Origin of the sequence: Bifidobacterium sp. MSK.13.1, from assembly GCF_019131435.1 — a bacterium.
GTDB classification, from domain to species: domain Bacteria; phylum Actinomycetota; class Actinomycetes; order Actinomycetales; family Bifidobacteriaceae; genus Bifidobacterium; species Bifidobacterium pseudocatenulatum.
In genome coordinates this window covers 173,015-229,305 of sequence record NZ_JAHOMM010000002.1, presented here as the reverse complement: position 1 = coordinate 229,305, position 56,291 = coordinate 173,015, and the positions used below count along the sequence as shown (strand labels likewise).

Annotated in this window: 56 protein-coding genes and 1 tRNA gene (2 of these 57 running past the window's edge); 5 read left to right on the top strand and 52 right to left on the bottom strand. The window is 63.6% G+C overall.

Annotated features, from left to right (window positions below; genetic code table 11):
* The 6 genes from KSY55_RS03745 to KSY55_RS03720 all read right to left on the bottom strand — a co-directional run.
* Positions 1-920: the 5' portion of a hypothetical protein gene (locus tag KSY55_RS03745; protein ID WP_065438643.1), read on the bottom strand. 898 nt of this gene lie to the left of the window's left edge; the window shows 920 of its 1,818 coding nt (coding positions 1-920); its start codon is at positions 918-920; its stop codon lies beyond the left edge, outside the window.
* A 15-nt stretch (positions 921-935) separates the two neighbouring features.
* Positions 936-2,021 (bottom strand): antirestriction protein ArdA, encoded by a 1,086-nt coding sequence (locus KSY55_RS03740; protein ID WP_217749516.1) that lies wholly within the window; start codon positions 2,019-2,021, stop codon positions 936-938.
* 25 nt (positions 2,022-2,046) lie between these two features.
* On the bottom strand, positions 2,047-2,757 hold the full coding sequence (locus KSY55_RS03735) for a hypothetical protein (RefSeq protein ID WP_217749517.1): 711 nt from the start codon (positions 2,755-2,757) through the stop codon (positions 2,047-2,049).
* Between the two features lie 155 nt (positions 2,758-2,912).
* Positions 2,913-3,998, bottom strand: coding sequence for a CHAP domain-containing protein (locus tag KSY55_RS03730; protein ID WP_007052702.1), 1,086 nt, complete (start codon positions 3,996-3,998; stop codon positions 2,913-2,915).
* Positions 3,995-4,954, bottom strand: a complete 960-nt coding sequence (locus KSY55_RS03725; RefSeq protein ID WP_007052703.1) for a hypothetical protein — start codon at positions 4,952-4,954, stop codon at positions 3,995-3,997. The genes KSY55_RS03730 and KSY55_RS03725 overlap by 4 nt, the downstream gene beginning before the upstream one ends.
* On the bottom strand, positions 4,951-5,349 hold the full coding sequence (locus tag KSY55_RS03720) for a hypothetical protein (RefSeq protein WP_007057146.1): 399 nt from the start codon (positions 5,347-5,349) through the stop codon (positions 4,951-4,953). The genes KSY55_RS03725 and KSY55_RS03720 overlap by 4 nt, the downstream gene beginning before the upstream one ends.
* Before the next feature lie 184 nt (positions 5,350-5,533).
* Here KSY55_RS03720 and KSY55_RS03715 point away from each other — a divergent pair, with 184 nt between their 5' ends.
* The 4 genes from KSY55_RS03715 (at position 5,534) to mobC (ending at position 9,314) form a co-directional block, all read left to right on the top strand.
* A complete protein-coding gene (locus KSY55_RS03715; protein WP_007054354.1) occupies positions 5,534-5,827 on the top strand; it encodes a hypothetical protein in 294 nt (97 codons plus the stop codon).
* Positions 5,828-5,933: 106 nt separating this feature from the next.
* Positions 5,934-8,093: a type IA DNA topoisomerase gene (locus tag KSY55_RS03710; protein WP_217749518.1), complete on the top strand. Its 2,160-nt coding sequence runs from the start codon at positions 5,934-5,936 to the stop codon at positions 8,091-8,093.
* 74 nt (positions 8,094-8,167) lie between these two features.
* On the top strand, positions 8,168-8,599 hold the full coding sequence (locus KSY55_RS03705) for a ribbon-helix-helix domain-containing protein (RefSeq protein ID WP_007052707.1): 432 nt from the start codon (positions 8,168-8,170) through the stop codon (positions 8,597-8,599).
* Between the two features lie 325 nt (positions 8,600-8,924).
* Positions 8,925-9,314, top strand: coding sequence for a plasmid mobilization relaxosome protein MobC (gene mobC / locus KSY55_RS03700; RefSeq protein WP_100969398.1), 390 nt, complete (start codon positions 8,925-8,927; stop codon positions 9,312-9,314).
* A 45-nt stretch (positions 9,315-9,359) separates the two neighbouring features.
* On the opposite strand, the gene KSY55_RS03695 is transcribed toward mobC, so the two are convergent.
* The 5 genes from KSY55_RS03695 to KSY55_RS03675 form a co-directional block, all read right to left on the bottom strand.
* Positions 9,360-10,370 (bottom strand): HipA domain-containing protein, encoded by a 1,011-nt coding sequence (locus KSY55_RS03695; protein ID WP_016462892.1) that lies wholly within the window; start codon positions 10,368-10,370, stop codon positions 9,360-9,362.
* Positions 10,354-10,596, bottom strand: coding sequence for a hypothetical protein (locus KSY55_RS03690; protein WP_008783295.1), 243 nt, complete (start codon positions 10,594-10,596; stop codon positions 10,354-10,356). Before KSY55_RS03690 ends, KSY55_RS03695 begins: the two co-directional genes overlap by 17 nt.
* A gap of 96 nt (positions 10,597-10,692) precedes the next feature.
* The gene (locus tag KSY55_RS03685) at positions 10,693-11,961 is read right to left on the bottom strand and encodes a type II restriction endonuclease (protein ID WP_007057143.1); all 1,269 of its coding nucleotides are present in this window, start codon (positions 11,959-11,961) and stop codon (positions 10,693-10,695) included.
* Between the two features lie 45 nt (positions 11,962-12,006).
* A complete protein-coding gene (gene dcm / locus KSY55_RS03680; protein ID WP_007057142.1) occupies positions 12,007-12,978 on the bottom strand; it encodes a DNA (cytosine-5-)-methyltransferase in 972 nt (323 codons plus the stop codon).
* A gap of 128 nt (positions 12,979-13,106) precedes the next feature.
* A complete protein-coding gene (locus tag KSY55_RS03675) occupies positions 13,107-13,889 on the bottom strand; it encodes a Fic family protein (protein WP_217749519.1) in 783 nt (260 codons plus the stop codon).
* Positions 13,890-14,006: 117 nt separating this feature from the next.
* Between KSY55_RS03675 and KSY55_RS03670 the strand changes: the two genes are divergently transcribed.
* Complete coding sequence (locus KSY55_RS03670) at positions 14,007-15,314, top strand: relaxase (RefSeq protein ID WP_217749520.1); 1,308 nt, start codon at positions 14,007-14,009, stop codon at positions 15,312-15,314.
* A gap of 19 nt (positions 15,315-15,333) precedes the next feature.
* Here KSY55_RS03670 and KSY55_RS03665 read toward each other — a convergent pair whose 3' ends face one another.
* From KSY55_RS03665 to leuS, 41 genes are all read right to left on the bottom strand, one after another.
* Positions 15,334-16,617, bottom strand: a complete 1,284-nt coding sequence (locus tag KSY55_RS03665) for a HipA domain-containing protein (protein WP_007056089.1) — start codon at positions 16,615-16,617, stop codon at positions 15,334-15,336.
* Entirely contained in the window at positions 16,614-16,928 is a 315-nt protein-coding gene (locus KSY55_RS03660; protein WP_007056064.1) for a hypothetical protein, read from the bottom strand. The genes KSY55_RS03665 and KSY55_RS03660 overlap by 4 nt, the downstream gene beginning before the upstream one ends.
* A 102-nt stretch (positions 16,929-17,030) precedes the next feature.
* Entirely contained in the window at positions 17,031-18,164 is a 1,134-nt protein-coding gene (locus tag KSY55_RS03655) for a hypothetical protein (RefSeq protein WP_118248918.1), read from the bottom strand.
* A complete protein-coding gene (locus KSY55_RS03650; protein WP_007054344.1) occupies positions 18,151-19,104 on the bottom strand; it encodes a DUF4913 domain-containing protein in 954 nt (317 codons plus the stop codon). The genes KSY55_RS03655 and KSY55_RS03650 overlap by 14 nt, the downstream gene beginning before the upstream one ends.
* On the bottom strand, positions 19,104-20,912 hold the full coding sequence (locus KSY55_RS03645; RefSeq protein WP_217749521.1) for a type IV secretory system conjugative DNA transfer family protein: 1,809 nt from the start codon (positions 20,910-20,912) through the stop codon (positions 19,104-19,106). Before KSY55_RS03645 ends, KSY55_RS03650 begins: the two co-directional genes overlap by 1 nt.
* Positions 20,913-20,992: 80 nt before the next feature.
* The gene (locus tag KSY55_RS03640; RefSeq protein WP_007056117.1) at positions 20,993-21,634 is read right to left on the bottom strand and encodes a hypothetical protein; all 642 of its coding nucleotides are present in this window, start codon (positions 21,632-21,634) and stop codon (positions 20,993-20,995) included.
* Positions 21,635-21,735: 101 nt separating this feature from the next.
* A complete protein-coding gene (locus tag KSY55_RS03635) occupies positions 21,736-22,770 on the bottom strand; it encodes a hypothetical protein (protein ID WP_007056059.1) in 1,035 nt (344 codons plus the stop codon).
* Positions 22,771-22,874: 104 nt separating this feature from the next.
* Positions 22,875-23,354, bottom strand: a complete 480-nt coding sequence (locus tag KSY55_RS03630) for a hypothetical protein (RefSeq protein ID WP_217749522.1) — start codon at positions 23,352-23,354, stop codon at positions 22,875-22,877.
* Entirely contained in the window at positions 23,351-23,716 is a 366-nt protein-coding gene (locus KSY55_RS03625; protein WP_217749523.1) for a dehydrogenase, read from the bottom strand. The genes KSY55_RS03630 and KSY55_RS03625 overlap by 4 nt, the downstream gene beginning before the upstream one ends.
* 14 nt (positions 23,717-23,730) lie before the next feature.
* Complete coding sequence (locus KSY55_RS03620) at positions 23,731-25,290, bottom strand: ATPase (RefSeq protein WP_181973454.1); 1,560 nt, start codon at positions 25,288-25,290, stop codon at positions 23,731-23,733.
* 53 nt (positions 25,291-25,343) lie between these two features.
* Entirely contained in the window at positions 25,344-26,831 is a 1,488-nt protein-coding gene (locus tag KSY55_RS03615) for an SCO6880 family protein (protein WP_217749524.1), read from the bottom strand.
* A gap of 33 nt (positions 26,832-26,864) precedes the next feature.
* A complete protein-coding gene (locus KSY55_RS03610) occupies positions 26,865-28,874 on the bottom strand; it encodes a proline-rich domain-containing protein (protein ID WP_217749525.1) in 2,010 nt (669 codons plus the stop codon).
* 9 nt (positions 28,875-28,883) lie between these two features.
* Positions 28,884-29,186, bottom strand: a complete 303-nt coding sequence (locus tag KSY55_RS03605; protein ID WP_033501941.1) for a hypothetical protein — start codon at positions 29,184-29,186, stop codon at positions 28,884-28,886.
* A 37-nt stretch (positions 29,187-29,223) separates the two neighbouring features.
* Positions 29,224-29,706, bottom strand: coding sequence for a hypothetical protein (locus KSY55_RS03600; RefSeq protein WP_217749526.1), 483 nt, complete (start codon positions 29,704-29,706; stop codon positions 29,224-29,226).
* 13 nt (positions 29,707-29,719) lie between these two features.
* Positions 29,720-30,955 (bottom strand): hypothetical protein, encoded by a 1,236-nt coding sequence (locus KSY55_RS03595; protein WP_217749527.1) that lies wholly within the window; start codon positions 30,953-30,955, stop codon positions 29,720-29,722.
* Positions 30,952-31,590, bottom strand: a complete 639-nt coding sequence (locus KSY55_RS03590) for a hypothetical protein (RefSeq protein ID WP_032685174.1) — start codon at positions 31,588-31,590, stop codon at positions 30,952-30,954. Before KSY55_RS03590 ends, KSY55_RS03595 begins: the two co-directional genes overlap by 4 nt.
* A 415-nt stretch (positions 31,591-32,005) precedes the next feature.
* The gene (locus tag KSY55_RS03585; protein ID WP_368041971.1) at positions 32,006-33,394 is read right to left on the bottom strand and encodes an FctA domain-containing protein; all 1,389 of its coding nucleotides are present in this window, start codon (positions 33,392-33,394) and stop codon (positions 32,006-32,008) included.
* The gene (locus KSY55_RS03580; RefSeq protein ID WP_217749575.1) at positions 33,391-33,843 is read right to left on the bottom strand and encodes a hypothetical protein; all 453 of its coding nucleotides are present in this window, start codon (positions 33,841-33,843) and stop codon (positions 33,391-33,393) included. Before KSY55_RS03580 ends, KSY55_RS03585 begins: the two co-directional genes overlap by 4 nt.
* A 336-nt stretch (positions 33,844-34,179) precedes the next feature.
* On the bottom strand, positions 34,180-38,985 hold the full coding sequence (locus tag KSY55_RS03575) for an LPXTG cell wall anchor domain-containing protein (RefSeq protein ID WP_217749528.1): 4,806 nt from the start codon (positions 38,983-38,985) through the stop codon (positions 34,180-34,182).
* 335 nt (positions 38,986-39,320) lie between these two features.
* The gene (locus tag KSY55_RS03570) at positions 39,321-40,352 is read right to left on the bottom strand and encodes an FIVAR domain-containing protein (RefSeq protein ID WP_007056898.1); all 1,032 of its coding nucleotides are present in this window, start codon (positions 40,350-40,352) and stop codon (positions 39,321-39,323) included.
* Between the two features lie 41 nt (positions 40,353-40,393).
* Positions 40,394-41,278 (bottom strand): hypothetical protein, encoded by an 885-nt coding sequence (locus tag KSY55_RS03565; protein ID WP_032738551.1) that lies wholly within the window; start codon positions 41,276-41,278, stop codon positions 40,394-40,396.
* A gap of 28 nt (positions 41,279-41,306) precedes the next feature.
* Positions 41,307-41,537 (bottom strand): hypothetical protein, encoded by a 231-nt coding sequence (locus KSY55_RS03560; protein ID WP_016462865.1) that lies wholly within the window; start codon positions 41,535-41,537, stop codon positions 41,307-41,309.
* On the bottom strand, positions 41,537-41,791 hold the full coding sequence (locus KSY55_RS03555; RefSeq protein ID WP_007056901.1) for a hypothetical protein: 255 nt from the start codon (positions 41,789-41,791) through the stop codon (positions 41,537-41,539). The genes KSY55_RS03560 and KSY55_RS03555 overlap by 1 nt, the downstream gene beginning before the upstream one ends.
* A gap of 77 nt (positions 41,792-41,868) precedes the next feature.
* On the bottom strand, positions 41,869-42,462 hold the full coding sequence (locus tag KSY55_RS03550; RefSeq protein WP_007058038.1) for a ParA family protein: 594 nt from the start codon (positions 42,460-42,462) through the stop codon (positions 41,869-41,871).
* Positions 42,463-42,597: 135 nt separating this feature from the next.
* Positions 42,598-43,074, bottom strand: coding sequence for a WhiB family transcriptional regulator (locus KSY55_RS03545; protein WP_115784497.1), 477 nt, complete (start codon positions 43,072-43,074; stop codon positions 42,598-42,600).
* Complete coding sequence (locus KSY55_RS03540; protein WP_217749529.1) at positions 43,065-44,435, bottom strand: helix-turn-helix domain-containing protein; 1,371 nt, start codon at positions 44,433-44,435, stop codon at positions 43,065-43,067. Before KSY55_RS03540 ends, KSY55_RS03545 begins: the two co-directional genes overlap by 10 nt.
* Positions 44,432-44,632 (bottom strand): hypothetical protein, encoded by a 201-nt coding sequence (locus tag KSY55_RS03535; RefSeq protein WP_065435204.1) that lies wholly within the window; start codon positions 44,630-44,632, stop codon positions 44,432-44,434. Before KSY55_RS03535 ends, KSY55_RS03540 begins: the two co-directional genes overlap by 4 nt.
* The gene (locus tag KSY55_RS03530; protein WP_165542346.1) at positions 44,619-44,783 is read right to left on the bottom strand and encodes a hypothetical protein; all 165 of its coding nucleotides are present in this window, start codon (positions 44,781-44,783) and stop codon (positions 44,619-44,621) included. Before KSY55_RS03530 ends, KSY55_RS03535 begins: the two co-directional genes overlap by 14 nt.
* The gene (locus KSY55_RS03525; protein WP_165499373.1) at positions 44,780-44,929 is read right to left on the bottom strand and encodes a hypothetical protein; all 150 of its coding nucleotides are present in this window, start codon (positions 44,927-44,929) and stop codon (positions 44,780-44,782) included. Before KSY55_RS03525 ends, KSY55_RS03530 begins: the two co-directional genes overlap by 4 nt.
* On the bottom strand, positions 44,914-45,297 hold the full coding sequence (locus KSY55_RS03520) for a hypothetical protein (RefSeq protein WP_060868089.1): 384 nt from the start codon (positions 45,295-45,297) through the stop codon (positions 44,914-44,916). The genes KSY55_RS03525 and KSY55_RS03520 overlap by 16 nt, the downstream gene beginning before the upstream one ends.
* Positions 45,294-45,560, bottom strand: coding sequence for a hypothetical protein (locus KSY55_RS03515; protein ID WP_230579134.1), 267 nt, complete (start codon positions 45,558-45,560; stop codon positions 45,294-45,296). Before KSY55_RS03515 ends, KSY55_RS03520 begins: the two co-directional genes overlap by 4 nt.
* A gap of 205 nt (positions 45,561-45,765) precedes the next feature.
* Complete coding sequence (locus tag KSY55_RS03510; protein WP_007054321.1) at positions 45,766-46,008, bottom strand: helix-turn-helix transcriptional regulator; 243 nt, start codon at positions 46,006-46,008, stop codon at positions 45,766-45,768.
* A gap of 469 nt (positions 46,009-46,477) precedes the next feature.
* A tRNA-Asn gene (locus tag KSY55_RS03500) sits at positions 46,478-46,550 on the bottom strand.
* A gap of 117 nt (positions 46,551-46,667) precedes the next feature.
* Positions 46,668-47,711, bottom strand: coding sequence for a tRNA (adenosine(37)-N6)-threonylcarbamoyltransferase complex transferase subunit TsaD (gene tsaD, locus KSY55_RS03495; protein ID WP_117656593.1), 1,044 nt, complete (start codon positions 47,709-47,711; stop codon positions 46,668-46,670).
* A gap of 49 nt (positions 47,712-47,760) precedes the next feature.
* On the bottom strand, positions 47,761-48,336 hold the full coding sequence (gene rimI / locus KSY55_RS03490; RefSeq protein ID WP_117656594.1) for a ribosomal protein S18-alanine N-acetyltransferase: 576 nt from the start codon (positions 48,334-48,336) through the stop codon (positions 47,761-47,763).
* Positions 48,337-48,345: 9 nt separating this feature from the next.
* Positions 48,346-49,155, bottom strand: a complete 810-nt coding sequence (gene tsaB, locus KSY55_RS03485; RefSeq protein ID WP_055063393.1) for a tRNA (adenosine(37)-N6)-threonylcarbamoyltransferase complex dimerization subunit type 1 TsaB — start codon at positions 49,153-49,155, stop codon at positions 48,346-48,348.
* 74 nt (positions 49,156-49,229) lie between these two features.
* Positions 49,230-49,772, bottom strand: coding sequence for a tRNA (adenosine(37)-N6)-threonylcarbamoyltransferase complex ATPase subunit type 1 TsaE (gene tsaE / locus KSY55_RS03480; protein WP_095279867.1), 543 nt, complete (start codon positions 49,770-49,772; stop codon positions 49,230-49,232).
* 91 nt (positions 49,773-49,863) lie between these two features.
* The gene (gene holA / locus KSY55_RS03475; RefSeq protein ID WP_217749530.1) at positions 49,864-50,841 is read right to left on the bottom strand and encodes a DNA polymerase III subunit delta; all 978 of its coding nucleotides are present in this window, start codon (positions 50,839-50,841) and stop codon (positions 49,864-49,866) included.
* A 33-nt stretch (positions 50,842-50,874) separates the two neighbouring features.
* Positions 50,875-52,626, bottom strand: coding sequence for a ComEC/Rec2 family competence protein (locus KSY55_RS03470; RefSeq protein WP_217749531.1), 1,752 nt, complete (start codon positions 52,624-52,626; stop codon positions 50,875-50,877).
* On the bottom strand, positions 52,623-53,414 hold the full coding sequence (locus KSY55_RS03465) for a helix-hairpin-helix domain-containing protein (RefSeq protein ID WP_004221989.1): 792 nt from the start codon (positions 53,412-53,414) through the stop codon (positions 52,623-52,625). The genes KSY55_RS03470 and KSY55_RS03465 overlap by 4 nt, the downstream gene beginning before the upstream one ends.
* Before the next feature lie 174 nt (positions 53,415-53,588).
* A protein-coding gene (gene leuS, locus KSY55_RS03460) for a leucine--tRNA ligase (protein ID WP_117754666.1) crosses the window boundary here: on the bottom strand, positions 53,589-56,291 show its 3' portion. Its footprint extends 270 nt past the window's final position; only the last 2,703 of its 2,973 coding nucleotides appear in the window; its start codon lies beyond the right edge, outside the window; its stop codon occupies positions 53,589-53,591.

Sequence of the window (56,291 nt, the reverse complement as noted above, 5' to 3'; positions counted from 1 at the left end):
CAGTCACTCGAACCGGTCAGGCGTTCGATGCCCTTCATGCGGTGGAAGTCCATCAACCCGCCGCCGTGCTCGCGCACGATGCCCGCCAACGGCAGATCGGCCTCGTCCATCAGGCCTTTCCAGTATTCGGGGACATTCCCGTTCTCCATGTCGTTCTCCTTTCCGAACGCCTTTTCGATCACGAGCGGGTCTCGTGGGTCAACAGTGCGGTCGATCCGCAGTATCTCGGGCATGACCGCCTCGCTTTCACGGCCGATGACGAACGTGCCGATACCGGCCTTGACGCGATGCTCGGGAAGCCTTCCCGAACCGTCGCACATCACCGCCGGCCGGAACAGCGAATCCCCGTAGGCGAGCGTCACCGTGTCGCCCGGCCTGGCGAGAACCCGTTCGACGGCCATGCGTGAGAGGCCGTGCGCGTCGAGACGGCCGGAACGCCAATCGTTGGCCTCGGCTGCTGTCAGGGTGAAGGAAACGGAACGCCCTTCCTGGGCCGAGGTCACGTCGAGCCTGACTGGCTGCATGGCCTCGAAACCGATCCAGATGCCTTCCGGCGTCCTGTCCGGGGCTTTCACGTCAATGTCCGTGAACCCGTATTCGGTCAGCACGTCCGTGACCCTGATCCTGAGCGCGTTGTCGGGAGGCAGATCAGGGCGTTCATTGGGAATCGGGAGCGAGGACGCCTCGAACCACACGTCCTCGCTCGGATCGGTGTCGAAGCCGCCGTCCGCGTCGGAATACGCCATGTGGACGCCGAACTCCAATTCCTTGGCATCGACGGAAGAGACCAGAATCGCGTTCCCCAGCACGAGATCGCGCGCGTTCCTGCGCAGGATGGATTGCATGTCGGGCTTGGCGGGATTCCCGGCCGCGAGCAGGTCGCGGTTCACACCCTCCATGTCAAAAGGCGTCAAGGCCATCTCGCTCGCCTTTTCTCACTTGGAAAGGCCGGAACCGGCCGTATCGGTCATATTCAGCGGGTCCGAGGGGTCGCACGCCTGCGCGCGTTCCGCGAACGAGGTGACGGCACCGGGCAGCACATATCCCAGATCAAGGTCGATCGGGCTCACGCCGTCGTCTTCGCCGACGGACGCTGCGGGCATTGCGCCCATGGTCTCGCGCAGCACGTCCACGGCGTCGCCAGTAGCGGCGCGCGCGTCGATGATCCGGTGCATCGTGTCCTCAAGCGCGGCATGGATATCGGTGGAACCCTCCTCCACGATGCACTGGTATGAGGGGGCTCCCCAGTTCGTGCCGGTGCCGGAAATCGTGTAGTCCGCGATGCGTTCGCCCGGCTGGACGAGCGAGGCGAGATCGAACGCGGCCGGCGAACCGGTCTTCGCGTCGAAATCATCCAGCCATTCGACCTCCTCGGCGATCTCCTCGCGCGAGTACCGGCCGTCGATATCGCTCGGCCAGTCCGCGTCCTCCAGATAGCCGTTGTCGCCAAGCGACACATCGCCGTCGAGCTTGAGGTCCCGGCCGTACATCTCCATATCGATCAGATAGCCGAGCCCCGTATCGAACATGGACCACACGGCATCCGATGCCCACCCCTGGTTCACGGCGGTCCAGGCATACTTCGCCTCCTTCGAGTCCGACCATAACGGCGCATCATAAGAGTGATAGGGGATCTCGTCCGAGTTCAACGCGAGGTTCGCGTACTGCAACGGGGTGCGCGGGGCCGCGTCAAGATCGTCGCGGACCATCCGCACCTTCTCGTACACGTCCGGGTCGTCGTCCTCGCGCGCCTCGAACGCGCGGCACATGAGGTTCAGGTCCGTCAGCGACTCGTATTCGCCGGGATTCGCCACGGTGGCGAGCAGTCCTTCCCCGCCCTCGTAGTCGTGGATCGCGTACTCCTCGTACCGGCCGCCCAATCCCACCTCGGTCTTCAGGGTGTCCTGCAAGCGTTCGGCGGGCATGGGCAGCGTGATCCACGCGCCCTGCAACACGCCCTCCACGTATTTGCCCAGGTTGGCGACGTACACGCTGATCTGGTAGTCCTTCAATCCGGCCATGATGATGCTCCTTCGCTCGGGTCTTTTATCGTGTGGCTGCGGCCGAGGCAGACGGGTCGGCAATGCTCAACGGGTCGGCCGGGTTCGCGGGATCGTAGGTTTCGGACGTTTCGGCCTTCTCGCCTTCGTCTTTGCGGGCGAGCCGGCCGTCGTCCACCATCGCGTCGATGATCTCCCATCCCTCCTCGATGCTGCGGTCCCGCAATTCCCTGGCCGAGATCATGTCGCGCATCGCGTCCATGTTCTCGTTGTTGTCGGGCCAGTCATGGTCCTTCAGCCAGTGCCGAAGGTCCTCCTCCGTCCAGCGGATCTCCGCAATCGTTTCGTTGCCTTGCCCGGCGTTGCTTTGACCGGGATGAAGCAACGCCTCAGATCGGAGACCGAAATACGCTTTGTCTTCCTGGAGGCCGGACAGGAAGCCGGAGGGCGTGAACCCGTTGCGTGCCGCGAACTCGCGGGACCAGCATTCGTCGAACTCCTCGTCGGGGTCGAAGTCGAGGAGCCCGTCCGCCATGGCGCGCCTCAGCCCCTTCTCGTCCGCCTCGGCCGGCACCGTGACCGTGACCGTGGCGTGGTTGGGGGCCTCCAGCGTCATGTACAGTTCGCTGTGGCCGGCGTCGCGTTGGATGAAGCATTCCCCGTTGCCCCAGTCGAGCTCGTGCTGCTCGATCAGCTCCTTCGCCTTGTCGGTCAGGGCCCGTTCCTGGGACGTGTATTCATCGGGTTCCATCAGCATGATGCGTCCTTCCTTCCCTTGGATGATCGGTGCCGCGCCGTCCGGCGGGCATAGCTCCGATCATCAGCCCATACGGGCGGTCGCGCGGGGCATGGCGTCTACGGGGCAGATGATTCCGCCGAGATCTGATGCTCGGTCCCTTTACGTGTCCCGCCTCAGTACCAGTTGTGGGCGAGCCAGAACGTCTTGGCGGCGCTGGGGCTGCCGTACCGGCCGGCGATGTAGTTCAATCCCCATTTGATCTGGGTGGCGGCGTCGTCCTTCCAGTCGTCTCCTGCGGAGGCGAGTTTCGACGCGGGCAACGCCTGGGGTATGCCGTACGCGCCGCTGCTCGGGTTGGTGGCATTCCACTGCCATCCCGATTCCTTGTTCCACAGCCATACGAGCGCGTCATAGTCGCCGTCTCCCCAGTCCTTGTACGAGGCGATCATCTTCCGGGCGATGGCCCGGGCCTGTTCCGGCGTGGCGTGGGTGCCGTCGCCGTCGTAGTCCACCACCACGTCCGTGGAGCCCGAGTCGGAACTGGAGCACGTCCATGCCGCCTCCACCGGATCCGAAGAGGAGGACGAGTCGGACGATGACGACGAATCGGACGATTCGGAACCGGATGACGTGGAATCCGTGCCGGCGGAACCATTGGTGGACACACTGCCGTTGGGCAGGATGTAGACCGCGCCGACGTCGATCCTGTGCGTGCGGTGGTTGACGATGCCCAGGCCGCCGCGCCCGTTCATCTCGCTGATGGTCACGGTGCCGGCCGTCCGGTCGACCGCCTCGACGACGGCGACGTGGCCGTACAGGGTGTCCGCGTCGGCCACGCCGGGCGGGTAGCTGACGATGCTGCCGGCCACGGGATCGGTGCGGGTGGTCTTCCATCCGGCGGCGGTGGCGCTGGCGGCCCAGTCGCCGCCGTTGCCCCAGTAGGAGCCCACGTCCAATCCGATTTTATGGCCTCTCATGCACGCCCACCATGTGCATTGCCCGTCCGGATAGGCCTGGCACACGTTGTCGGGCCCGTCGGATCCGTTGAACCACGCCTTGGTCTGCGCGATGGTCATGCCGTCACGCACCTCGCCGGTCGTGACGCTTCCCGTGACGCCTCCCGACGATCCGTTGGAGCCGCCGTCCTTGCAGCCGCCGAGGACCGCGAGCACGGTCAACGGCGTGCATCCGCCGAGCAGGGACAGCAGGCACGCCGAGAGCATGGCCGCGAGGATCCGATGGCGGCTGGCCCGGCTCATTGCGTGTTCCTCAGCGACCAGAAGGGCTTCTGCCCGCCGACCACGACCTCCACGGTCCGGCAGGGATGCTGGACCGTGCCGTATCCGGTGGCGGAGATCACCGTGTACGCCTCGTCGCCGGCCTTCACCTGATCGGGGTCGAGCTCGTTGGCATCCTTGTCCAGCAATGACGCGTCGAGCGCGGCCGGGCAGTAGACGGTGACGTGCCAGTTGCCGTCGTCCATCGGCAAGAGCACGGTGTTGTACGCCTGGCTGACGGTCTGCTGCGGATCCGTCGTGGATGACGGTCCGCCGCCTTCCGGGATCGGGAAGCTGGTTTCCTTCGTCGTCCAGAACGGCTGGGACTGGATGGCATCCGTATCCGAGCCCTCCCATTTGCCGTCGGAGGTGCAGGTGTAGGCGTAGTTGACGTACTTGTCATCGTATTGGCCCGAGCATACGGATCCGGCGTGGAAGCGGCGCTGGGTCCACCACCAGCGCGGCGCGTCGGAGACCGGATGGCTCTCCCCGGCACCGTCGTCGCCGAGCAGCGCGAACACGTTCTTGCGCCATTCGTCGTCGCTGCCGTTTGGATCGAGCAGCGCGTCCACCGTTTCCAATGCGGTGTCGATCGGGCCGGAACCATTGTGCAGCGTGATGCCGTCCGCGTTTTCGGAGAGCGTGCGGGTGCCGTCCTTGTGGGTGTCAACGGGGAACGCGGTGGTGCGCTGAGACCAGTCGCCGGGAACCGGGATTCCCGCCGCCTCCAGGCCGGCGTACCGTCGCGGGCCCGAATCCGTTTTCCTTTTGCCCGTGGACTCCTGTTTCGCGTCCGTCGCGGAACCGTGGTCGTCGCCGGCCGTTGACGGCTGGTGGTTGGCGACGATGACGCCCAGCGAGCACACGAGGAGCGCGGCGACGAACAGGCACAGGACGCGCAGCGGTTTCGGCAGCGGACGCGGTTCCGGCCGGTTCACGATTCACCGCCTTCCCAACGGTTCGGCTCACCCGGCATGCCGCCTTGCGTGTTTTCTTCCATGGCCGGATGCTCCCGCTCGGGGTTCACGGTTCCCGGATCCGCGTTTTCGGGCGACCCGTCTTCCGCCGACCCGTCTTCCGTCCCCGTCCACCGCGCGTCTATGAGGTCGTCCGCCGTTTTCAGTTCGGCGCTGGTGTTTCCCGCGTCCTTCGCCTTCCTGCGCAGCAGGGTGGCCTTCTCGCGGGCCTCTTCCAGACGTTCCTCCAATGATTTGATGTTGACGCGCGCCGCCACGTACTCGTCCATCGCATCCTGTTTCGTCTTCTGGCTGTCGCGCACCGCCTTGAGGATGCTGCGTTTCATGTCGCGCATGGTGTTCTGGTTGTTCGCCACGACGATCTTCCTTTCGCTCGTTTTTCCGTCAAGGCGAGTCTGCCTTCCCGTCGCGCGTTCCACGGGGCATGGCGTCTACATTCCCCATGGCGGAAGGCGGGGCGTGTAGACGCCGTGCCCCGTGGCCGGCCGTTTTGCGGCCGAGAATCGGAAGCGTCGTTCCAATCAGGTGAAAGGAAAATCAATGGAATCGTTTCTCTCTATGCTCGCCGGCTGGTTCATGGGCCTGTGGACGTGGCTGGTCGAGCTCAACGGGATGCTCCAGGTGGTGCTCGTGCTGTTGTGCGTGGTCGCCTCGGGCGTGTGCGCGATCATCGGCAAACGCATGGGCAGCCCGATGATCGTGGAATCCGGCGGACAGACCTGGAGCCGCACGCTGGTGACGGCCATCGCGTGGATCGCCGGCGTCATCCTCATGCTGATCGCGGTGCTGGCCATCGCCGCCGTGTTCGCGCCGCTGCTCGGCTTCGCCGCCTGACCTTGGCGACGCCTTTCCATCCAGGGCCGGCCGGGAAGGGATTCCCGCGCCGGCCCTCGCATGTCGGACAAGAATCAAGGAATCCAGAAAATCGGAAGGAACGCGAATGAGACTCGTCATCGCGGAAAAGAAATCGGTCGCCACGGCCATCGCGCAGGCGTTGTGCGCCGCGCCCGTCCAAAGGGACGGATGCTATGAGTGCGGCCAGCTGCTCGTGACATGGGCGCAGGGCCACCTGATCGACCTTGCCATGCCCGAGGACTACAAGGACAGGGATTGGAGGAAATGGAGTCTGGACACGCTGCCTGTGGACCCGTCCGGCCATTGGCGGTGGAAGATCAGCGAGGAGCGCGGTGCCGGCTCCCGCTACCGGCAGATCGTGCGGCTGATCCGCCGAACGGATGTGGATTGCCTCGTCAACGCCTGCGACCCCGACCGCGAGGGTGAGGCCATCTTCCGCCGCATCGCGGACATGGAAGGCTCTCACAAGCCGGAACTGCGCCTGTGGGTGGCGAGCCTGGAGGCGGAGGCCATCCAGGCCGCGTGGCGGGCGATGAAACCCGAATCCGAATACCAAGGGCTCGCATGGTCGGCGGAGATCAGGTCGAAGGCGGACTGGCTGATCGGCATGAACGCGAGCCGCGCGTACTCGCTGCTCTACAACGCACGGTTCAGCGTGGGCCGCGTGCAGACGCCGACGCTCGCCATGATCGCGGAACGCGACCGGCAGATCAGGAACCACAAACCGGTGCCGTTCTGGACCGTGATCGCGGACATGGGCGGATGGCGGCTCTCCAGCGAACGGATCGACAGCAAGGATGCGGCGATGCTGCTGTGCGGCCAAGCCGAACACGGCCGCTTCCGCATCATGTCCGTGAACCGGAGGCGGGTGAACGACCGGCCGCCCCGCCTGTATGACCTGACCGGATTGCAGAAGGACATGAGCCGGTTGCACGGCATGACCGCCGCGCGCACGCTCCAGGCGTTGCAGCACCTCTACGAACTCAAACTCGCCACCTATCCGCGCACCGACAGCCGGTACATCACGCATGACGACCTCGAAACGCTCACGGCGCTCCTCGAATCCGGCCGTCTCGCCCAAGGGTTCGTCACCCGCGAGGGCATACCCGGACACCCGCGCCCGGAGCTGGCCGTCAACGACAAGAAGGTGGCCGGCCACACCGCGATACTGCCGACCATGCAATTGGACGCCGGGAAGCTGGAAGGCCTGGACGATGACGAGCGCAAGGTGATGACACGCATCGTGCGCCGCATGTGGGAGGCCGTGGGCGACGACCATGTGCACATCGTCACCGAGGTGAAGGCCCGGCTTTCCGACGACACCGACAGGGAGTTCTCCAGTCGTTCCGACGAGACCGTATCCGCAGGATGGAAGGCCGTCGAAACCGGCCACGGGCCCGAACCGGAAGACGAGGAAACCGCGAACCCGGCGGGAGGAAGGAACGTGATCCCATCGAACCTCATGGAAGGCGGCGTCATTCGCCCGGTCGGGAAGGTCACGGTCGAGGAAGGCGAGACCCGGCCGCCCAAACCGTTCACCGAGGCCACGCTGCTGGCCGCGATGGAGCACGCGAGCCGGTGCGTGGAGGACAAAAACCTCAAGGCGGCACTCGATGACGACGAATCACATTCCGGCGGCATCGGCACACCCGCCACCCGCGCGGACACCATCGAAAAGCTCGTGCGCTCCAAACTCGTGGAACGCAAGGGCCGGCAATTGCACGCCACCACGGAAGGCGAACGCCTCACCGACGTGGTGGAGCCACGACTGAAGGACGTGCTGCTCACCGCACGGATGGAACAGGCGCTCTCCGACGTGGAACACGGCAAACGAGGCCCGTCTGAGGTGATGGACATGTTCCACCGGGAGGCATTGCGAATCCCCGCCGACGCGACCGCGAACCTCAAGGCCGATGCCGTCACACGAACCGCGAACACCGACGCGCAGGAATGGGGCGACTGCCCGCGCTGCGGCCAGCCGGTCAGGAAAACCGGCCGGATGTGGCAATGCTCCACGAACAAGACCGAGAAGACCAAGGACGGCAAGTGGGCCACGACCGCAGGCTGCGGATGGAAGATGTTCGCGCGCATCGCGGGCAAGACCATCACCGACCAGACCGCGCGCAGGCTCCTCGCGGGACAATCCGTCACCCTGAAGGGCTTCACATCCAAATCCGGGAAGAAGTTCGACGCGGCCATCCGCATCGACAAGGAACGCGGCACGGCGTTCGACTTCGACCGCTGACCAAACGCCAACCATCCGTGCCCGACGCACCATGCCGCGCCGGGCACGGCAACGACCAAGGAGACGATGAAACCATGCGACGATACAGCCACGCCTTCCGGGTCCTCATGGACCAGGAGCTGTTCAATCTGCTTGCCGAGGCCTCCACCAAGACGGGCATACCCAAATCCCGTTTCGTGAGATACGCCATCCAGCCGTTCAGCTACACGGAACTCGCCCCCGGCACCACCGATTGGAACGACGTGTACCGCACCGACCCCGACCCCGAACATCCGCTGAAGCGGGGACGCCAGCTCAATGTCATGCTCACCGGCGACGAATACGAGATGCTGTGCCGGGCCGCATTCAAGCTGGGCATCGCGCGCAGCGCCTGGGTGCGGGAACGGGTGTACGCGCTCCTCTGCCGCTCCTATGCGGACGAGCTCTCCCCGCTCACGGACGCGAGCATCCGCGACAACGCGACGATGCTGCTCAAGGAGCTCAAGACGAAGGATGCGGGAAGATGACATTCCAAAAAAAGGAAGAGCCCCTTCCCATTCGTGGAAGAAGGCATCACCCCGAACGATCATCCACCCTCATGCGTTTTCCTATGCGCTCATATGGATATGTCCATGGACACCCACATGGACACGTCTATGGACATCCACATGGACACGTCCATAGACATCCACATGGATATGTCCATGGACATCCACATGGAGATGCCCATCAAATCGAAGGTAAGCAAGCTAGACGGTTCATGTACATGAACCGAGCCCGCAGCCTCCCGCGCCCTACGGCGCTGAAGCAACAACCCGAGTGCCGAAGGCCAATGAGGAAGGAATCGGAATAATGCGAAAGAGGAGCAGCAAAGGAGGGGGCGAGCAGCGCTCCATCCAGGTGCATCTCATGGTGAACGAGGAGGAAGCCGGGATGATCCGCACCGCCGCCAAGAAAAGGAACCAGACGGTCTCCCTCACCATCATCGAGGCTGTGAAACTGTTGGAGGGGAGACTGCAAGTCAAGGAGGAGGAACGCGATTCGCCCACCGTCCAGGCGCTCAAGGAGATCGAATACCAGCTGCGCCGCATCGGCCGCAACGTCAACCAGATCGCGCACAACGCGAACAGGGAGATGAACGCGACCATCGAGGACGAGGCATCGGCGTCCTACGCCGTCCGGCAATGCCGGGAACTAATCGACCATCTTGATACCGTCATCGAACGATCCGGGAACGATTGACGGCGAGAACGAGGACCTTCCCGGACTGTGAGCCGCGTGGAGTCCTCAGTGCAGGAGACCGGGGTTTCCCCCAAGGCCAGGGAACGGGATCCCCGGAACGATGTCGGTCGCAAGGGTGTCGTTCCCGACGGTGGCGGTGGAGGTTTCCGCTTCTTTGAGTGCCATCCGGTATGCGGGTCCGAGCACGTACTTGCGGCGGGCGTCCAGCGTGGCCTTATAGAAATCACGTTGAAGGTCATCGAGTCCGGGGGTCTGCTCCACGATGCGGTCCGTGACCTCCTCGGACAGGCGCGGCCAGAGTTCCGGCAGCTCCGCCCTGAAGGGGCGTGCGGTCTCCGAGGTCAGGAAGAAGGCGAACTTGCGTCGCTTGCCGCCGACGTTCATCGCCATGTAGGGTGCGGCCATGTTCGCCTCACGCATTTGCTGAGGATCCTCGACCCGTTCCCTCATGCCTTCACGGGACAGGCTCGGGGACAGTGACGAACCGCAGTCGTATACGGGGGCGAGATCAAGAATATCCGCGGTCCTTCTGTCCGCTATGAACCCCCAGTTGTTCGCGTGGCGGTCGAAGTTCCCTATCAGCGCATCGACGCATGTCATCTGAAGGAAGCGGTGCCGCGCCCGCGCGCGGATGCCTTCGAGCGCGTCATGTTCGTCAAGGACCTGGCTGACGAACTCCCAATCGGGCCTGGCCTTCGATCGGCTGCTTCCACCGGGCATGCTGATTTCCAGCTGCTTGAAATGAAGCAGCATGAGGTTCGGATCCATCTCGTACATGAAATCACGGCACGCCACCACGGAACGGCCCTTGTAATCACCGAGAATGACATCCTGCGTGGGGATGCCCGAAGCGGCGAACACCTTGGAGCCGATATACTCGTTGACGGGCAAGTTGACGTAGCTGGTACGACTGGGATGCTCCTCCTGCGGGGCGGCGTCATACCCGAACTTGACCATGTAGAGGTGGCCGTCCATCAGCATGGTTCGCTTTTCGGCGGCCCCGTCATACACGCTGACCTTCAACTCATACGGCGAGAAATCACGCACCCGTTCCATGCTTCGCCGCCCATCCGTCATGCAGGTAGTACTCGCGTACCATCATCTCCTGATCCTCGTTCTCCATCTCGCGGCTGCATCCGTCCACGGCGTCGTAGTAGATGCTCAGAGTCGAGTCCGACACGTCCCGGTGCAGCGCGTCGATCAGCTCGTCTATGCTCTCCGCCGTGATCTGCGGGATGGGGAAAGGCCAGTCCTGTGGCCGTCTGATCATCGAAACATCCATCGTGGCTCCTTGCTTTTCCGTCAATTCTACTTCAGGAACGGCGTCGCCGCCGTCGCCGAACCGTCGGCGAAATCAGGGAGGACTCCCGTCGGGCCGTCAGAGAAGGGTCAGGCTTTGAGGACGGTCCGCTTGTAGTCCTTGGATTTCTTCGATGAACCGGGAGAACGTCATGGTTTCTCCCTGGATCAGGTCGTCATAGGATTCCTTGACTACCTTGGGCATGACCAGGTGGATGTGCAGTTCATCGAGTTGGGCGAGCTTGGGATGGGTCACGTCGCCGGGAGTCAGGGTGAACAGGTGTTTGTCCCTGATCCGGTTGGCTTCGTCGGCGACCTGGCGGAAACGATCCTTGATGGAGGTTTTCGAGGCGAGCATACGCAGCTGTTCCTCGGGGAACGCCGGATCCTCGTAGGCGGCTTGCGAGGGGAATAGGAAATCGGGTTTCTTTCCGTTTTCCGTCTTGGCCTGCGCCTCGTATTCGATGCCGCGCGCGTCGAGGATGTGGGCGATGTGGATTTCGAGGACCTTGCCTGCGCGGCTCATGCGCCGGTTGCGCACGGAGGTGTAGAACGAAGTGAACGAGTCAACGTCGATGACGCCATCCGATACGAATGGCGCGGCATCGTAGTCGTGTTGGATGACCGCCCGTTCATAGAGTTTGAACAGCAGGTAGCTGCGGTCGTAGTATTCGATCACCACGTCGTCAGGGTCATCGTGCGTGGGGTCCACGTCCGTCAAGGAGGATTGGGAGAAGGCCGCGAACTCCTCGTTGCTGGGGAACCTGTATCCCCATCTGCCGATCATCTCGGGGAGATACGTGTCATCCCGCACTTCGACGTTGATGCCGAGAGCTTCGAAGATCTGCGCGCCGAAGGCGTCCAGCTCACGTTCCGTGTTGTCGTGGAAGCGGAACGCGCCCTCCTGTTCGTCGTCGATGCCGAAGAGCCATTTGGCTTGGGCTTCGGCCGTGCTGTCATGCTGTGCGATGATGATCAGCAGGCGATTGTCCCTGAGCATACCGAAGCACATGAGGTCGCCGGGGCGGGCCATGCGGATTGGTTCGCAGTCCTTGTAGTAGAGACGCCATTCGGCGCTGCGGTTCGGGTTGTTGCGCCGCGCGTCGTACCATGTGGTTTCGAGGTCGGCGACCGCCGGTGCGTCATCGTCGCTCAGGTACATGAGCGCGGTGGGTATGCCGTGCCCTTGGGATGCTCTGCGGTCCTCGCCGGTGCCGAGCAGTCTTCTGAGCGCGTCGTTGCCGCCGAACTCGTGCTGGTTGCTGCTGTTGGCGTCGATATCGACGGCCGATAGTTTCTTGGCCGCGACCGGGCCGATGTAGTCGCCGATTCTTCCGTAATCGCTCATAATCCATGAGCATAGACCAATCGGACAGGAAACGCCTCGGGCGAATCAGTCGGACAGGTAGGGTTTCATCGCCTCGCCTATGGCTCGGATGACCGGCACTGCGACCGAGTTGCCGAACTGCCGGTATGCCTGCGTGTCTGATACCGGGATACTGAACGAATCCGGGTAGCCCATCAGTCGCGCGCATTCGCGCGGGGTTAGCCTTCGAGGGTTCTTTCCCTCGCCGCGTGAGACCAGTATCTCGCTGCCGTCCTTTCCGTACCGCGCGCTCAACGTGCGCGTGTGGTCGGTGGCGGCATCGACCATGCCATATCCGAAACCGTTGCCTGCGGCCTCGTGCTTCTTCTTGTAGTTCTGGAGGTACGTCCACAGCTTGTCGCTCAGAACATACTTGTCGGGAACCTGGGAGGCGGGCAGGAGGATGCTGCCGACGTTGCCGTGCGCGATGGGCTTCACGTCATCGAACGTGAACCCGTTCTCCTCGCGGAAGCCCACGATGTACGTGCGTTCCCTGTGCTGGGGGACGAAGCCCGCCGCGTCGATCAGCTTGTAGGTGACGTGGTATCCAAGGTCTTCGGTCAGCACGGAATATATCGTCTTGAACGTGCGCCCACGGTCGTGCGAGAGCAGGTTCTTCACGTTCTCCAGGAGGAACGCCTTCGGCTGCTTCGCCTTGATGATTCTCGCCACGTCGAAGAACAGTGTGCCTTGGGTCTTGTCCTCGAAGCCGGTGGGACGGCCCATGCTCTGTTTCTTGGAGACGCCGGCGATGGAGAACGGCTGGCACGGGAATCCCGCGAGCAGCAGGTCGATGTCGGGAACGTCATGCTCGTCGACCTTGGTGATGTCGCCGGCCACGGGATTCTCGTCGTGCCAGTTCGCCTCATAGGTCTGCACGCTGTACTTGTTCCACTCGGACGAATACACCACGTGCGCGGCATCGCCCAGCGCCTGCACCATTCCCATGCGGATGCCGCCGATGCCGGCGAACAAATCCGCTATCCTGATCTCACTCATACGGTTCCTCCGATTCCCGAGAAACCCAGGATAGCACATGAGAAGGGCGCGGCCCGACACCCCGCGAAATCATCGCGTAAATAATCCCGTGGCGTTCGGGAGCACACTTCCCCCGGACGCCACGACCGTCACCTCAGTAAGCCGGAACCTCCATCGAGGCCGTCGAGGGGAACACCGGGCACGATGCCCATCCCGTTCACGGCATCATTCGTCTTTTCCGCGACCCCAGACGATTGGGCCAAAGTCAGCCCGCCGGGCACATGGCCGACGGCGTTCTGTGAGAGCCAATCGGAGAGCCGGGAGTAGTCGCCCGTCTCGTAGTAGCGCAGGAGCATAGAGACGAACTGTGCCTTGTCTTCGGGAGGGATCGAGAAGATGCCGATGCCGTCGTGTATGAGCTGGTGGTTGGCAACCATCAGCGCGGTGCGCTTGTTGCCGTCCGAAAACCATTGTCCCCGCGTGACCGCGCCGAACAGCAGCATCGCAGTGTCCTCCCCTTCTGACTCCTCCAGGATGCCGCGAACCCTTTCCTGTGGGGATTCGACGGTGGGGATCTCCGGCACCCATCCCGTGCCGCCGATCCTCACGCCGTATTCACGCAAGCGGCCGGCGTCGCGCACGCGGCCTTCGCCGATGATGCGGTTGTATTCGCGGATGTACTGCCAATCGGCTGGATAGTCGATGTTCTCGAGCAGGAACCTCCACGCGCGCTTGATGTTGTTCACCGTGACTATATCGTCCACGCTCATGCCCTCGGGGGCGCGCCCGTCGAAGATCTCCTGCGTGTCGGGGAAGGTGACGCCATCAACCTCGATCTTGGCGGTGCGCCAGATCGAATCGACCAGCAGCCGCTTCGCCAGTTCCACGGCCGTGCGCCTATCCGTCGTCGTATCGTTCCTCACCGGTTCCATCAAAGCTCCTTATCCGTTTCCGATAATTCTATCGAAGTGGCCGTGCCGGCAAAGGGCGCATATCTCTCATAGACGCCATGCGCCGCCGTGCCGGGCGCGCGGGCGGAGAATCATCGTATGATACCGAATATCGTCAGGGGTTCGGACCCGGCCGGCCTGGTGCGCTACCTGTTCGGCAAGGGACGGCGCAATGAACACACCGACCAGCATCTCGTGTGCGCGAGCGGCGACATGTTTCCCTCGTTTGACATGGATGGCAAGCCGGCGGCGTCGTATGCGGAGATAGGCCGCAGGTTCGACCGACGCTACCGCGTCAGGGAACGCAAGGACGATCCGTTCCCGCCCGACATGCGAGGCAAGAACAATCCCGAACGAGAGCATGGCAGGAAGCGCGTGTGGCACTGCTCGCTCGCCATCAAGGCCGGGCAGGGAATACTGACCGACCAGGAATGGGAGGCCGTCATCCGCGATTATCTGACGCGCATGAACATCATCGACGGCGACGACGATCAGGGCGTCACATGGCTCGCGGTCCGCCACGGACTGTCCGCCAACGGCAACGACCACGTGCACATCATGGTGCAGCTCGCCGCCGATGACGGGTGGATAAACCCGTTCCACGACCGGATCAACGCGCAGAAATCATGCAGGCGGATGGAGAAGACGCGCCCCGAACTGGTCGAGCTCGCACGTTCCGATACCGGCACGCGCGTCAGCTGGCAGTATGGGCAATGGCGTCAATGGGCCGAATGGAAGGCGCGAAACGAGTACGGCGACGACGAGGGATGGGATGCGTTGGACGGCAACGAGAGAAGCCGGCTCGTCACGGCGGTCGCCGCCTCAACGATGCCGCGCCAGCATGTCGGCCGGATCGTGGAGGCGTGCGCCAAGGCATCGCGCAGCGAGGACGAGTTCATACGCCGCGTGCGCAGGGAAGGCTTCTCCATCGACCCCAGGCTGCGCAGGGGAACCGCCAAAGACTCGTTCACCGACCCCGGCCAGGTGGTCGGCTACAGGATCACGTGGCGCAGCACGGACGGGTGGACGGAACGGTTCAACGCCTTCGAGCTCGGCGACGACATGCGATTGAAACGACTGCGCGACGACTGGGCGGACGATGCCAGAAGCCGCAGCCTCGCCGTCCAGGAATGGCGCGCCGCGATGGAGAACCGCCCGCCCTTCCTCGATGACGGACGCGAACGGCACCTGGAGAACCTGTCCACGCACGACATGGAACGCCTCGTATCCGAAGCGTTCTGCATCGCCGCCAGCCTCAACAACGCGGCGGACGACGACGAATACCGGGCAGCGATGCGCGAGGGCCTGCACACGTTCGACATGCTGCGCGAACGCTACGGAATCGCGCCGGAATACGGTCTATGGAGCATGGTCGCCTCTGACGAGGAGAACCGGCCCCGCCGTTAGGACGCTTCCCGGAAAAAGCTCAGATGGTACGGCCCGAGGAAGGAAAACCGAGCGAATCGGGCAAAGCCGATGCTGGATCGAGAGAGTTCGCCGGCTCGTCTCCCGGCATGATCGGCTCGATGGACTCGTTCGCCTTCGTCCAGCACGCGTTCAGGCGATCGGCCATCCGCGCGTCCAGGCCCTCGCAGGATTCGGATATGCCGGCGAGGACCTTCCCCGCCATACGCCGGGCCATATCCGCCACCCTCGAACCATCGAGACCGTGACGTGTCGCCAGATCCTCCCAATCCTGGGGCGTGGTGTGCTCCGCGAAGGCGTGATCCTCGTTCAACGGCATGGTGAGTTCCCAATTGAACTCGGGCCAATACCTGGTGGCGACCGCATCATACTGGGGAGACAGGCGTATCCCCGATGCGGGATCGAGGATCAGGGAATAGTTCTTCGCATGTGCGTCGCTGTTGGCGGACGACGTGTTGAAGGCCAGCCTTTCGAGCCACCGGTAGGACAGGGAACCCGACGCATCGATGCGTTGCAGGAGATCCAGGCAGTCATCGGCCGACGGATCGTATTTGTCGCGGGTCGGCAATCCCAACGCTTGCAGGAAGTCCTCTTGCCGCAGTCGGACGATTCGGCCTTCCTCCAGGCGACGGTCGAACCGTTCCACGATATAGGCCGTCTTGCGCTGCGCCGTGATCTCGCCGCGTGCCGGTGTGTCGATGCCGCACAGTTCCGACAATCGCATCGTCGCCAGTTCCACCTTGGTCGCCTCGGGAAGGTCATGGGGCTTCGGTTTGACGATGTGGGTGGAGGGCAGCATCATATCCGGCCAATACCACTTGCCGTCCACGCGGGACAGTGTGAACTTGCCCTGCGCCCCTCCCAAGGAGAACCGGCAGTGGCTGTCCTCGTCCCACCAGTAGTTCCTGGTCCGCTCGATGCGGTCGATTTCGTTGGCTATCTGGGAATCGGAGATCAGACGAAGCGTCGGCGATGGGATTGGAGGTTCCGGGGAGAGGGAGAACACCAGTCCGCCGGTGGCGTCAACCCGGTCCAGCAGATCGAAGACGCCGGCCGAGGAGGCATTCAGGTGCTCACGCATGGCCTGGCGGACGTTCGGATTGTCGGGCAATAGATTGTCCAGGAAGTTACGCGGTGCCTGGTCTCTCCATCCGCCGGTTCTGGGCAGGCTCAGACTGATCGGCAGACCCTCGTTCGCGTCGTACGCGAACGATATGCGCTCCTCGTCGTCTTCCGAGAACACGCCCACATGATGCCCGTTCTCCCAGGCGTGCAGTTCCCTCACAGCAGTCTCCCCGCGTAGGCGGACGGCAGCGTTTCGGTGCGGATGTGCAGCAGGTCGAACATCCTGTACACGTAGCGGATGGAGGTCAGACCGGTCTCCACGAGCTCTTCGGCGCTTGAGAGGGGGACCCCGGCTCTCCTGGCGAGTTCGGCGGCGTCGAGACCCATGACGGACATGCGTTCGCGCACGCAACGGCGGACCGACGAGGTGTCGGGGAAGAACCGCGCCGGGTTCTCCTCCTTCTCGTCGGGAAGACCCTTGTAGGCGGTCAGGGCATCATATTTCGACAGATCCAACGTCACGTGTGCCATGCTCGTCCTTTCCGGTTCCGAAAGCCGTTGACACCATGATACGGCCATCCGATGCCGGCGCACCCCACGAACCTCATGGCAAGGGGTGCGCCGGCATCGGCGTCAGCGTGCGTTGCCGTTGGTCTCGGGTTGCAGGATCTGCGGCGTCGAGACGTTGGCCTGGTCGGGTATCGGCTGGTCCGTGGGGTTCATGGAGGATTCCATGGCGGGACTGTATTCGCCGAACGGGTCGGGCCCGTTCCATTCCTCGGGTTCGTTCAGGTCGAGTGGCGGTTCCTCGTATCCGTCGGGCTCCCCGGTCGTCAGGTCGCCGCCTCCCGTGGTCTCGGGCTCGGGTCCGGATGCCGGTTTGCGTTCATCGGCGGCGGGCTTCGTATGCTCCCGCACGGGTGTGGGGGTTTCGACGATTGGCGCGGCGTCAGCGTTCTCGGTGCGTTCGACCTCGCTTATGGTGCTGGGCTCGTCTCCTGTGGCCTTGTTGTCCGCGTGCGAGGATTCCGGCAGGCCCTGGTCCTTGAGGAAGCTGATTCGGGAGGCGGCGTCGTCCACGCCGTTGACCGGCGCGCACATCACGGCGTCAACGATCCTGTCGTGGTCGTAGCCCGTCCATTGGCCGGTGAGCCGCGAGTCCACGAAGAACGTGGCGTCGTCGCCGTGCGCGGCCTGGAACGCCTGCGCGTCCTCCACCCGTTGCAGGTCCACGGGCACGCCGGCCGTGTTGAAGGCGTTCAGGGTGGCCTGCAACGCGGGCGACTGGTCGGTGTAGGTGATGTTCACGTGGTTGGTCAATTGGTCGGCTGCGGCGTCGATGTGCGTTTCCGGGTGGCGTTTCGACCATTCGTCCTTCAGCCGGGCCTTCGCCTCGATGATCTGCCTGCGGTAGCCGGGGTCGTTGCCCTCCAGTTGGTCGGCGACCATCCATCCTTGCAAGAGGGACGAGTCGCGCATCTTCCTCCAGCCGTCGCCGTCGGCAAGCACGGTCGCGTTCAGGGTGGACTCGAACCCCTTGTTGAGGCGTTCCCTGTTGTCCATCTCCCATTGTTCGAGGCGGATGGATTGCTGCTGCCGTCTGGTCTGCTCGTAGCGTTCGTTCTGGACGGCGCGTTCGGCGCGTTCCCTGCGGCGCGCGCGGTCGCCGCTCAGCTCGTTGTGCAGGGTGCGCAGCTGCTGGGCGACGCTGTTCCAGCTCTGGACCATGATCTGGTCGAAGCCGTCCTCGGGATCAGTTTGAGCCATTGTTTCTCCTCCTTGTTGGCGTGATGGTGGTTTCCTTGTTTTCCTTGCCGCCTGCGGCGGGGACCGACAACGTTTCCAGGATCGGTTCGCGCCATGCCCGGTTCGGGCGTTCGCAGGGCAGCGGTTCGCCCTTCCTGGTGAGATTCTGCTTGCAGTCGAGGCTGGCGACGATGCCACGGTCCTTGTCGAAAACGCGGTCGAGCATCGACGCCGCCTGGATGTAGAAGATCATCATCTGGCCGGGTGCCTTGCGCGCGTTCTCGTAGGCGCGCCACATGGCGTCGAGCGGGAACACGAGCGCCGGATAGCGCCACCAGTCGCTCACCCATTGCATGTTCACGCTCGCGCTCTGGTGGTAGCAGAACACGTTGGCTACGAACCTTTCCACGAACGCGGCGAGGTTCGGATAGTAGGTCTCGCTGCGCCGCATTCGCGCGCCGAACTGGCCGGACACGTCCCTTGCCCGCGCGGGATCGAGGTCGCCGGATTCGTCTCGGCCGAGATCCGTCTTCCCCTCCTGCGCGGGCAGTATACGGGTGTCGGATTCCTCCGCACCGGCCTTTGGAGGGGTGTCGTCACGGTCCGTTGCGTCTTCCGGCGGGTTCTCGTAGCCGTTGCCGGTTTCCCCGGCATCGGCCGGAATCCCGGATCGGATGGGTTCCGCCGCGTGCCGGCCTGCCGGCACCTCGGGTGCGGTCGGCGTCGGCTCGCCTTGGCCCGGCATGGTTTCCTCTTCGATCTCCTTGTCCTCGGGGATGTGCGGCGCTTCGGGGTTGGGCAGTCCCTTGCCGTAAGGCACGCCCTTCTCCTCCAGGATGGCGCGGGTGAACAGTTCCAGCCATCCGCAGTCCGATGACAGCAGGGTCCTGGCGGCACCGACCGCGCGCTCCCATTCCTCCCCATCAGGGCCGGACGTGGTGTTCGAGGTGTGTTCGCTCATTATGCGGCCTTTCTCTGCTCTTCTCGGGCTTTCGCCTTGGCCTGCGCCAGGGCGTCGGCCCATTGCCTGTTGCCCGTCCATGGCAGGGTCTTGACGATCTGCGCTCGGGATTGGGATGCGAGCAGCAGCGCGCGGCCGACGGGCCATTCGGTCAGGTCGGAAACGTCGAGGATGTTCTCCTTCTGGATCGAGTTGTTCACGCTGCGCCGGCCGTTGCCGTCGATGTTGACGCTGCCTCGCACGATCTCCCTCTGGCCCACCAGCTGGCTGATCTCGCCGAGGAACTTCGCGTCCTTGATGCCGCCAAGGTAGACGGTGATGTTCGCGTTGTTGAACAGCGAGCCGAAGTTCGTCTCGCCGAACGCGGCCCTGCCCTGGTCGGGGTTCTGCCAGATCGTCATGATCGGGATGCCCGCCGAACCGAAATACGAGTACACGTCCGCCAGTTCGGGCCAGCGGCAGATGTTCGCGGCCTCGTCCAGCACGCAGCACAACGGGACCGGCAGACGGCGGTTGTTGCCGGTGAACTCGGATTGGGCGCGTTGGAACGCGGTGAACGCCACCACCGCCGTCAGGCTGGCGGTCAACGCGGTCGAGGGCCGGCCCTGTGCGGAAAGCAGGTACAGGGTGTCCTCGCTCGTGGCGAACTCGTAGGGGTCGAACAGGCCGCGCCGCTCGTCGATGTTCCCATTCGTATCCCGGTGCGGGTCGATCCAGTCGATGATCTCGGGGTCCGCGAGGAACGCGACCATGGTCTGAAGGCTGCCGAACACGCCGCTTCGGGTTTCCGGCGTCAGCGCGATCACGCTGGACACGCGCGAGGCGATGCCCGCGTAGCGCGGGTATTCGCTCAGGATGTCGGCCGGCGACGTGTCGCGCTCGTTGGAGCACCACCTGAACACGTCGGACACGGAACGGCCTCCCAGATGCGCGGCGAACAGGTAGTCGGCGAGCTGCTGGGCGGCGGTGCCGGGGAAGAAGTCGTCGCCGCCGGTCTGCGGCTGGCCCGAGGCGTAACGCCAGCAGTCGGCGATGCGTTTCGCGTCGGCGATGGACTGCACCGAGGCGATCAGGTCCCACACCCACGGCGCGCTCTTCCGGTTCGGGTCCGCGATGCGTTCGGGGTCGAACGTCCATATTTCGCCGTTCGGATGGTCGAGCCTGCGGATCGGGGCGGTCACGTCGAGGATATCGCCCTTGTTCGAGGTCGCCAGGCACGGGCCCGGTGCCGAGAGCACGGCCGGGATCGCGTAGCACAGGGATTTGCCGGAACGTGGGCCCGCCAGAACGATAGCCATGTCCTCCCAGCTGGTGTACATCGACGTGTTGTCCACGATGTTGAGCCCCAGCGGATATCCCGGCGACATGCCCTTGCGGTAGCGGTCCGCTTCTATGAGCCTTGACGCCATGGCCTCGGCGCGCTGGCGCGTCACCTTCTCCACGGCCTCGCCATGGCCCATGGCAGGCGCGTACACGTCCACGCGGGTGCGTGCCTTGGCGCCGGTTGCCCACGGCACGGCCTTGCTGGCGATCAGCCACGCGCCCACGCCGCACGCCACGGCCAGTACGACGAGCACGGCCACGGCCAGCGCCCACTGGCCTGCGGTCAGCGACCATTGGCCGGAGACCAGGTACATGAGCGCGAAGATCTGGAAGGGATGCCCCGCATGGGAGCACACGAGGGCGAACGTCGTGAGGATCAGGGACACCGCGACGATGATCGCCAGTTCGATCTTGCGGCTGGGACGGACCGTGCCGCCCAGATCCTTCACTCGGTTCGATTGCAGTTTCGGATCGACGTCGGCCAAGATTCATTTCTCCTTTCAAGCATGACGGCGGAACCGATGGAAGCGGTCCCGCCGTCGATGCGCCAGGGCTTGCGTCATGGCTAGCGGGCGTTGCCCGTCGTGAAATCGGATGGGGTGGAAAGGAAATCCGGTGCCGCAGGGTCCGCCGGAGCGGGTGCCGCGCCCGGTGTCGGATAGCCCGACAGCGGTTCGAAGGGCTCGCCGTTGAAAGTGCGGGGAACGCCGTCGCCAACGTATTCGCCGCGCGAGGCGTCAACCTGGTCCGTCCATGGATCCGTTCGCCCGGCATCGGCCACGGCACCGGCCTGTTCCTTGTTCTGGCGTTTGCGTTCGCGGGCGAGCTGGATGCGCTGGGACACGATGGAATCGATCTGCATGGAATCGCCGATCACGACCGGGCGTGCGTATGCCTTACCGTCCTTCTGGCTGATGAAGGCGTCGGGATCGCCCATGCGGCCGGTCGCCACCACGGCGTCACCCTGGCGGAAATCCATGCCGTGCAGGAGCTCGGCAGCCTGGCCCCAGAATTTCACGGTGGTTCTCACCGGTCCGAGCGGATTGTCCGTATAGCTGCCGTCCTTCTGACGGACTCGCGGGCGGTCCTCATACACGGTGGCGCGCAGGTACGCCGAGCTCGTGGTGCCGTCCGCGTTGGTTTTCGCCGGCCAGTAATCGGGGTTCGCGGCGAGGAGACCGCGAACCACTTGCATTGACTGTGGCATGATGATGGTCCTTTCATTCGGGGAATACCAGCGCCTTCAATGGCGGCGGCGACTCCCATCATCCGGCCGGACCGGTGGCATCGCGGGGTACGGCGTCTACGTCAGCGCCCCAAATGCCCGCCGTTCTCCCACACGTTCGCCGCCTCCATGGCGGGATCGGTTTCCGGCAGACGGTCGAGCACGCTTGACGCGAACCGGTCCGAGGCGTCGTAGCCGATGGCCTGTTCGGCGAGTTCCCGCGCCTTCTCACCGTCGCCCATGGCGAGGCTGAGCATGGCCTTCAGGCCGATGATCCGGTAGCAGGCGTCCGTCGGCGCGTTGGCCTCCAACGGGCCGAGGATCCCCATCGCCATGTCGATGCGCGCCGGATCGGGCGTGGTGCCGTTGTCGATCAGCCGGGAAAACAGCAGGTCGGTGTTCACCATGCCGTCCGGCGTATTGATGCGTTCGCGCAATGCCGGAAGGGATAGGGGAGCGTTCTCGGCCAGTATGTCGCTGGCGATCATCATGCATGTTGATTCGGGCGCGAACTGCATCATCACGCCCAATACGGCGAGCCGGTTCGCGTCGGACGACCATTCGCCCGTGGAGCGTGGTTCGGCCATGAGCTTCGACCAGTCGTAGGCGGCGGCGTTGCGCCAGGTGGTGCGCACATGTTCCGAGAATCCGTCGTAGGTCATGCCTGAGTCCAGATATTCGTGTGTGGCTGCGGTGATCAGCTCGTCCAACGGCGGTTCGTCCGTATCGGCGGCTGTGGCCTCGCTCTCCACGATGAACGGGATGCGGGGTTCTTCGGAGGCCAGGCCGTCCGTTTCTTCCGGCTGCTCCCCGTTGATGCGGTCCGCTTCCATGCGGTCCACTTCGCCGGCGAACCATTCGGAGCCCGCGAAATAGGTGCCGTCCATCGAGGAGAGCACCGGCTGGAGGATGGATGCCAGTTCGTCGTACACGGCATCGGGGTTCCGCAACGCCTCGATGGTTTCAGTCGCCGCGTTGTATTCGATGATGCGGTTCGCCAGCCGCATGGCACCGTCATCGGGTCGCACGTCGTCATACGATTCGCCCCAATGCTCGATCCATCCGATCATCGTTTCCCGTGTGATCCGCTCTTCGGCATCGGTGTTCTCCAAAGGCATGTTCGGCTCCTTGACAATCCTCGGCGGCAACCCGCTGTTCCCGCCATGACCCCGATCATCAGTCCAAGGCCATGGCGGGGTGGGGCATGGCGTCTACAGGGTTCTTACAGGTTTCGTCCCGTGCGGCCGGTCAGGTCGTCCACGAGGCCGAGGAGTTCCGGTTCGGGCCAGATGGAGTTGGCGAAAAGGTAGTCGTCCGTCAGGGGCCGGTCCTTGAATATGGTTCGCGCGTCCTCCCGGATCGAGGCCAGCGAGCCGCCGGCGATCATGTCGGCGAGCCCCTGTGTGCAGTACAGGTCGTATGGCGTGAACCCTTTGCCGTTCCAATCGATGTGATGGGTGATCGAATACTCGTATTCGTTCCAGTGCTCCATCCATGGAAGGGCGTGGTCGCCTTCACGGGTGACGACCGAGTAGCGGAACCAGCCCTCGGGAACCTGTATGGCATCGTCGTCATACGGGTCCGTCAGGGAATCGAGGTAGCCGGCGACGATGGATTCGCCGGCATGGAATTCCGTGTACCATGCGAGGTCGGGATTGCGCAGCGCGGCGTGCAGCGAGTCGAGCAGTGCGGCGTCGTTCATCGTGGTCCTTTCACCGGTTTTTCCGTTTCCGGCAGGATGCCGGTGTTGTCGTATATTCTGAACGTTTCGACGGCGTGCGCGACCCGCGCCCTCGATTCGCCATAGGTGGCGGAATCGACCGTCTCACGCCATACGGGTTCACGGGTTTCCGCATTGCCGTACGGCTTGGGCTCGGTGGGGGTTATCGACATTTCGAAGTCCCATGAGGATGCGCCGTGCTCGGCGGGGCGGAAGTCGAGAGTGCTGCGGTTGCCCGTCAGCCGCAGCAGCCGGGATCGCTCGCCGAGCCGGTCGAAGAGTGATGCGGAGCGTGCCACGGTGCGGATCATGCGTTTCATGCCGGTGGCGAGGTGGTCTGTCATCGCAGGGTTCCCTTCTAGGCGTGCCATTTGAGGTTCGTATCGTTGAACCCGCTTTTTTCGAGCGGGCACATCTCCACGTTGATGGGGATTCCGGGCAGTCCTCCCAGTTTGATCAGGAAACGGCCCAGACCCTTGTGCGAGGCGTCGGAGCCGAAGTTGACGGGCGTGGCCCAATCCTCCAGCATGTCCTCCTCGCGCCGGGATACGGGCAGTCCGCATTCGCCGCGCAGGTAGCGGTCCACCTCGATGCGGCTCAAAGCGCCCAGCACCTTGATCTCGCTGCGTTCCACGAAGCCGCGCGCCTTGGTGTTCTGCGCCGGGGTCTCCATGCACATCAGGTCCTTGAACGTGTGCGTGATCATGATCTGGCCTACGCCCCACTGCCTGTTCAGACGGGTGAGCAGGTCGAGCTTTTCGACCATGAGGGGGCTGGCGCGCAAAGCGCGGTGCATCTCGTCCATGATGATCACGTGGTTGCGCCGGGGCTGTAATCCCTCCTCGGCGAGCACGTCGGCGGCGTTCTTCGCGGCGAACGCGCTCGTCCATGTGGTCGCCAGCACGGCGGCGACCACATCGTCGCCCGACTGGGCCAGGGCGCTGATATCGAAGTCCACGGGCCTGGACAGGTCGATGCGCGCGGTGGTCTGGTCGCCGAACAGACGGCCGAACTTCGTCATGCGGTTCGAGAACCCGTGCAGGTCGGCCAGAAGGCCGCGAACCTGCGCCCTGTAGAGCTCGTCGTTTTCCGGGTCGTCCCAGACCGCCGCCATACGCACCTCGTCGGGCCCCTCCCTCAGCAGGTCTCGCAGGTCCGCGATGACGGGAGGCTGCGGGTCGCCGCCATGCCGGTCGTGGAGCACGCGCACGGCGACGGAAAGGATATCGGATTCGCGTGCGGTCACGCCCCTGGCACCGCCCACGTCGTCGGCCTCGCGGCCGGTGCGCATGATCGTCAAAAGCACCTCCATGAGCGCCGCCCTCGTGTCGTTGTAGTAGTCCGTCAGGTCCTTGCGCGCCTTGCCCTCCAAGCGTTGCAGCGCATAATGGAGGTCGCCGGGGTCCAGGGGGTTGACCACGCCGATGCCCGCTCCCAGCCGGATGACCTGGCCGCCGAGCATGTTGACCAGCGAGGCGTAGTCGGGCTTCAGATCGCCGGGGATGATCGCGTTCATGCCCAGGGCGCTCAGTCCCAGCACCTCGCGGCGCACGAACGTGCTCTTGCCGATGGCCGGCAGGCCGAGCAGGAACATAGAGGGCTGTTTGATGATGCCGGCCTTGAACCAGCTGATCGGGTCGCAGCACACGCCGGCACCCGTCATCAGGCTCCGCCCGACCGGCACCCCCTCGGCCGGCAGGGCCATGTCGGTGCCGAACGGCCAGAACCCGCCGCACACCTGGTTCGACGTGCCGAAGAACTCGTCTATCGTGGGCATCAGGGCCGCATAGCCGCCTCCACGCGAGCGTTTCCCCCGCCACGGCATCGGGGGCACGGGCTCGTCCGGTTTGGCCTTCAACGGACCGAGCAGCATGGATTCCATGCGTGCCACGGGGTCCGTGGCCGTGGCGCTTGGCATGGTTCCCTTCCGTTTCGACGGCTTCCATGGCATCGGCATCATGTGTCCTCCGTTCAGGACAGGAGCCGGCCGAGGGGGCCGGCTGGAGTGTATGATCTGACGTTCAATCCAAGGGGCAGGCTTGCGGCGAATCCCGTGTCCTGTGCCCCGTAGCAGGGGCGCAGGTCGATCTTCGCGCCGCCTGCGGCCTGTTCCACGGCGCGTGACGCGGCTTCGAGCCGTTGGCTTTCCTGTTCGCCCCTGGACACGGTGACGGTGACGAGCATCCCGAAGAACACCATGACCGCGCCCTGGTTCGTTTCGACGGCCTGTCGGTTGGCCTTGCCTATCTGGCTCATGGACCTCACCGTGGCCCGTTTCTCCTGGCTGACCTGGTTCGCGGCCTTCTGCCTGTTCTGCTCGGCCATGAACATCGTCTTGTCGGGCGGCAGCATCCGGTAGAGCACGGTCACTCGCTTGCGGTCGCAGTCCGCCAACGGGGAAAGCAGCCGGGTGAGCGTGTCGGCGGTCACGTTGCTTTGCGGCGGGTCCACCATCTCCCATGTGCGGCTCAGCCCGGAATCATGCGCGTAATGGCTCCACCCGGCCTCGTGGGAGACGGGTCCGCAATCCTCCCATGCGATGTACGGGGGCTCGTCGGATTCCTCGATGGTCTCCTGCGCGGCCGGATCGTAGGCGACGCGGACCATGCGAGTGATCTCCTCCATGCCCAGGGCCCTCGCGGCACCGCCTCCCGCCTGCGCTATCTGCTCGCGGATCGAGGGCAGCAGCAGGCTTATGCGACGCGCGGCCTCCCCGGCCTCCAGGTATCTGCCGTCACGGTCGGTGTAGCGGAAAGTCAAGGTGAGCGTCACGTCGTTGGAAGCGCCGCCGGCTGCGTACTGGTCCATGATCTGCGCCATGGCGCGCGCGGCCAGCTCGGGAGCGTCCTTGACGATGCGTTTGCTCAGCGTGCGGCGGAAACGCACGCCGGAATCGGGTGCCGTGTCCACGGTCACGGCCAGTTGGGTGACGCCGGTCTCGGAGGCGAGCGATTCCATGAGCCCGGCCCACGAGGCCACGTACGAGTCCTCCACGTCGTCGTCGGCGAGGCTCGCGCCCTGCGGCTGGCATGACAGGAGCAGCGAGTATTCGCCGGTGTGCGCGTGCCTGACCAGGCAGAACTCGCCGCCCAGCCCGTCCAGGGCGGAGGTCAGGCCCACCCGTGAGAGGATGCCCGGCAGCATGGCCTTGCCGCCGTCGATCGGCGCGAGCAGGCCGGAACGGTACAGGTTTGCGCCGGTACGCTGCGCGGCCATCCACGTGCGTTTCTCCACGGCGCGGTCCACCATGTTGCGGTGCTCGCGGTCGCGGATGGCCAACACGAGGATGACGCCCATGCCGACCACGAGGATCGCGATGGCCGCGACCACGCTCGCCATGCTGACCAGCAGCGTGCAGGTCAATACGCCCATGCCCGCTACCGTCAGCGGGATGCCGATGTTGCGGATGCCTCCCGGCATCGGCCGCATCCAATCCCCGTATGTCGTGTTCGACGCCATGATTATCCGAATCTCCTTAACAAAACGTATGCGTCAGAATGTCTTGCCCTTGCGAGTGGTCGAGCGGTCGGCACCGTCCGGGGCACCCTCGCGGGCGAACCCGCCGGCATCGCCGTTCGCCCCCTGCGGCCTGTTGCCGCCTGACGGGTCAGGGGATGCGCCATCGGGTGCCGGTGGAACCGGACTCCCCGCACCATTGCCGTTCGCTCCCTGCGGTTTGCCGTCGCTGCCCTTGCGGTTCGCTCCCTGCGGCTTGTCGCCGGTGTTCTGCGGTTCGCCGCCCGTGGGATTGCCGTCCAGCGGTTTGGCGTGCCTGCCGCCGCCGTTCGCTCCCTGCGGCTTTCCGCCGTTTCGGCCGAGCCCGGAAAGCAGTCCGGCCAGGCCGCGGCCGGCACCGGGTTTGGCACCGTCCGGTGACGCTTCGCCGCGTCCGTCGCCGCCGCCTTTCCTGCCGCCCTTGCCGCCCATGGCCTTGCGCAGGCCGCCGCCGGCCAGGGCGACTCCCATGCCGAGTATGGAGGGCAGGATTCCGCCGCCGCCACCGCCGACCGAGGATTGCACGGCGGGCACGATCACGCGGATCATGGCGGGAAGGAGGATGATGACGCTCAGGGTGAGCATCAGCGTGATGGCCTGGCTGTCGTCGCCGGGCCCGGCCGTGGCCATGATCGCGCTGCCGGTAGCCATGACCAGTGCGGCGACGGGCTTGTAGGCCAGGAACGCGGCCAGCCAGCCGATGGTCTTGGCGAAAGCCTGCTTGCCGGTCTCCATCCAGCTCATGGCGGCCCACATGGGTGCCACGCCCACCAGGATCGGCAGCATCCCGGCGCGGAAGTAGGCGAATATCTTGCTGATCAGCCCGCAGATCCACATCACGATGGTGAGCACGATGGCGACGGGCGCGCCGAGATTGAAGAACGAGCTCGCGGCCAGGCTTTTCGATTCCCAGGCGTCGTTCATCATGCCCGAGGCGGACCTGAGCACGTCGGCGGTCCACGTGTCGAATGTGGCCTGGAACGTGTTGACCAGTCCGGCAAGGCACACGGCGCTCAGGATCGCCCACATGAAGGCCTTGCCCAAGGGGATCAGGTCACGTCCCTCCTGTTGGGTGACGAGCTTCCAGCCGGCCGCGATCACGCCGCACACGGCCGCGATGATAAGGAACGGGTCAACCTGCATACGGATGTAGTCCGACAGGAAGAACGTGGTGCCGCCGCCCGGCGTCCATGACGGCAGGCCCGGATTGCCGCCGGACGAGCGGGAGAAGAACGTGAGCGCGATGCTCGCGCACGAGGAGCCGAGCAGCACGCCGAGCAGTATCCAGCCGATGCGGTCGAGCAGACGGCCCTCGCCGCCCTGGCCGATGTTCCACACGATGCGCGCGCTCAGCACGATCAGGCTGATCGCGGCGGCTGCGACGAGCACGCCCTGCGCGATGCGCAGGTACCGGTTCACCGGTGCGAACCACGAATCGTAGTCCGGGGTGGCGTTCGCCTGCAACGTTGATACCGTGTCGTTCGCGGCGACCAGCGTGTTGCGGCTGGTGGACAGCCATTCGATCGTGGAATCCGACTGCACCTGGTACATGTTCCACAGGGTCTTCTCCAGCCAGGAGAGCTTGCGCTGCTTCTGGCACGAGGAGTCCTTGTACTCCCATTTGCCCTCGTCGGGCGACTCCTCCTGGTACGTGTTCTCCAACGCATCGCATTGCAGGTTCGGTGCGGCCCGGAACTGGACGCGCGCATACTTCTTGAGCTCCTTGTCGGTCGGATTCGCGGACACCATTCCGGCACGCACCCAGCCGGCCCGGTACTTGTCGATGACCCATTGGATCTGGCTGGGGCCGATCAGGTCGCCGAGCCTGCCTTCGGGTATCTTCATCACGTAGGTGGTCTGGGTGTCGCTGATCTGCTTGTCTCCGAACGTGAGCTCCTTGCTGAACGATCCGAAGTCGGGTCCGCCGCAGGCGGCGAGGCCCATGAGGCAGGCGAGGGCGAGCAGCAGCGCGCACAGGCGCTGCCGTATGCGTCGAATCCCTTTCATGGCTTTTTCTCAGCAGCTTGCGGTGACGGACAGGCCGAGTGCGGCGAGGATGGCGACAGCGCCCGCCCCGAGGAAGATGCCGATCACCCAGTTGACGAGCTTGTCGAACGTGTCGTCGCGGTCCGGCACGCCGTCGCCCTGCTGGCGCAGGATGTGCACGCCGATGCGCACCAGCGCGACCACGCCGATCACCAGGCTCAGCGCCTTCACCCAGCCCAGGGCGGTGGATACCGGGCCCGAGAATCCCGGAGGCAGGCACGGGGTCGGGTCGGAAAGGGTCTCGGCGAGGATCATGTATGTTTCATGCAGCATTGGGTTGTTCCTTTCGTGTTAGGTTCATGCACCATCGTCAGCCGACATGGGCCGTGGCGCGGGGCATGGCGTCTACGTCCTTCACGAGCCGTGAGTACGCGGCCGGATAACGCCGGGGAAACCCGTCGAGTTCAAGCCCTTTGATATGGGGCAGCCGCCACACGCGGACGGCGGATGACAGTTGGATGCGCGCCGCCACCAAAGGCCGGGGCATACGGGGCACGGGGTCGGTGATGGCCGCGCCCAACAGGATCGATGCGCCGAACAGTCCGGCCGACTGGTCGGCGAGCAGCGCGCGCAACGATTCGAGGCCGCGCCCCGTGCCCATGGCGCACAGGATGATGCGCGAGGGCATGGAGGGATCCGGGCTGACCGGCAGCGCGCGGCCGGCGTCGGCGAACCGTTCCGGATCCGAATGGCGGATCGTGGTGCATCCGGCACCGCCGTGCGCGCCCACCAGCCACACGCGGTCGGTGACGGGTGCCGTGAACGACGGGATCAACGTGGTCAGTTGTGGCATGGTGTTGGTCCTTTCATAGGCTCGGGTCGGTGCCGGGCAGTTGCGAGGGGTCCGGGTTCGCGGGCACCGACCAGCCCGGAGGCGCGGAACCACCGGTCGAGCCGGCGGAACCGCCGGAGGAATGGTATCCGCCGCCGGACGGGCCGGAACCCGAGCCCGAAGCGGAGCCGGAGGGCGTGTACGAGTACTGTTGCGGTGCCGGCGTGCTCTGCTCCTGCGCCTGCGCCGCAGCCGCTGCGGCCTCCTCCTGCGCTTTCCTTTCCTCGTCGGCCTTGTTCTTCGCGTCGATGGAGGCGTTCACCTTGTCCATGGCGTCGGTGATGGCCTTCTCGTCGCGCTTGTCGATGGAGGCGCGCAGCAGGGCGCGAGAATATTCGTCCTGCACCTTGCCTTCGGAGGAGGAATACAATCGTTCGCCCTGTTCGACGGTATGGGCCAGCCGTGAGGAGAACACCGCGCCCGCCGCCTTCTTCAGCCGCGAGAGATTTCCCGTGTGCTTCTTTTCGATGGCTTGCAGCTTGGATGTGGTGGCGTTGGCCGTTTCCGTGTCCGTGGCGGCACATGCGGGGATTCGCTCGCCCTCGGAATATTGTTCGGCCAGCTTGTCGAGGGTTTCCAGGGTTTCCGGGTCGGCGAGCTTGTCGGCCGTGACCGCTTTCGCCTGTGCGAGCCGGTCGCCGTCGAGATATTCGACCAGCTTCTGTTCGGCTTTCTTCGCCGCAGCGTGGGCGGTGGCGCAGTCCGCCGTCGCCTGTTCCAGCTCGCGTGCGGCCGTGGCGGATTCATGCGATCTCCACGCGGACATGCCGGCGACCGTGACGCAGGCCGCGAGCAGGATGCCGCCCGCGGTCGTGGCTATGCGCCTCCATTCGCGCACGGGCATGGCGGCATCCCGGTCGCCGACCGGCGTGAGGTCGATCGTGTCGGCGAGATCGGCCGGCTCCACGGCACCGACAACGTGCTGCGGTTCCGATGCCGGGGCATCGGCCGGGATATCATTCCCCACCGGATTCGAGGCCGATGGCAGCGGGCCGATCTCCCACGGATCGACGGCCGTGTTCGCCCGGTCTTCGCTTCCGGCGTCGTCCACGCATCGCGCATCCGGCTCCAGCCCGGGCCCGGGCTCGGGTTCGGGTTCGGCCGGTGGCCGGCGTTCCGGTTCCGGTTCTCGTGCCGTGTCGATGGCGACGGCGGTGCCGGCGGCGATTATGGGGCCCATCTCCCATGGGTCCGTGCCGGAGGTGTTCATCGGTTCGGGAAGAGGCGCTGGCGAAGGCTCGGGCGGTCCGGCGCGGTGGCGGCCATGCCGTCGGCGGCGTCGGCCTGCCGTTCGCGCAGCTGCCGCCGTTCCATGACCCATGCGGGATGCTGGCCGTGCTCGTGCGCGTCCATGAGGCAGCGCGTGACCTCGCCCTCGGGCGAAACCGCCGCGAGCCGGCCCAGATGGCCGGTGAACGCGGCCTCGGGATCGCCCTGCATGAAGCTCATGTACGCGGCCGCCTCAAGCATGCCCTCCCTTCGCGCGGAATCCGGGATGGTGTTGGACAGCCGCCACAGCAGTGCGGGTATGTCCTGGTGGAACTCGCTGTTGGCTATCTCGCGCACGTTGTAGTCGGCCTGGTACCACGGTTTGACCTGGCCCGAGGCGAACAGGGGCAAGGCGCGCGGATCATGCTCGGCGACCATGAGGAAACGGGCGCGCTCCAGGCCCGGCGATATCAGCTTCGCGCACACGGCGTCGCGCAGCCCCGTGTCGCCGGACAGCGATGCCAGCAGTCCCGCCGTGGCATGGTCCTTTTCCGCGTCCGCGCCGATGCGGTATTGTCCGGCGCGCAGCGAGTCGAGAAAATCGAATACGGCCAATGCGGTTTGCCTGTCAGCCATGTGCAACCTCCAGAGGAATGATGATGGTGCGAACAATGTCAGAGTCGATGATGCGCCGGGTCGCGGGCCGCTGCGGGGCGCACCGTCTACAGGCCCCATCGGGAGCACGGCTCCACGGGTCCACGGGTTCACGGGTCCACGGGTTCACGGGCATGGGAAAGGCCCTCCGCCGGGAGAGGCTGGCGAAGGGCCTTTCCCATGCCCGGAATCCGTCGTCGTAACGTCTCCTTCGATCCTCACGTATACGAAAGAACCGCACCTCCGATCATCGAATCTGAATTTCTTCAGTCCAACAATCGGGGTGCGGTTCAGCTTCGGCCGAGAGGGAGGACGTCACTTTGCAGCCGGTGCAAAAGAAAAGGCCGGGCGGGGAATCAGCTCTCCCGCCCGGCCTTTCTACTGGCCTACCGTGGCTTTACTTCCTGTGCCGCGCGGTCTCGGTTTGGTTTCCGCGACGGCGGAACAGCATCAATCCCACTCCCAAGAGCGTGCACGCGGCCAACGCCACGATGGGCGCGGATACGCCGGTCTTGGCGAGTTGGCGAATCGTCTTCACGATGGCCGGGGTCGCCGGTGGAATGTAGGAGTTGGTGAACTCGGGTCGGGTTCCGGTGACGGTGACCATGCCGGGGATCGCGGACGGCTTGTCCCCGATGGCATCCCCCTTGGTCTTGTCGGTCGGCGTGGCGGGCATGGCGCCGGAATCCTTCGTCTTCCCGTCCGTCGGGTCGTATTCGACTTTGGCGGTCAGGTTGCCTTGCAGGTCGTCGCCCACGGTGACGGTCACGTGGTGTTCCGTCCTGTCGTAGGTGACGTTCTTCTCGCCGGTGTTCCTTTCCCGAATCACGTACCGGTGTTCGCCGCAATCGTCGATGCCGTTGTTGTCACGACCGTAGGTGAGAGGCTTGAACCGGATGTCGCCGTCCTTGTCGTTCCGTTCGGTGTCGATGACCTTGCCGTCCCTGTCCACGAGTTCGAACTCGAACTCGTGGACCTTCAGCCCGCGTCCGGTCAGACGCTTGCGTGCAGTGAGTTCCACGAGCACGTTCTGCGGCTGGTACGTGTTAGTGAAGCGGATGCCGTCCTCGGAACCGTTTTCGGTGGAGTATTCGGTCTTCGCGGTCAACGTGTGACTGTCCGCATCCTCGGTGACGGTGACGGTGACGGTGTGGACGGTCCTGTCGTAGGTGACGCCACCCAGATCGCCGTCCTGTTCGGTCACGGTGTACGTGTACACGCCGGCCCGGTCGAACGTGAGCTTGTCGAATTCGAGGGTTCCTTCCCCTTCGCGGACGTCCGTCGCCTTGTCGGATTGCGCGTCGCGTGGAACGCGGGCGAACCGTTTGGTCTGGAGGAGGTTGCCGTCGGAATCCTTCAATTCGGCGGCGAACTCGCCATCGTTCAAATCACGTCCGGCCAGGTGCTTGTCCGCCTTCACGGTCACGTCAACGGGTGTCGGCGTGTACGTGTTGTCGAATCGGACGTCATTGGCCTGACGGTCGACAGAGGCCGAGAGCATGCCGCCTTGATCGGTGACGGTGACGGTCACGTCATAGGCTTGGGTGGAATACCCGATGGTCGGGTCACGTCCGGCCTGTTCGGTGACGGTGTACACGTAGGTTCCGGGCTTGTCGTAGTCCATTCGTCCGAACGAGAAACCGGTGCCGGTGTTGGCGACGGTCTTCACGCCGTCCTTCGATCCCTCGGGCATCGGCGCACCGTCATGCGAGGTGAGTGCGAACGTGAACTCGCCATCCCGTGGGATGCGGTTGGTCGCCGTATCCGCGTTGATGATGGTCTTCACGCCGCCAAGCGTGCAGCCGACGCCCTGCGGATTGCCATGGTCGAGTCGGGGGTGAGCGTGTACTCGTAGTCGTAGGTCACCGTATCGTACGAGCGGACGATGTCGTTGTTCTCGTCCTTGTCGTCGCCGCGTTCGTTGTCCTTGTCGAACGGCGCGGTGCCGGTGATGCGGTCGGTGAGCCTGAGCCTGCTCACGGCGGCGCTGTCCGTGTCGAGCATGTCGTGGATGGTCACGTCCGGCGCGGCCTGACCCGTATCCGCCTGCGGAGCGGATTGCGCGGGCGCACCGGTGCCGGATTGTTTGTCCGCCCCGGTTCCGGCCTCGTCGCCGGAACCGGTGTCGGGTTTCGTCGCGGCCTCGTCGCCGCCTGTGGTCGTCTTCACGTCGGGTTCGGTTTGGATTCGCGTGGACGTGCCCATGGTCGTATCGTCCGCATACGCGGCGGACACGGCCGACGCGCCTGAGCCGAACAGCGTCGCGGTCGCGAGTATGAGCGCGGCGACCTTTCTCAGACCGGGTTTCATCGCTTTTCGGTTCCTTTCGGGGATGTGCCGTGACAAGTGGAGGGAAGTATGAATACGGCTGTTTTAATGGTGTGGAGGATGGGTCCCAAGTACGGTTTGCAGGAGAGTTCCCGGGACCCGTCCCCCGGCTCACGCCGTCCGACCGTCTCCGGTCGGGTGGCGGTGATTCGTCGGGGAGGGCGAAGTCTGTGGTTCATTCATGTGAAGTCAATGGAGGGCGTTCCGGCCGTCATCGGACGACGAGGCCGGAACGCCTCGGGGTCACTTGCCCGCGTTCACGGCCGTGTGGCGGCCGGAACCCTGTGCGCGGTGGCGCTTGCGGAACACGAGCAGGGAGCCGCCGGCGAGCAGCACCGCCAGGGCGCCGCCGGCAAGGCCGAGCACGGCCGTGCCGGTGGAGGCCAACGGCTTGGCACGGTATCCGTTCCAGTCGTCGGTGTTGCTGGTGACCTGGGTGTCGGCGCACAGCTGCTTGCCGTCGATCTCGGTCACGTCGCCGGTGGAATATTCCGGATCGGTGTCTTCGCCGCCGTCGGTCTTGTCGTTGAACGGGTCGCCGTTGGACGGCGCGCATTCCACGAGCGGGGTGCCGGTGACGATGGCGCGGTCCGTGTGGGTATCGCCTTCCCTGACGCCCTTGAGCGTGCCGGTCACGCTGACCGATTCGCCCGGCTTGAGCACCAGGGTGTCCCAGTTGTCGGGATAGGTGAGCGAATCCATGTCCACGTGCGCGTCGCCGACGATGGTGGAGTCGGCGAGGTTCAGGTCGCTTGCCTTGTACCATGCGCCGTCACCGGTGGCCGGGTCGGTCTTGGAGGTGTTCGTGATGATGAACGTGATGCCGATGCTGTCGGCGTCCATCTTCAGCGCCTGCTTCGGGTCGTCGCGGTCCGCCTGCTCCTGGCCGTCCTGCTTGAGGGTCGGGGTATCGACCTTCTCCAGGTGGATGCTCGGGGTCATGTCCGGGGTCTTGGTGACGACCTTGTTGGATTCGCGCGGCTGGCCGTTGATGGTCTCGGTCCACGTGTTGGGCACCTCGTCGGCCACGGCGATGCGCTTGCACTGGAGGTAGAGCACCCAGCCGGCCTCGTGCTCGTTGTCGGCGCTCACCAGGTCGAGGTAGGCCTGGGTCGCGTCGGCCGTGACCTTGCCGTTGTCGTCGGCGTCCACGGTGAACAGGTTGCCGCCGAACTTCGAGGAGTCGAAGCCGCTGCCCGCGATCTTCTCGCCCTTGGCCGCGAGCATCTGGCCGTCCCTGTACAAATCACGCGAGGCGTAGACGGCCCAGTTGCCCAGGTACTGGTCGTACTCGGTGTTCAGCTGGTCCGTGCCGCCCCAGTCCGTGACGGTCTGGTAGGCGCGGTCCGGGGGCAGGATGCTGGAATCCAGTCGGTAGAGGAACGTGTGGTTCAGATACACGCTCTTGCCGTCGATGCTGTCGCCGCCGACCTTCACGGTCACGTCCTTGGTCGGGTTGATCTCCTTCAGCGGGTTGGTGACGGTGTTGGTCTTGTCGCGCTTGTCGTTCGTGACCTGCGTGGCGGTGTTCTCCACCGTGTGGCCGTCCTTGACCTTGGTGACGGTCATCGGCATGACCACCTGGTAGGTGTGGCCCAGCAGCGACTGGTCGATGCTCGGGTCCTTCAGCGGGTCGTAATCCTTGTCGGTTTTCTCGCTGTAGGCCTTCAGGTCGTCGGGTTGCGGGTCGCCGGGAACGGTCTCGCCGGTCGCGGGGATCTGGGTGTCCACGGTTTTGGCGAAGGCGTAGAGCACGCCGTCCTTGTCCTGGATGTTGAACTCGCCGGTGCGGTCCCTGCCGGTCTCGTCAAGGATCTCCACGTGCTTCGCGTCGAGGGTCAGGTACTCCTGGTCGTAGTCGTCCGTCATGCCCAGTCGCCATACCTTGTAGGCGGTGTCGGTGAGCCTGGAGGCGTCGATGTTGACACGGTAGTACACCTTGTCGCCCAGCAGCGCGGTCTTGCCGTCGATGTTGATGGTCGGGTCCTTCTGCGTGTCCTGCTTGGAGGGCTTGATGACCGGCGGCTCGTTCTCGACCTTGTTGGACGGGGTGACGCCGTTGTTGACGGTCAGCGCGGCCTTGTTGTCGACGGTCTTGTCGGTGGGCGCGTCCTCGTTCACCTTGGCCTCGAAGCGCAGCACCACGCGCGGGTTGGAGCCGGCCTTCCAGTTGGCGGCAACCCAGTCCTTGGTGAACGTGGCCTCGAACGAGTGGTTGGCTTCGTCCCACTGCACCTTGTAGGCGCTCTTCGGGATGATGCCGCCGGTTCCCAGGTCGGTGATCTCCAGGGTCTGCTTGTTCGCGGTGGTGTACTCGGAATAGGTGTCACTCAGCTTGATGGCGGTCACCGAATATGCCTGGTCCGCGGGGATCTGCGGGTCCACGCGCACGGTGTATTCCACGGTCTGGCCGGGGAACACGGTCTTGGCGTCGATGCTGGACTGGTCGCCGCCCTGGGAGGATTCGGCGATGACCTGCTTGTGGATCGGGGGCACGGTCACGCAGATCTTCGGCGTGTTGGTGTCCACCGTGCTGCCGCCGACCGTCTGGCCGCCCTTGTTGTCGAGGTCGTCGCCCTTCGGGTCCGCGCACGTGTTGAGCTCGTCGCCCTCCGCCTTGCCGTAGGATTCGAGCAGCTTCACGGTGTCGAAGTTCACGTCGAACGGGATCACGACGCTGATCTGCTTCGCGGTCTTCAGATCCTTCTGCGCGGCCTCGTAGGAGTCCTTCGCGCTGACCGTGACCTTGGTGCCCTCGGCGGTGATGTCGAACTGGTCGGTCACGTCCCTGCCGGTCTTGTTCAGGTCGTTGACGCTGGCGTTGGCCTCGTCGGTGGTGTCCTGCTCGTAGACCTTGATGTTGGAGGTGTCCTTCAGATCGAGGATGCTATCGACGTTGGCGAAGTCGTCGGTCCACGCGATCTCGGGCACGCGGCCCAATCCTGTGGGCAGGGTGCCGGAGATGACCGCCGCCACCTCGTCGCCGAGACGGTAGTACTTGTCGTCGCCGCCCACCTTGTCGGTCTTGGTCGGATCGACGGTCAGCTGCCACTTGCCGCCGACCTTCATGGCCCACGCCTTGTTGGGGTTGGGTGTCCACACGAACACCGGCGGCTCGTTGGTCGGTCGGGTCTCGTTGTTCCACTTCTCGTACGCCTTGTTGGTCAGCTGGATCTTCTTGCCCTCGGTGGCACCCTTTTTGATGGTGCCCGTCAGGTAGAACCTGACCTTGCTCGCGCTGTTCCTGAACATCGTCTTGGCGATGTACGAAGCCTTCGCGGTGGCGGTCGCGGTCCTGGCCTTCTGGTCGATCACGATATCGAACTGGTCGGTCTCGTCCTCGCCGTCGACGAACACCTTGCCGGACTTCCAGTCGATCCACTGGATCGAACCGGTCAGATCATCGGTGATGGAATAGGATGCCAGCGGGTTGAGCAAGTGCGCGGGGATGCTGCCGTTGACGACCACGCCCACCTGGTCGCCCACGAGGAACGTCTTCTGGTCGACGCCCTGCTGGTTGGTCCATTGCTTGTCCTCGGCCACGAGAGCGCCGGACTCGTCCAGCACCCACACCTTGTCCGGGGTCGGCGTGACCTTGCCCACGCTGTCGTTGTTGCCGGTCTGGCAGTCGGCCAGGCTGCCGGTGCCGTTGTCTCCGTTCCAGCACGCCACGGAACCGTCGTTGATCTTGTAGTCGCCGCCGGTGGGTTTGGCCGACTGTGGCACGTTCAGCGTGTAGAGGCCGGAATGCGGGGCGGTGGCGTGCGCCTTGACCACGCGCTTGCCATCGATGGAATCGTCGATGGAAATGTCCGCCGGCACGATGTTGCCGTTCGCGTCGGTCACGGTCACCTTGCTCACGTCGTCCTGCTCGGTGCCGCCGATCACCACGTCCCTGGTGTCGATCGTGTCGTAGATCCAGAACTTGCCGGAGGCGTTGGAATGCGCCTTGATGTGCGCCGTGTACAGCGAGCCGGACGCGATGGAGTCGTTGCCGTCCTGCACCGTGTCGCCGGCCTCGTTGGTCAGCCATTTCTCGGGCGGGGTGGTGGTCTTCTCGCCGGACTCCTTGCCGTCGTTCTCTCCCTTGTGGGAGACCGCCTCGGCCATGTTGCCCTGCTTCGCCACGTCAACGTCCCACCAGCGCTTGCCCGCAGGCCACGACTCCCACGAGGCGTCCATGTCCTTGAAGGACGCGCTCACTGTGGCGCTGCCCTTGTTGGATGCGGTGAACTGCTTCGCCACCGTCTTCTCGGTGCCGTCGATGCCACGCCAGTGCAGGGTCGCGGTGCCGTTCACGTTCTCGGTCTTCGACCCGTCGCTGGACAGGGTGATCACATCCGAGGCGTCCTTGGTGTCGCCCGACTGGCCCGACATCTCCGCAGCCTGCGTGCTGATGCTCAGGTGATATGAGGGCGGCGCGGGCTGGTACTTGTCCAGCACGATGACCACGATCGACGGCTTGCTGGAAGCCTCCACATTACGACGCATGATCGCATCCACGCTGTTCGACGGATCATCATCGAACGGATATGAGGTCCTATATACGGTGCTGCCGTACTGGTATGTTCCTGGAGCTACGTATTTGTTCCAGTTGTCATACCAGCCGCCGGTCCCGGTCGGCGAAGCCACGCCGGACCCGTTGTAGATGTAGTTGCCGCCGATGACGGCTGGCACCGCGCCGACCGCGACCACTCGGCAGTCGCCGTTGCCCTCGCCGGGGTGACGCCGCTGGAAACCGGTCTCGCATTCCGTGCGGGCCTGGTCCAATGCGGCCTGCGCCTTGGTGATGCCGTTGCCCTCCAAAGTGACGCCGGCATTGTTCATGGCGGCGCGCACCGAATCAAGACTCGTGGCCGGGCCCCAAGCGCCCGAAGCGTCGTCCTTGTACTGCCAGAATTGCACCGCGTCCAGGTTGCCGCCCGTGCCGGGCTGGTTGCCGCCGCCACCGCCCGCGAACGCGGTCGATGCGACGACGCCGCCGGCACCAAGCGTGGCGATCGCGGCCAACGCGGCGACGCCGGCTTTCATCTTCCTACTAAAGTTCATAAAAATGAACCTCCGTTAACCTTGTCTGTTCATCCCCTCCCTCAATCGTTCCGGTCATGGCCCCGCCGCCTTTTTTCAAGGGGTGGCGGGGCTTCCGACCGCAGGAATAACGGGAGGTAGCCACCGGATGATCCGGCAGCCACCAACAAGCCTCACAGGCGACACGCCGAGCCACGGAGCATGGCGTCTACAAAATTCCAGGAATATTTCCCGGCAACACGGATACACGGGAATGCGGGGACACGGGTTCACGGGGAAATGGGTTTCCTTTGCGGAATCCATGGAAAAGGCCCGTACCGGTTTCCCGATACGAGCCATAATCAGTCAATCGTCAATCAGTGATGGTAGTAGCCATCATCCTTGCCGGTGCAGCTGTTGCCGCAGCCGTAAGAGCCGTTGAGGTTCGGCTTCGGGGCGGAGCCGCCGGCCGGGCCGGAGCCGGACGTGGAGCCGGAGCCGGTGCCGCCCGATGTGGTGCCACGGTATGTGTTGGAGCCGGAAGTGGAGCCTTCCGTGCGCCTGTACGCGCCGCCGGAGTAGGAGGAGCCGCCGTTGTAGGCGGATTGGGCCTGCGCCTGAGCCTGGGCGGCCGCTGCGGCGGCTTGCGCATCCGCGTCCGTCTTTGCCTGGACGCTCGCGTTCACGCCATTGATGGCATCCTCCACCGTCTTGCGCGCCCCGTCGATCTTCGCCGGATCGTTCCCGTCCTTCAGCCCGTTCGCCGCGTCGATGGCGTTCGACAATGCGTCGCGGGTGGCGTTGTCCGCGACCTTGCCGTCCGAATCCGCGAGCAGCCTCGACGCCTCGTCCAGCTTCGCCGTCAGATTCGTTTTCGCGGTCTCCAGGGTCTTCGCGGCCTTGGATTCGATGACGGCCCTCACCGCCTTCGACAGGCTCTGTTCGTGGGTCTTGTACCAGTCGGCCTGTTCGCCCAGCTTCACGGTGGCGGCATCCAAGCCCTTCGCGTCCTCGGCCACGCAGCCCTCGTATTCGGGTGCCGAGGCCTTGAGCTCCTTGCCCAATGATTCGACGGTCTTCGCGTCCTTGACCTGTTCGGCCTTGACGGCGGCGGCATCGGCCGCATCCCCGTTGAGCAGCGCGTTATACTCGTTGGCCTGGCTGCGCACGCCGTCGGCGGCGGTGGCGCACGCCTCCTTCGCTTCCGCGAGCTTCGCGCCACGGTACATGTTCCAGCCGACGACTCCCGCCACGACCAGCACGACCGCGCAGACGACGGCGATCAGGGGCAGCAGCCACTTCGGCCGCTTCCTTCCGTCCACGCCGCCACGGGCCTCCGCAACGTTTGCGGCAGCGGTTTCGACGGGTTCGAGGGCTTCCGTCTTGTCGATCTCGTTCTCGGGGTTCATTGTCGTTCTCCTTGTTTTGATTGTCGTCTCAATTTCGTCTCTCATCGCAGCGTCTCCCGCGCGATGTCGAGCAGCCGCCCGTCACGGCCGGGTTGGGCGTCCGCTGTGTGGGAGAGCCAGTCCTGATCGACGTCGAGGGTCAGGTCATCGAAGGCCTGTTGCCCGTCGTCGCGGCCCAGCAGGCCGCGTAGCCTGAACGTCTCGTTCATGTGCTGTCCGTCCCATTCGATGCGCCGGGCGTACAGCAGGAAATCCAGAGTAAGGAACCCCGGCCCGGCCTTGTCCACCTGCACGTACCGGGAGCGCGTCGGCGCGAGCCTCACCTGCGGCACGCCTTTCAGCCGTTCGTGCAACGGGCTGCCCGGCACGATGTAGCGTTTGACCAGGTTCTGTCCGCCGGCCGCGAAGAACAGCATCTGCGGCAGATTGCCGTAGGTCGCGTCGTAATAGCGCCATCCCTGGTCGTCCCGCCATCTGCGAAGCATGTCACGGGCGGCCCCCGGCCCCAGATGGATGCCGGAGAACCGTTCCCACGCCAGCGTCACCCGGTCGAACTCGCCGCGCATGAGACCATACAGGGCCCGACCTGTCGGATCCTTCGGATGACGTCTCGCTCGGGTGTCCGTCCGATGGTTCGGATCCGCATACGGGCAGTGCAGGTAGGCGTCCTCGTCGTAGCGGCACAGGCCCGGCACGTCGCCCCGGTGGTGCCGCCCGTAGGGCCGGCGCGCACGGCTTTCCTCCTGCCGGCGGAACAGGCCGACGATCTGGATGGGATTGTCGCACAGCGGGCACACCGCGTAGTAGGACGGCCCCGTGTCGCCGTCACGACGCCACGGGGCCACGCCGCCGGTGCACCCCATGTATGACTCTTGGCTGATCACGATGCTTTCCGCCCTTCCCGGCCATGCCTTGAACACATCCATAGCCAGCTCCCCTCGCCGCGCATCGTCGTCATTGATACCTCCTGTTGATATTAACCCACCAATCCGCCGGCAGCTCGGGCACCGCGCCCTCGCGTTCGGCGAACGCGAGGCACGCGAGCACCGTGCGCAATCCCAACGGGAACTCCCGCCGTCCCTGACGCATCAGGAACGTCCAGTCCTCCACGCAGTCCTCGCAATCCGAATGATCCATGATCCCGCGACGGGCCAGCACGGCCCGCTCCTCGATGTCATCCGTCATCATCCACTCCTTCTTCCGTCTTGCTTCGCCTCGGCCCTTGCGTCCGCCGCGTCGAGGGGAGGGCAGTCATGTTCGATCCATGCCGTGAGCATGTCGCGGATGGTGGTGCCGCGTCGCACGGCCTCGGCCTTGAACCGTTTCTTGAGCTCGGGGTCGAGCTCCACCGTGATCTTGGGCAGCTTGACCGGTTTCTTGTAGTCCGTGAGCGTCGATGCCAGCATGTTCCTCGTGGTCATCGGCTTGTTGATCTCCATGATGTTGTTCCTTTCCGTGTCCCCGTATCCACGGGTTTACGTGGATACGGGATTGCGGGTTTCCGGTTCTGCGGGTGTCAGGCGGCGAATGCGTCGCTGAGTTCCTTGGCGATAAGCCCGTAGCCCGAGGCGGACGGGAACCGGCCCTCGTCCGATGCGAGACGCATGGCCTCCTTGTACGGGATGGTCTCTTGGCATCGGGCCAGTCCGTTCTCGGCCAGGAACTCCTCGGCGTGCCTGAGGCTGCGCGTGCCGTAGCGGGTCTGGGTCAGCAGCACCGAGGAGGGCTTGTTGATCTGCCGGATGGTCTCCAGCATGCGTTCCAGGTCGATGGGGCCGGTGGTGGTGACGAGCAGCACGAGGTCGGCCGCGTCCACCGCCGCCTCCACCAGATCGGTCTGCAAGGGAGGCGTGTCGATCAGCACCCATTCCTCCTCGGCGGGCGCGGCGACGGTGAACCGGTTGACGACCTCCACCCCGAAGGGCAGTGGGCGGCCGGCCGATAGGGCCTTGTGCGCCCACAGGGTCGCCGCGCCGGACGGGTCGGCGTCGCGCACCGTCACGGTATGGCCCAGTCGGGCGAGTGCTTCGGCGGTGCCGATGGCGCTGGTGGTCTTGCCGACCCCGCCCTTGAGGTTGACGAAGGCCACCGTTTTCGTGTTCGTGGTCATTGGGATTGTTCCTTTCATTCGGGTTTCCGGCTTCCCGTGTCCACGGGTGCACGGTTCCACGGTTTGCCGCGTATACGGGTTTCCGGAATGGTTCGTCCTTATGGGGCCGGACCGGTTATCTGTATCGGATTGTCTTCAGAAGAGGGTGTCCTGCAAGGGCGGGGTGTGTGTGGCGGCGGTCGGGGCCTTCGCCTTGCCGGTCGAGCGTGTGGTGGCGCGCCATCGTTGCTGGCGTGCGTTGCGCTGCTCGGTCTTGCGGCGTTTGCATTCGCGTTCGCGTGCCGCCGCCACGATCTCGGGGTTCTCGCGGATGTACCGGGCGAGCCGCCGTTCGGCGGTCGGGTCGTCGGGGTCGAACCGGAATCCGGCCTCCTGCGCGGTCTTCAGCACCTGGCGTCGGGCCCTCAACGGCAGTCCGCCGTAGATGCCGTACTGGTCCCGGACCATGATGCCGAACGCGAGGCATTCGGCCCTGACCGGGCAGGCCTCGCAGATCCGCACCGCCGCGCGGCGCAGCTCGTATTGGGTTCGCTGGTTGGGCAGGTCGTCGGGCCCCCACATGCGGTCCGACCACGAGTCGGGGAAATCCGCGCATTCTCCCTTCAGGAACATGCCGGCACCTCCTTCGGCCCACGGCCGCCGATGAAACCGAAACGGACGGATGCCGGCCCGGTCTCGGCCGGCTTCCGCTGCCCGAAGCCGTCGTCCTTCTCCCTGGATTCCGCGTCCAGGAAGGCGCGGCCCGCCCGCAATGCCTCCAGCACGGCATTGCGTTCGCCTTCGGCATCGTTCGCGGGGACGCGCTTCAACAGCCGACGCAAGGTGCGCGGTGCCTCGAACCCGTCATTGCCCGCATCGAAGTCGTAAGGGTCGAGCAGTTTCCACACGCGCCGGTCCAGGTCGTCGGGGATGCCGTAGTTCGGCACCTTCGGCGTGGATTCCGCGCTCGGCGGCTGCGCCGTTTCGCCCTTGTCGGAGAGGATGCCGTGTTCGGCGAGCAGGCGACGCCCGTGGGGGTCGTCGGCCATCTGGAGGCATACCTGGTCCCAGTGCCGTGCGAGGGAGCGGGGGCCGGTGAGCGCGCGACGCCAGAAACCGTCATACGGCTTGCCGGAAGCGTCGCCCTTGTCGGTCTTGGAAGGCGGCAGCGACGCCCATTCGGCCACGGCCAGCACCAGTGGCATGCCGTGGCGGGCGATCAGCCGTCGGGCGGCGTCGAGTTCGCGTTTGCCGGGCCGGGCCAACGGTTCGGGAACCGGCATCGGTGGCAAGGCTCGCAGCCCGTCCGCCATCGTGCGGCACACCGCCTCCGCGTCGGAACCGGCCCCGGCGGATTCGCTGCTTGGGGGTTCGGCTCCGGCGGCGTCGGCCCATGAACCGTCCTCGCGGATTCCGTCATCGTCCGGGGAGGTCTCTCCGCTTGCGGGGAGATGCCCCGTAGGGGCAGAGGGGTTATTACGTACTAGGGACGTACTGTAGCTCACCAGGTGAGCTGGGGGTGGGGTCACAGCTGTGAACCGTGGTTCACCCGTGAGCTGGGGTTTCCCCGTGTCCCCGTCGCCATAACCACGGTCCACATGTGAGCCGGGGTTTCCCTTCGCCCTGTTTTCCGTGGAAGGCCGTCCACCTCGGGTCGAGTCGATGTCGTTCGAGTCGAAGAAGTCGGAATCGAGCTCCAGACGGTTCCCCAGGCACAGATCCCACACGACGGGCCGGTGCCACTCGCTGAAATGCCCGGCCTGGCGTTGGTCGCCGCGACGGATCAGCCCGTTCGCTTCCAGCCATGACAGGTGGCGTTTGACCGTGCTCACGCTGCACTTGCACCACGCGGCCAGCTTCCTGTGCGTCGGATGCGCGTTGCGCCCCTCGTCGTCGGCCACGTTCGCCAGACACATCAGCACGCGAGCGGCACCGTTATGCCTGGCGTCCACGGGCGCGAACCTGAGCGCCCAATCGACCGCGTTCACGCTCATGCGGCACCCCCTCGGCGGGAGTCTTGCAGACGTGCGCGCAGCATGGGCACGCGCGGCACGGGAACGTCGAGCATCATCGACAGGTAGAAGTCGTGGCTGCCGTCCGACGGGCAGGCCGCCAACAGGCCCGAAGCGAACCCATGGGGCGGGAAGCCGCCATGACGCGCGGCACGCTCAAGCGTTTCATGCGCTCTCATGGCTCTCCTCACTCACGGAACCGGCCGACTCCTCACGCCAACGGGCCTCAAGCATGTCGCGGCGCGTGGCCGCGCGGCACAGGGCGAACGTCAGCAGATAGGACGCGGCGAGAATGATGACGATGGCGATCACGAGTATGAGGCGCATCATCGGCCCGCCCCCATTGATCGCGCGAGGGAGGCCAGCAGACGGACCACAAGAAGCACGATGCCGACTGCCAGACGCAGGAACGGCAGCAGCAGGCCGAAACAGGCCACCGCGAGCACCACGAACAGCAGGATCACCAATTCCACCATTCATCACCCCCGCTCACCGAGGGGTGCCTGAGCATCGAGAACACCGCGTCATCGCCGCTGAGGGCCTCCACGTCGCGCATCAACGCGTCGATCTCGTCGGACACCATGCCCGCACCGGCCTCGTAGCCGCGGTTGAACACGCAATCCGACGGACCGCCATGGATCAGACGACGGTTCACCGTCCGCGCGGGCGACGAAGCGTTCCGCACGTCACGAAGCGCGTCATGCCGGCCGATCAGATAGGCGACCGCCATGATCTCCCTCACGGTCATCGACGCATCCACGGACAGGGACAACAGGGACATGTAGTCCCGGAAATTCGAGCGCTCCTCGTTGTCGAGGGAACGCGCGCCAACGGTCATGGTCATTGCCTCACCTCCGCGTGAAGGGACCAGAAAGCGAAATCCCAGGCATCGCGCGAGTTACGGTCGCACCAGCAACCCACACAAGCCAGGCCGCAGGCCACCGGCACCAAAGCGAATCCCGACAGAAGCAGATTCCTCGCGGCAAGCAGAATCGCCAGAAAAACCACGCACGACAACGCGGCCAGCATCCAAGCGGCAAGACCCGCCAGCTCGTAGCGCCGGGCAGAACGCCGCCAATACAGGGATTCGGAAAATGTAGACGCCATGCACCGCGAACCATTCACGGGGGCGTTACCATCAAAATCAGAAGTCGGCACAGCGACTTCGGTTACACTAGACATTTGTGCAGCCTCCATAATCTAAAAGGCAATGCGAACGATTCACTGTCGCCAAACACCGGATCGTCCGACATTGGATGTGTTGCATACGCCCGGTTTCGATGCTCCAAATCGAGACTGGGCTTTTCCTTTATCAGACAGACACCTCCTCGTGATCACGAACAGATTCAGCAAACTTGGCTTCATAGGGAACCAAGTCCTGAACAAAATCTGACGAGAGACCGTAAACATCTCGTAGACGGCGACAATCGTCGAATTGCCAGCAGGTCTTCAAGTTGACCTTCTGGCTGATGCTTGGCTGAGATTGATTCAGCTGCTTAGCGAGCTGGGCATACGATATGCCATGCTCTCTGAGCCATCGCTTCATATTCGACATATTAGCTTCCTTCAACTGCTTAGCTTATCTAAGCAGAACCATACTACTTAGCTTGACTAAGCGCAAACGAAGCCCTATACTGCGTGTTAAGACTATTATCCTTAGCAATTTAGGGGAGAATATTATGACAATGGTTGACCCCGTACTCGTCGCCAGCCAGTTTGACGAGGATGAAGCAGAGGCAATTCTGCGATACAACATCCGCAAGTATTTAAAGGCAAATCGAGTATCCCAGAACTCCCTTATGGATGTGCTCAACATCACATCAGGAGCTGTCTCTCAGCTCATGACAGGCCGCACGCATTTCAAATATGGACAAGTTGCAGCAATTGCCAACTATTTGCATGTGTCTATGGACGATCTTTCAAACGCGACACAGTTCAATGAGGATAGAAACTTCCTTGAGCGCATGAAGAAAGAATACTCAGGCAGCAAAAAGGCCTCGAATCAATCCGAGGCCTTCAATGAGCTCCTGCGGCTGGGCTTGAACCAGCGACCGTCCGATTAACAGTCGGATGCTCTGCCAACTGAGCTACGCAGGAATGCGCTGTGCACAAGACAGAGATATTACACCAAAACTTGTGGATTTCAAATCTTCAGCGTGTCACATGTGTGTTTCGACTTGCAAAACGTTTCCATACGATGCTTTCGGCCTAATCTTACATGGAGATCTTCGTCAACGGCATGGCCGAATCGATGGCGAAATCCGGGTTTGACGGAGCCACTCCCGCTTCGACCAGGTTGACGCCCAGCATGGCCACCATGGCACCGTTGTCGGTGCACAGTTTGAGCTGCGGCACACGCACCTCTACCCCATGCTCGGCCCCGACTTCCAACAGCTTGGCACGAAGCTGCGAATTCGCGGAGAAGCCACCTCCTACAATCAACGTCTTCGAATCGTACTGCTCGCAGCCGCGCATCGCCTTCTTGGCGAGTACGGTCGCCACGGAATCCGCCAGCGACGCGCACACGTCATCGACGGGAATCTCATTGCCTTGCGCCTGCTGTTCCTCGATCCAACGCGCGACGGCCGTTTTCACGCCGGAAAAGCTGAAATCGTACGGATGCTGCTGGCCCGCTTTGCCTTGGGTGAGTCCCTGCGGCACTTTGATGGCATGCGGGTCGCCCAACTGCGCATGACGGTCGATATGCGGTCCGCCCGGATAGGGGAAACCGAGCAGGCGAGCGACCTTGTCGAAGCATTCGCCGGCCGCATCATCAAGCGTGGTGCCGACCACGTCGATATGACGTGCGACATCCTCAACATGCAGCAAGGACGTGTGTCCGCCGGACACGATCAAGGCGAGCGTGTCTTCGGGGAACGGGCCGAACTGCAACTGCGTGACCGCAATATGCCCGATCACATGGTTGATGCCGTAAATCGGCTTATTCGCCGCCCAGGCAAGCGATTTCGCGCCGGACACGCCAACGGCGAGGCAGCCAGCAAGTCCAGGACCCGCGGACACGGCGATCGCGTCGACGTCAGACAACGTCATGTTCGCATCGGCCAACGCCTTGGAAACGCATGGCACGAACGCTTCGGCGTGGGCGCGTGACGCAATTTCTGGAATCACACCCCCGTAACGCGCGTGCTCATCCATGGAGGATGCGACGACGTTGGAAATCAGGGTGCGCCCCTGCACTACCGAGGCCGCGGTCTCATCGCAGGTGGATTCGATGCCGAGTACGATTGGTTCGCTCATTGCTGCTCCGTTTGCTGCTTTGCTTGCTGTTCCGTTTGGTTGTTCTGTTTTATTGTTCCGCTGCTGCGAAGCCGACGATCCTCGGCTCAAGATCAAGGCTCATGGTGTATGCGTCGATGCCTTCGGGCTGGTAGTAGCGTTTGCGCAAGCCCATTCTGGCAAAACCGAACCGTTCATACAATGCCAAGGCAGGAGTATTGTCGACTCGCACTTCAAGCAACATGCGTTTGGCCCCCTGCTCACGTGCCCGCGCAATCAACGCCTCCATCAACGAAGCCGCGATTCCCTGCCGTTGGAACCGTCTGCCGACGCCGATCGTCATGATTTCCGCATCGTCGCCGTCATACCAGAAACCGGCATAGCCGCGCACAACGGGCTGTTGTCTAGCAGAATCGCCTGCAACCGATCCAGCAACCGGCTCATCCACGGCAACGCAACCCGCAATCCCGCAATCCGCGGTCTTGCCGTCATCATCAATATCGAACAGATACGTGCGTGCTGGCGCTTGGAATTCCTGGCGAATCGACTGTTCGCTCCACGCTCCCCTGCCGAACAGGTCCGCTTCCAAAGCGGCCATCTGCGGCACTGCGATCTGTTCATCGATGCTTGTATGGTCAACGATCATGCCGTATCGTCACTCCGTGCGTTCCGCGCCGGCATGGTTGAGTACATGCTTCAACGGGTTCGGCACCGACACGTCCGGCCTGCGCAAATACAACGGTTCGACCGGCTCCGGATTCACCAAAGACTGTTGCGAAGTGGCGAAGGCCGCGAATCGTTCCAATCCGGACGCGCCCTCGTCGAGCAGCGCCTGATCGCGCACTTCGCCGCCTTCGGGAAGGCTTGCCCACGATTGCGCGTATTTCGCCGCTCCATGGCCGACGACGTCGACCACATATTCCACGTTCGGATCGGCCTGGCGAAGCCGTTCCAGCACCTCGTTGACACGGTTCGCAATCGATTCGGGATAGTCGATATCCATGTCGATCAGGGTTTCCACACAGCCGTCTTCAACGTTTGCGTCATGGTCTTCGCCTGCGCTGCCACCGGCCTCATAGCCGCTGCCATCCAACAATGTGAAATACAGCTGCTTGCGTCGCGCATCGTTCACGGCGAGCGTCAGATGATGGCGGCCGTCATGCTCCGCGTTGCGCACAAGCACCTGCGGGGAAAGCACATTCTGCCCGATAAGCTGTGCACCGGTGGCGAAGGCGAGCGCTTTGGCTGCAACGATTCCTGCGCGTAGTCCGGTGAAGGGTGCAGGTCCGATGCCTACGATGATGCGGTCGATGTTTTCCGGTTTGAGGCCGGCTTGTTCCACGGTTGTGGCGATGTTCACCTGTAGTTTTTCGACGTGGGTGCGTGAGTCGGTTTCGACGATGGGGTCGTGTCCGACCATGCCGACGGTTGAGCCGTATGAGGTGTCGATCACCAGTGTCTGCATTTTGTGGAAACTCCTTATGCCAAGCTGGGAACTACTGTACAACCGATGCTGGAATCGTGCTTGCTGCTGGTGTTTTAGCGGTTGTTGCGTGTGATGTCGAAGGTTTGCCAGGATGCGCCGACGGGAATGAAGGTTACGGTGCGGGTGCCGTTGCTGGTGAGTTCGTTGTCGGCTCTGCTTGTTTCGTCTGTGCTAACGGTGTTGAGTGGCCGGTCGATGTGGATTTCGAGGCGTTCCGGTGCGAGCGCGGCTGCCATCTGTTCTCCCCATTCCATGAGGATGATGGTGTTGTCGCTGGGGTCTTCGAGTTCTTCGTCGAGTCCGAGGGATTCGAGTTCATCGAGTAGTCGTTCGATGGCATTTTGGCCTGGGGCGTAGGCGTTGCCGCCGAGTCGGTAGGCGTCGACGTGTATGAGGTGGGCGGAGTTACCGCTGGGGAATTGGCCTTTGAGTTCGCGTGCGATGGTGAAGGTTGGCGAGACGATGGGTTCGCTGATGTTGAGTCCTGCGCCGAAGCCTTGTGCGAAGGTGGTTTTTCCTGCGCCGAGTGGCCCTGAGAGGAGTATGACGTCTCCGCCGTGGGTGAGGTGTGCGACTTGTTTGCCGAGTTCGCGCATGGCTTCGCCGGTTGTCGCTTCGACGGTGACGGTTTTGGCAGTGCCTTCGCTGGTGTTTTCGTTGGCGTCAGTAATGGTTGCCTCGCTCATGTTAGTTGGTTCGTCCTTTGCTGCTGATCAGTTCGATGGATCGTTCTAGCGCGTAGACAGGGTCCGATCCGTTAGTTTTGCTTTGTTCGTCGGCCCATGCGAGCATTTGGATGCATCGTCTCATGCCGTCGGAGGTCCATCCGGAGAGCTGTCTGGTGGCGTTTTTCAGCACCCATGAATTGGTTTTCGCTTCCGCTTCGCTGATGGTGCCGGAGCGTACGGCTGAGGCTTTGGCCATGGTGCGTAGTTTCATGGCGAGCGCTCCGATGAGTGCGATTGGCGCGGTGCCTTGTTCTATTGAGGCGCGCATGGCGATGATGGCGTCGGCGGCACGTCCGGAGAGTGCGAGGTCGGCGACACGGAAGCCGTCTATTTGGGGATTTGCTGTGAGGTATTGGTTGACGCGTTCCAATGTTATGGGATTGTCGTCGAAGTCGAAGCAGAGTTGTCTTGCCATGGCTGCGAGTTCGCCGGTTTTGTCGCCGAGTACGGCCACGAGTTGTTGTGCGGCCATGGGTTCGATGCGTCGGTTGCGTCGTTCGAAGCATTGTATGGTGAAGTTGAGTTTCGCTTCGGCTTTTTTGAGGTCGGCTACGGTTTCTTTGACGGCTCCGGCTTTGGTGAGTTGGTCGATGAGTCGTTTGCCTTTGATGCCGCCTTCGTGTTGGCAGATGACGATGCTGGCTTCGGCTGGATTGTTGACGGCTTGCTTGCAGTAGGCGACCATGGTTTCGCCGAGTTTGTCGTCGGCGTTTTGCAGGTTGGATACGATGACGATTGATCGTTCGGAGAGCAGTGATGGGCTTACCGCTTCGTCGAAGGCGTAATGATCGGCGTTGGTTGCGTCGAGTTCGATGGTTTCCGCGTCGGGGTGTTTGCGTTGCGCTTGGTGGCGCAGGTCGCGTACGGTCTGCTCGTTGAGGTACGGGTCGCCTCCGTAGATGAGGTGGAAGGGCGTTGTTGCGGATGGTTTCGGCATAGTATTCAATCTCGCTGTATCGGTGGACAAGATTCATTCGTTCCATTTCATGGTTTTGAGCGCGTTGTAGGTTCGTTCGCCCCATGCTTTCGCCCGTTCGATCGGATTGTGTATGAGGCGTCGGCCCGGCAGGTTTGGTTCCGTTGTGGTGATGCGGGCGAAGAGTGTTCCGGCGAATCGTGCGGTCGTGTATCCGATGATTTCGACGAGGATGATCAGTAGCGCGCCGCCTGCGTCTCCGGTCCATGGAATGGTGGCGTGGTCTCCTGATCCGAGGTTGAGGGCCATGAATTCCATGATGGCGGTGCCCCATGAGGCGAGGCTGGCGAATATGAACCCGAGGCTTGGCAGTATCCATGAGATGGCGAGACTGGCGAGTCCGGCAAGTGTGGAGAATCCCACGAAGGGTGCGACGACCAGATTGGCTGGAATGGAGTAGACCGGCAGTTCTGGTTCGATAAGCACTTGGATCGGCAGGGTGAAGAGTTGCGCGGCGATGGTCATGGCCATGGTTTGCGCGATGAATGCCGGCATGATCGGTGTGAGCCATGCGCCTAACGGTCCTGCGAACAGTACGATGCCAAGTACGGCGGCGCATGACAATGCGAATCCGAAACTGCGTGACATGTGCGGATTGACCATGAGCATGCCCAACGTGGTCCAGCTGAGGGTTGACAGGGCTTGCGTTCTTCGGCCGAGGAACAGGAAGCCCGCTCCCGCCAAACCCATGAGCAGGGCGCGCGACACCGAATCGGATGGGAACACGCACATCGCCAGCATGATGTACGACGCGCCGATGGCGATGGCCGTGACGCGTTTGGGCAGCAGCAGGAACGAGCAGACGGCGCGCACCAGGGTGGCGACGACCGCAAGATGCCCGCCGCTGACCGCCATCAGATGCAGTATGCCCGAACGTTGGAAGGCGTTTTCAAGCAGATTGGCGTATGTGGAATCAATACCCGTGCCCGTCTGGCCATTGCCACTATCTGGAGGAACGTAATCCTGCCCAAGAATACCTAAGGTCAGGCCGGGAACGAGCACTTTCCCTTGGTCGGAAAGCCGTGACGTCTGTTCGAGGAACGCCTGCTGCATCATGCCGATCGTGCGCAATGCGAGGTTCGGTCCCCGTATGCGTTCCACGGAGGCGATGTCCGTCAGCCATAGCGGCATGGCACCGTATTGCGATATGGCGAGCGTGCCCCGCATCCGGTATTCGCCGCCTTGTTTGAGCGTGCCGCAGTCCGGCCGGTCCGCATAGACGCGCACCCGCATCATGCTTGGCTGCGTGACCTGGCTTGCCGTGATCGTTGAGATCGTCGCATCAATCTGGCAATCGTTTGCACGTCTGTTCGAATTCACTGCGGGAGATGTCGTACGTACCAGCGTGACAACGTCGCTTTCGCCGTTTCTGGCCGCGTACGAGGCCGCATCCCTCCATTGCAATACGTCGTAGGTCAACGCGGAAGACGCGCATGCCATCGCCGCGACCACGCATACGATAATGCTGAAATGCCATGCCGAGACCGCCCGCCGCACGCCAACCGGCACTCGCAGCATAGGCGATCGCAGGAACGGCAATCCCAATAATCCCAATAATGCCAGCAACGGTACCGCCAATGTCACAACGAGCGGCAGCATGCCGAACCGACCATCCCGTTCGACGCAATAGTCGAATCCCATATGCGTGGCCAAGCTCGCCGCCCACCCGCATAGGGCGGCCGGCAGCAGACGCCAATCCCTGCTCCCCTGCTCCCCATCCCGCCATTCGAACGTGTTTCCTCTCATCGTGCGCACACTTGGTCTCGGAATTTCGCCAGCGTTTTCTCGCCGATGCCTTTGACTTCCAACAGTTGGTCGACATTGTCGAAACGGCCGATCTGATTGCGATAGTCGATGATGCGTTGCGCGGTCACGGGGCCGACGCCTTTCAAGGTCTGCAGTTCGTCGGATCCTGCGGTGTTGATGTTCAGCAGACCGTCAGCCGGATCGGCGGGCTCCGCTGGTCCGGATGTTGGTTCGCTCTGGCTGTCGGGTTCCGTGGATGGCTGCTGGCTTGGTGTTGTTTGCGTGGACGCCGTCTTGTCTTTCTCGGTTCCGTTCGCCTTCGATTGTTCGGATTGGGTGATCTGCGATTGTTGGAGCGCACTGTAGTGGACGGCCTGTTGGATGAGCATGGTCAGGCTTGCGCAGAGCGCGCACGACAGGGTGAGTATGGCGATGACCGCGTGGATTGGTTGGAAGACGAGTCGTGGACGGTCGCGTTTGGGCCGGTCCTGTTCAGTCGGTTTGTCGGAAGGCTTGACGCCGGCCAGATCCCGCAATGTGGGTTTTGCGGGTTCAGGCGATTGTTCAGTTGTCGCGATTGCAGTGGACGTTTCAGCCGCTGCGGAAATCTCGGATATTGAGGTTGTTTCGGATATCGCGGGAACAGCATGTTCGTTGCGAACGTTCTGCCCGCGCGCGTTCTTTCCACGTGTTTCGGGCATGCCAAGTCCGCGCAGCCGTTGCGCGGACTGCGATGCGGTTTCGGCTTGCCTGTTGCGCCTGCCCGGCGGGGTAACGATAATGCCCATGCATCCAAAGTGGAGGATGCATGGGCATGTTGTCCAGTCGAAACGGCCCCTGTGGTCGAAGGATGGGAGTTATCCACATGTTCGGCGTGTCGCCTTATGCGGAAACGGTTCCCACCCTGTTGGAAGCCTCGTCAAAGGTCTCGCCAGAAGCCGTTGGATCCGTTTTTCGAAATATCATTCCGCAGGAACGATGGACACGATCTTCGGAGCCTTGACGATGACCTTGCGCGGTTCCTTGCCGCCCAGACGATCGGCGACGGCTTCCAACGCCATCTTCTTAAGTTCCTTAGGATCGATGTCGGGCGAGACCTCGAGCTTGGCGCGCACCTTGCCCTTGATCTGCACGACCGCGGTGACGGCGTCCTGGCCGACATAGCGTTCGTCGGCCTTCGGCCATTCGGCGTGGGCCAACGATTCGCCGTGTCCGAGCTTGTTCCACAGTTCCTCGCAGATGTGCGGAGCGATCGGGGAAAGCATCAGAATCAACGGTTCGACGGCCGCGCGCGGCACTTCGTTGAGGCTGGTCAGATGGTTGTTGAGCACGATGAGCTTGGCGATGGCCGTGTTAGGACGCATCGCTTCCATTTCCACGGTCACGTCGGCGATCGTGTTGTTCAGCAGCTTCAGCGTCTTCGTGTCGAGCTTACCATCGGTGACGCGCACTTCGCCGGTGTTCTCGTCGACGACGTTGCGCCACAGGCGCTGCAGGAAGCGCATGGATCCGACCACGTTGCGCGTGTTCCACGGACGGGATTCGGCCAGCGGGCCCATGCCCATCTCATACAGGCGGAAGGTGTCCGCGCCGTAGTTCGCATACATGTCGTCCGGCGTGATGATGTTCTTCAGGCTCTTGCCCATCTTGCCAAACTCGCGGTTGGCGTGCTCTCCGTTCCAGGTGAAGGTCGGCTCTCCGTTGGCGTCGGCCGGGCCTTCCACCACTTCGGCGGCCGGCACGTACTGGCCACGGTCGTCGGTGTAGGCGTATGCCTGGATCATGCCCTGGTTGAACAGCTTGTGGAACGGTTCCGCGGAATCCACGAAGCCGAGGTCGAAGAGCACCTTGTGCCAGAAGCGGGAGTACAGCAAGTGCAGCACGGCGTGCTCCACGCCACCGATGTACAGGTCCACGCCGCCGGACTTGCCAGTGGTCTCGTTGTGGTTCGGGCCCATCCAGTAGTCGAACTCGCTCTTCTCCACCATGTGTTCGGTGTCGGTCGGGTCGAGGTAGCGCATGTAGTACCAGCAGGATCCGGCCCAGTTCGGCATGGTGTTGGTGTCGCGGTAGTAGGTCTTCTTGCCGTCGCCCAAGTCGAGTTCGACCTTCACCCAATCCTCGTTGCGGCTCAGCGGCGCTTCAGGATTGGATTCGGCGTCTTCCGGATCGAAAGTCTTCGGGCTGTAGTCCGGCACGTCCGGCAGGTTGATCGGCAGCTGGTCGTCCGGCAACAGATGCGGGGTGCCATCTTCGCCGTAGACGATCGGGAACGGCTCGCCCCAGTAACGCTGGCGGCTGAACAGCCAGTCGCGCAGACGGTAGCTGACCGTGCCCTTGCCGACACCAGCCTCTTCCAGCCATGCGTTCACCTTGTCGATGGCTTCGTCCACGCGCAGTCCATTGAGGCTCAACGCGTCGCCCTTGGCACGGGTGGCGTCCACAGCGGAGTTGATGACGATGCCGTCGTGGGAGACGAACGGAGCCTTGCCCTCATAGTTGGCCAGATCGTCGCCGGATTCCGGCAGCGGCTGCACGGTGTAGGTGACCGGCAGACCGAACTTGACCGCGAAATCGTAATCACGCTGGTCGCCACCCGGCACGGCCATGATGGCGCCGGTGCCGTAATCCATAAGCACATAGTCTGCGGTGAACAGCGGCAGCTTGGCTCCGGTGATCGGGTTGATGGCGTACAGGCCGGTGAACAGGCCGGTCTTCTCGCCCGCCTCGTCCACACGGTCCTTGGCGGTCTTGGATTCCGCGGCCATACGGTAGGCCTTCACAGCCTCGACCGGAGTGGCGTAGCCGCCCTTCCAGTCTTCCGGAGTCTCGGACGGCCATTCGGCGGGAACATCCTCGAGCAGATGATGCTCCGGGGAGACCACGGCGAACGTGGTGCCGAACAGGGTATCGGGACGGGTGGTGTAGATCTCCATGTCCTTGACGCCGTTCGGGGTTTCGACGTCGAAATGCACGGAAGCGCCGTGGGATTCGCCGATCCAGTTGCGCTGCATGAGCTTGACCTTTTCCGGCCAGTCGATGCCGTCAAGATCTTCGATCAGACGGTGGCCGTATGCGGTGATGCGCATGGACCACTGGCGCAGCTCACGCTGGAACACCGGGAAGTTACCGCGTTCGGACTTGCCTTCGGCGGTGACCTCCTCGTTGGCGAGCACCGTGCCCAGGCCCGGGCACCAGTTCACCGGAGACTTGGAGATGTATGCCAGGCGGAAGTCGTTGAGCACGTCGGCCTGCTCGGCTTCGGTCAGATCATTCCACTGCTTGCCTGCGAATCCCGGAATCTCACGCTCGCCGGATTCGAACTGCTCCACCAGCGTGCTGATCGGGCGTGCGCAGCCCTTGGAGCCAGACGGGTTGGTGGCATCCTCGTCGTACCAGGAATCGTAGATGCGGGAGAAGATCCACTGGGTCCAACGCACATAGCCCGGGTCAATGGTGGCGAAGGAGCGGCGGTTGTCGAAGCTCAGGCCCATACGATGCAGCTGGCGGCGCATGTTGGCGATGTTCTGCTCGGTGGTGATGCGCGGATGCTGGCCGGTCTGGACTGCATATTGCTCAGCCGGCAGACCGAAGGCGTCGTAGCCCATGGCGTGCAACACGTTCTCGCCCTTCATGCGGTGGTAGCGGCTGACCACATCGGTGGC

What these genes read in the sequence shown, in the direction of transcription:
- KSY55_RS03740 (WP_217749516.1), bottom strand. Translation starts at nt 2,021, where the DNA reads ATGGCCGGATTGAAGGACTACCAGATCAGCGTGTACGTCGCCAACCTG.
- KSY55_RS03735 (WP_217749517.1), bottom strand. Translation starts at nt 2,757, where the DNA reads ATGCTGATGGAACCCGATGAATACACGTCCCAGGAACGGGCCCTGACC.
- KSY55_RS03730 (WP_007052702.1), bottom strand. Translation starts at nt 3,998, where the DNA reads ATGAGCCGGGCCAGCCGCCATCGGATCCTCGCGGCCATGCTCTCGGCG.
- KSY55_RS03715 (WP_007054354.1), top strand. Translation starts at nt 5,534, where the DNA reads ATGGAATCGTTTCTCTCTATGCTCGCCGGCTGGTTCATGGGCCTGTGG.
- KSY55_RS03710 (WP_217749518.1), top strand. Translation starts at nt 5,934, where the DNA reads ATGAGACTCGTCATCGCGGAAAAGAAATCGGTCGCCACGGCCATCGCG.
- KSY55_RS03705 (WP_007052707.1), top strand. Translation starts at nt 8,168, where the DNA reads ATGCGACGATACAGCCACGCCTTCCGGGTCCTCATGGACCAGGAGCTG.
- mobC (WP_100969398.1), top strand. Translation starts at nt 8,925, where the DNA reads ATGCGAAAGAGGAGCAGCAAAGGAGGGGGCGAGCAGCGCTCCATCCAG.
- KSY55_RS03695 (WP_016462892.1), bottom strand. Translation starts at nt 10,370, where the DNA reads ATGGAACGGGTGCGTGATTTCTCGCCGTATGAGTTGAAGGTCAGCGTG.
- KSY55_RS03690 (WP_008783295.1), bottom strand. Translation starts at nt 10,596, where the DNA reads ATGGATGTTTCGATGATCAGACGGCCACAGGACTGGCCTTTCCCCATC.
- KSY55_RS03685 (WP_007057143.1), bottom strand. Translation starts at nt 11,961, where the DNA reads ATGAGCGATTACGGAAGAATCGGCGACTACATCGGCCCGGTCGCGGCC.
- dcm (WP_007057142.1), bottom strand. Translation starts at nt 12,978, where the DNA reads ATGAGTGAGATCAGGATAGCGGATTTGTTCGCCGGCATCGGCGGCATC.
- KSY55_RS03675 (WP_217749519.1), bottom strand. Translation starts at nt 13,889, where the DNA reads ATGGAACCGGTGAGGAACGATACGACGACGGATAGGCGCACGGCCGTG.
- KSY55_RS03670 (WP_217749520.1), top strand. Translation starts at nt 14,007, where the DNA reads ATGATACCGAATATCGTCAGGGGTTCGGACCCGGCCGGCCTGGTGCGC.
- KSY55_RS03660 (WP_007056064.1), bottom strand. Translation starts at nt 16,928, where the DNA reads ATGGCACACGTGACGTTGGATCTGTCGAAATATGATGCCCTGACCGCC.
- KSY55_RS03655 (WP_118248918.1), bottom strand. Translation starts at nt 18,164, where the DNA reads ATGGCTCAAACTGATCCCGAGGACGGCTTCGACCAGATCATGGTCCAG.
- KSY55_RS03650 (WP_007054344.1), bottom strand. Translation starts at nt 19,104, where the DNA reads ATGAGCGAACACACCTCGAACACCACGTCCGGCCCTGATGGGGAGGAA.
- KSY55_RS03640 (WP_007056117.1), bottom strand. Translation starts at nt 21,634, where the DNA reads ATGCCACAGTCAATGCAAGTGGTTCGCGGTCTCCTCGCCGCGAACCCC.
- KSY55_RS03635 (WP_007056059.1), bottom strand. Translation starts at nt 22,770, where the DNA reads ATGCCTTTGGAGAACACCGATGCCGAAGAGCGGATCACACGGGAAACG.
- KSY55_RS03630 (WP_217749522.1), bottom strand. Translation starts at nt 23,354, where the DNA reads ATGAACGACGCCGCACTGCTCGACTCGCTGCACGCCGCGCTGCGCAAT.
- KSY55_RS03625 (WP_217749523.1), bottom strand. Translation starts at nt 23,716, where the DNA reads ATGACAGACCACCTCGCCACCGGCATGAAACGCATGATCCGCACCGTG.
- KSY55_RS03620 (WP_181973454.1), bottom strand. Translation starts at nt 25,290, where the DNA reads ATGCCAAGCGCCACGGCCACGGACCCCGTGGCACGCATGGAATCCATG.
- KSY55_RS03615 (WP_217749524.1), bottom strand. Translation starts at nt 26,831, where the DNA reads ATGGCGTCGAACACGACATACGGGGATTGGATGCGGCCGATGCCGGGA.
- KSY55_RS03610 (WP_217749525.1), bottom strand. Translation starts at nt 28,874, where the DNA reads ATGAAAGGGATTCGACGCATACGGCAGCGCCTGTGCGCGCTGCTGCTC.
- KSY55_RS03605 (WP_033501941.1), bottom strand. Translation starts at nt 29,186, where the DNA reads ATGCTGCATGAAACATACATGATCCTCGCCGAGACCCTTTCCGACCCG.
- KSY55_RS03600 (WP_217749526.1), bottom strand. Translation starts at nt 29,706, where the DNA reads ATGCCACAACTGACCACGTTGATCCCGTCGTTCACGGCACCCGTCACC.
- KSY55_RS03595 (WP_217749527.1), bottom strand. Translation starts at nt 30,955, where the DNA reads ATGAACACCTCCGGCACGGACCCATGGGAGATGGGCCCCATAATCGCC.
- KSY55_RS03590 (WP_032685174.1), bottom strand. Translation starts at nt 31,590, where the DNA reads ATGGCTGACAGGCAAACCGCATTGGCCGTATTCGATTTTCTCGACTCG.
- KSY55_RS03575 (WP_217749528.1), bottom strand. Translation starts at nt 38,985, where the DNA reads ATGAACTTTAGTAGGAAGATGAAAGCCGGCGTCGCCGCGTTGGCCGCG.
- KSY55_RS03570 (WP_007056898.1), bottom strand. Translation starts at nt 40,352, where the DNA reads ATGAACCCCGAGAACGAGATCGACAAGACGGAAGCCCTCGAACCCGTC.
- KSY55_RS03565 (WP_032738551.1), bottom strand. Translation starts at nt 41,278, where the DNA reads ATGGATGTGTTCAAGGCATGGCCGGGAAGGGCGGAAAGCATCGTGATC.
- KSY55_RS03560 (WP_016462865.1), bottom strand. Translation starts at nt 41,537, where the DNA reads ATGACGGATGACATCGAGGAGCGGGCCGTGCTGGCCCGTCGCGGGATC.
- KSY55_RS03555 (WP_007056901.1), bottom strand. Translation starts at nt 41,791, where the DNA reads ATGGAGATCAACAAGCCGATGACCACGAGGAACATGCTGGCATCGACG.
- KSY55_RS03550 (WP_007058038.1), bottom strand. Translation starts at nt 42,462, where the DNA reads ATGACCACGAACACGAAAACGGTGGCCTTCGTCAACCTCAAGGGCGGG.
- KSY55_RS03545 (WP_115784497.1), bottom strand. Translation starts at nt 43,074, where the DNA reads ATGTTCCTGAAGGGAGAATGCGCGGATTTCCCCGACTCGTGGTCGGAC.
- KSY55_RS03540 (WP_217749529.1), bottom strand. Translation starts at nt 44,435, where the DNA reads ATGAGCGTGAACGCGGTCGATTGGGCGCTCAGGTTCGCGCCCGTGGAC.
- KSY55_RS03535 (WP_065435204.1), bottom strand. Translation starts at nt 44,632, where the DNA reads ATGAGAGCGCATGAAACGCTTGAGCGTGCCGCGCGTCATGGCGGCTTC.
- KSY55_RS03530 (WP_165542346.1), bottom strand. Translation starts at nt 44,783, where the DNA reads ATGATGCGCCTCATACTCGTGATCGCCATCGTCATCATTCTCGCCGCG.
- KSY55_RS03525 (WP_165499373.1), bottom strand. Translation starts at nt 44,929, where the DNA reads ATGGTGGAATTGGTGATCCTGCTGTTCGTGGTGCTCGCGGTGGCCTGT.
- KSY55_RS03520 (WP_060868089.1), bottom strand. Translation starts at nt 45,297, where the DNA reads ATGACCATGACCGTTGGCGCGCGTTCCCTCGACAACGAGGAGCGCTCG.
- KSY55_RS03515 (WP_230579134.1), bottom strand. Translation starts at nt 45,560, where the DNA reads ATGGCGTCTACATTTTCCGAATCCCTGTATTGGCGGCGTTCTGCCCGG.
- KSY55_RS03510 (WP_007054321.1), bottom strand. Translation starts at nt 46,008, where the DNA reads ATGTCGAATATGAAGCGATGGCTCAGAGAGCATGGCATATCGTATGCC.
- tsaD (WP_117656593.1), bottom strand. Translation starts at nt 47,711, where the DNA reads ATGAGCGAACCAATCGTACTCGGCATCGAATCCACCTGCGATGAGACC.
- rimI (WP_117656594.1), bottom strand. Translation starts at nt 48,336, where the DNA reads ATGATCGTTGACCATACAAGCATCGATGAACAGATCGCAGTGCCGCAG.
- tsaB (WP_055063393.1), bottom strand. Translation starts at nt 49,155, where the DNA reads ATGCAGACACTGGTGATCGACACCTCATACGGCTCAACCGTCGGCATG.
- tsaE (WP_095279867.1), bottom strand. Translation starts at nt 49,772, where the DNA reads ATGCGCGAACTCGGCAAACAAGTCGCACACCTCACCCACGGCGGAGAC.
- holA (WP_217749530.1), bottom strand. Translation starts at nt 50,841, where the DNA reads ATGCCGAAACCATCCGCAACAACGCCCTTCCACCTCATCTACGGAGGC.
- KSY55_RS03470 (WP_217749531.1), bottom strand. Translation starts at nt 52,626, where the DNA reads ATGAGAGGAAACACGTTCGAATGGCGGGATGGGGAGCAGGGGAGCAGG.
- KSY55_RS03465 (WP_004221989.1), bottom strand. Translation starts at nt 53,414, where the DNA reads ATGGGCATTATCGTTACCCCGCCGGGCAGGCGCAACAGGCAAGCCGAA.